Origin of the sequence: Labilibaculum filiforme, from assembly GCF_002843315.1 — a bacterium.
Classification (GTDB): domain Bacteria; phylum Bacteroidota; class Bacteroidia; order Bacteroidales; family Marinifilaceae; genus Labilibaculum; species Labilibaculum filiforme.
The window spans coordinates 115,344-169,492 of record NZ_MVDD01000010.1 but is presented as its reverse complement, the minus strand read 5'-3'; the positions used below and the strand labels follow the sequence as shown (position 1 = coordinate 169,492).

Here is a 54,149-nt window from a genome sequence, read left to right as displayed (position 1 = left end):
TAATGTTTTTCAAGGCTTTTACTGCTAATCGGGTATTTGTCCAAATAATTCTTTTAAAAAAGAAGCGAACCCTTTTGTATATCGAGCTCCCTTTGCTATCAAATCCCAATCTCTACTTACAATCTGACCCGTAGAACAAACCAGCCACTTCCTTTTGCGAACATGCAAGTAAACCATGCGTTCTCGAATGGGATAATCTTGAATTACGACCGCGGACTGAAAGCCTTTTGAAGTCAGCTTTTCCCTTGAATATTCTTCTGGTAATTGATGTAACTCATCCAGATGAACATCCAATCTCTTTTCATCAATAATAACTTGTGTGATCTCAAAATAGGAAAATATCTCTTCTGGTAAAATTGCTTGAAGTAGTAACTTGTAATGATCTTTATTCGAATCCATGTCATAAAATTAAGATGACAAATATTCATTTATTTTTTTTCTCCACCAAATTTTCGAATTGATCCTAATAATTTCATTGAATTTAAGAAAGCTCTTAACTCCTAATTCTATCACAAAACTCTCTTAAAATGCGTTCGGTAGATTCAAAATCAAGACACTCATCGGTTACCGAAACACCATATTTTAATTTCGACAAATCAGTAGGAATACTTTGTTGGCCAAAGTTGATATTACTCTCGATCATAAATCCCATAATAGATTTGTTTCCTTTGGCGATTTGATCGGCCAAACTTGCCAGAACAATTTCTTGTTTTTTTGCTTTTTTAGAAGAATTCGCATGACTACAATCAACCATTATTCTAGGTACAATCTGCAAATCGGACAATTTATTTTCAACTGCTTCAATATAGGATGCCTCGAAATTAGGTTTTTTCCCTCCCCGTAATATAATGTGTGTATTTGGATTCCCTAAAGTGCGAATTACAGCCACTTTTCCTTTCGGATCAATACTCACAAAATTATGAGGAGCTGCAACCGCCTGCATGGCATTCACAGCAATATCAACATTCCCATCGGTACCATTTTTAAAACCCACCACCGACGATAAACCACTCGACATGTTTCGATGACTTTGCGATTCGGTAGTACGAGCACCAATTGCAGTCCACGAAAAAAGATCCTGAATATACTGAGGCGTTACAATATCCAAAGCTTCTCCTGCCGCAGGCAATCCAAGTGCTGCGATATACACCAAAAGCTCACGAGCCTGCTTTAAACCGTCCTCAATTTCACAGGAATTATCCATATATGGATCGTTTACTAAACCTTTCCATCCTACCGTAGTTCTAGGTTTTTCAAAATAAACCCGCATCACAATAAAAATATCATCCTTTAAATCGTCTGCAAGCACTTTCAGTTTTTGTGCGTACTCTTTAGCCGATTTTATATCGTGAATAGAGCAAGGTCCAACAATAGCAAGTATTCTCTTATCGCTCCCATTTACAATGTTTTTAATTGTTTCCTGCCCTTTATAAACCGTATCAATATGTTTTTCGCTTAAGGGATATAATTCTTTTAATTTTACTGGTGTTATAATCGATTGCTCAGCGCTTACATTCAGATTCTCTATTCTGGGGTCCATCATATTTTCGTGCTCTTAATAATTTTGAAACATAGCATGCTTCCTTTCATATAGCCTGCGAAATTAACCTTTATTTTTTTTAAATGGAATTTTAGCCAGCACATTATAGAAGCCATCATTCTTTCGAAAAGAATAAACAAATAAAACTATCACCATTTCCATCATTAAAAACCTTAAAAAATATATTATTCCGCGAAGGTATAAAAGTTTATATCGAATCTAAACAAGAGAAAATTATCCTGCAAAAACGCACCATTCTCAAGCTTCAAGAACACATTAAAAACCTAATAGCGTAAAAATCAGGAGTAAAACAAGAATATTTTAAATAACACATCTAGATATGTAAATATTTTTCGTTACATTAGATCATTAACAAAAAAAAGAGGAATGTACGACATTTCCTTTTCTTTGATAAAGTGAATTTGAATCATATACAAGACTATATATACACTAAATTCAAATATATCATGGCCAAAATCGTTGTCTTAGGCGCAGGTATCTCCGGACACACCGCTGCTGCCTTCATTAAAAAAAAGCTAGGAAAAAAACACGAGGTAGTTGTAGTTTCCCCCAGCAGTTATTACCAATGGATTCCATCAAACATATGGGTTGGCGTGGGACGTATGAGTGTTGATCAGGTACGGTTCAAATTAAAAAAAGTGTACGACAAATGGAAAATCGATTTTAAACAAGCCAAAGCAATCTCTATTCATCCACAAGGAAATCAAGAAATTAGCAAAGGATTTGTAAGTATTGAATACACCGATCCTGAAAAGGCAGGCGCTACAGAACAAGTAGATTACGATTACCTGGTAAATGCAACTGGGCCTAAATTAAATTTTGAAGGCACTCCTGGATTGGGACCTGGCAAAAATACAGAGTCTGTTTGCTCCTGCGATCATGCCATACACGCATGGGAAAAATTACAAGTATGCTTTCAAAAAATGGAAGCAGGAGAAAAGCAAACATTTTTGATTGGAACAGGCCATTCGATGGCAACCTGCCAAGGAGCCGCTTTCGAGTATATTTTAAATGTTTCCTACGAAATAAGGAAAAGAAAATTAGAGCATCTGGCTGAATTAATCTGGATCACGAATGAATACGAACTAGGAGATTTTGGAATGGGTGGTGCTTTTATTAAACGCGGTGGTTATATCACCTCAACAAAAGTATTTGCTGAATCCTTCTTGATCGAAAATGGCATAAGATGGATTAAGCGCGCAGGCGTATTTGAAATAGAACCTGGAAAAGCAAACTACGAGACTTTGGATGGCGAAAAAAAATCGGTCGCCTTTGATTTTTCGATGCTGATACCTGGTTTTTCGGGGGTTGGATTAAAAGCCTTCGGCAAGAATAATGAGGACATCAGCTCTACTATTTTTGCTCCCAATGGATTCATGAAAGTAGATGCCGATTATACACCAAAAGATTTTGAGGAATGGAAAGCCGCAGATTGGCCAGAAACCTATCGCAACCCAACCTACCCAAATATTTTTGCTCCGGGTATTGCATTTGCTCCGCCCCACTCCATTTCGAAACCCATGAAAAGCAAAAACGGAACGGCTATTTTTCCTGCTCCACCCCGAACAGGGATGCCATCGGGGGTTGCTGGTAAAGTGGTTGCCTTAAACATTGTAAATTTGGTTAAAAAAGGAGAACACGAACTAAAACACCGAGCATCGATGTCGAAAATGGGAGCCGCCTGTATTGTATCGGCAGGATACGGCATGACCAAAGGATCGGCGGCAAGCATGACCGTTTATCCAATAGTTCAGGATTGGGATAAATATCCAGAATGGGGTCGCAGTATTAAATATACCATGGGCGAACCAGGCTTAGCTGGCCACTGGCTAAAATGGACAATGCATTACATGTTTCTGCACAAAGCCAAAGGATACCCATTTTGGTGGTTATTACCCGAATAAAATAGATTGTCGAATTTGTTAAAACAGATATACCATGAGTACTACAAAAAGAAAAGCTTATTACGAAGAGGCTTATCCGCCAATGCCAACCAAAACAACTATGTTTTGGCGCAAAAATATCTTCTTTCAAGCCTATCGTTTCTTTGTTCTTAATATTAAAATCATCCGGATTGTTGTGCATGGGCACTCTTAGCAGGAAAAAATTGAGACACAAAAAGCAAAAATGAGTCATTATTGCATTCCCCTTTTGTATTATAACTTGGTATAAAAGGGGAATAAATATATCATATTTCTCACCTTTTTTTTATTTCCCCTCCCAAAAACCACCTAAACAATTTATTTACTTTTCCCATTTCCACCTGTAAATACAGGGTAAACACATAACATTTACGCATTCCAGTTATGATTGAAAAAGAATACATAAAAATATAGCTTCTCGAATTTAAATTTTCAAGATTATTCTCACCTTTGCAAAAACTAACAAAATGGTAATAGATAAAATTGAAAACTCGCAGCTATATGCTGGATTAAGCGATCGTATTGCAAAAGCACTTGCGTACATCAACACAACCGATTTGCAAAACACCGAATTGGGAAAATATGAAATTGAAGGAAAGAATGTTGTCGCAATTGTTCAGGAGTACACCACTAAAAATCAGGAAGATTGTAAATTAGAAAGTCATTTCGAACACATCGATATTCAATATATGATATCGGGGACAGAATTAATGGGAGTTAGTGTTTTAAAGGATCAAGTTCCTCACACAAAAAATGAGGAAAAAGATGTTGCCTTTTACCCAAACGAATCGACTAACATAACACTAACACAAGGAATGTTTGCGATTTTTTTCCCTAACGACCTTCATTGTCCATGTATTAAAAACAACGAAAATTTACTGGTGAAAAAACTGGTGGTTAAAATTCGAATTTAATTCTGCATGCAACAGCAAAGACATAAGCTGGGTAAAATGCCCGGCTTATCTCTAAAAAAAACAAAATCCCCTCCCATTCCCTATTCAACAACCAGCAACAATACAAGCTTACTATTTTTCTTTAAAATTATAGTTCGATTGCTAAAACTGCAACCAATTACACCCAATAGTAAATTCAATGCATCCTTTTATTTCACTAGTAAGAACAGATTCCTCTCCTTGGATTTAATAGCATTCAAAAACCAATATCTCCCTCTTACCTTTAGTATAATTATCTGACATCCAAGTTATTTAGCAGTGCTAAATACAAATAATATTCTTAAATTTAATGTGGAACAGAAACATCGCGCCCAAAAATGCGAAACCAAGCAAGGTTTTGTCGACACCAAACTTGCGGTATTCCCTTGTTCCTGACAAATTTTATTTTCTAACTAAAACCTAAAATGCAATGAAAAAATTAAGCTTACTTATTGTACTATTCTCGTTTTTATTTGTAGCATGCGCCGATAAAAAACCAAAGGATAAAGTGGACACAAGCACCGAAATGGAAATTGAAGAAGTAGACACCCTTATTATGGATTCTCTAACTACAGAAATGGAACAAACAAAAGAGGATCTCGAAGAAGCCTCGGAAGAAGTAGATGACCTATTAAAAGATTTGTAATCGTAAAAAAACAGACAGCATGAAAAAATTTATTATAGGTGCATTCTCCTTGTGCATAATTATGTGCTCGGGAGAGGCACTAATGGCTCAAAAAGAAAAAGACAAATTTGAAAAAGCACAAAAAATTCAGAAAGACTCCCTTCAAAAAGAAATAAAAGGTAAAAAGGACAAATTGAAAGAAAAAAAGAATGCTCATATGGATAGTATGAATGTTCGTAAAGAAAAACATCAGGAAAAGTACCAGGATGCCAAAGAAGGGATGAAAGAGAAAAGAGAATCGATGGAAACAAGAAGAGATTCTATGAAGTCGGAAATGATTGATAAAGGGCATGCTTTTGGTAAAGAAAAAGAACTGGAAGGCAAAGGATTTGGACAAAAACGAGCCGAAGAAGCAAAAATGTACCGCGAAAAACGCAGAAAAGAACTGGGCGAAACGCTGAACAAATCGGACGAAAAAATAAAAATGGCCAAAGAAAAAATTAAAAATGCCAAAGAAAATCTAGAAAAAGAAAAAAAGGAAGGCAAAATTACCGACGAGCTGTATCAAGGAAAATTAGAGAAAATTGAGAAAGCCGAAAATGGTGTGAAAAGGCTGGAAGAAAAAGTTGAAAAAGCAAAATTGAACGAAGAATAAACCATCTGAATTGGTAAAACCTCTGCTTGCAGCACAATGGCGACAAGCAGAGGTTTTTTTTATAAAAATCTTCGAATATCGATCTCTTTTGCCAGCGGATAATCGTTCATAGAAAGAAAACGAACCATTTCGCGAGAAAAATAAGGAGCCAACATTACTCCTTTAGTACCCAAACCATTAAAAATGGCAACGTGTTTATGAAATGGATGCGTACCTAGCACCGGACGACGATCGATAATAGTAGGACGAATGCCAGCCCAATGATTTACAACCGTATAAGGCAAAGAAATCAATTTATCCAAGCGTCCCAACAGATCTATTCGAGCCTCGATGCTTAGCTCTTCGTTCTGATTTTTCCAATCGTAAGTCGCTCCAATTTTAAAACGTTTATTTCCAATTGGCATTACAAATAAATTCTTGTTATAAATATAATCCCCGGGCAATCCTTCGCACTCAATCTCTAATAACTCCCCTTTGGTGAGGTTAAAGCCAACATCTTTAAAATAAGGATTTTTAGTTGCGTGGTGACCTTCACAAAAAACAATAGTTTCGGCCGAAATTCCATGCCAGGTAATTTCCCCATCAATAAAACCAAGATCTTTATATTCAAAATTAGCCTCTATCAAAAGTCCTTTCGATTTAAAAAATTTACGCAGTTTTCTCAATAATTTACCCAAAAGTAAATAACCCGAATTGGTTACCCTTCCATAGGCATCAAAATCTTTAATTCCCTGTCCGATCGAATTATTCCCTATACCAACAATATAATCGGAAAAATTACTGTCTTCGATTCGCTCCTGCCACATTTTAATTTCATTTTCGGCCAAAGGTTTAATAATATCCATCGGGAACAAGAACTGATGTCCCAAATCACTCTCCAAATCCTGATACATTTTCACCATCACCGGCAACACATCATCCACCATCCAACTTTTGGTAAGTCGCTTAAAAACAATGGGATTATACATTCCTGCTGCAACATCGGAAGTCGTACTTTTATCGGGACTAGCAACAATAGTAAAGTTAAGTCCGGCCCTGTACATATCGTATGCAAGTAAGGATCCCGCAATTCCCTGTCCTACAATCAGAAATTTCTTTTCCATAAATTTTTGTTAAAATGATTTTGCAAACATAGCAATTTAAGACTAAAATGTCTTATTTATGAACTGTGATACCTCTTCGCACTTGTTTGAATATAAAAAACCATTACTTTTGCAATGTTTATTAATTCTAAATTAGAATAACAAAATGCTGCTTCACAATAAACTTAGCAAAGAAGAACTAAAGAAACAACTTGAAAACGAAAACTTTACCAGAAAAACGTTTTCTTTTTACCGATATGTGATTATCGCAAACCCGCAGGAGTTTCGCGACCAATTGTATCTTAAATGGTTTGAATTGAACTGCAGAGGAAGAATATACATTGCCCGCGAAGGCATTAATGCGCAAATGAGCGTACCCGAACAGCACCTGGAAGCATTCTTTTCACACTTAAATAGTCTGGCGGAATTGCAGAACATGCCTATTAAATGGGCTGTTGAGGATAATAGCAAATCGTTTTACAAGCTAATTGTAAAACTGCGACCTAAAATTGTTGCCGACGGCTTAAACGACAATGCCTTTGATGTTACCAATGTGGGAAATCATCTCTCTCCCCTCGAATTTCACGAGCAGGTAAGTCATCCAGATACGATTGTGGTGGATATGCGCAACCATTACGAAAGCGAAGTGGGTCATTTCGAAAATGCCATTTGTCCCGATGCCGATACCTTTCGCGAAGAAATTGACCTGGTGGTAAATGATTTAAAGGATAAAAAAGATCAGAAAGTTTTACTTTACTGCACCGGCGGAATTCGTTGCGAAAAAGCCAGTGCCTATCTAAAGCATCACGGTTTCGAAGATGTAAACCAATTGCATGGTGGTATTATTGCCTATGCGCAGGAAATTAAACAGCTCGGGCTGGATTCAAAATTTAGAGGTAAAAATTTTGTGTTCGATGAACGATTAGGCGAAAGCATTAACGAAGAAGTTATTGCCAAGTGTCATCAGTGCGGAAAGGCCTGCGATACGCATACCAATTGTGCCAATAACGATTGTCATTTGCTATTTATTCAGTGCGAGGAATGTCGCGATCATTATCAGGGATGTTGCACCGATGAGTGTGCCGAAATTATTCAATTGCCCATAGAGGAACGCATGCTTTTGCGCTCGAAATTCCACGATAAATACAGCAAAAGTCAGATTTACCGACAACGAATAAGACCGAAGCTAAATCAATTATGAATTAAGTTTCTAGGGACAAGAAAGACAAGTTTCAAGTTTCAAGCTACGAGGGGCAAGAAACAATCATTTCACCGCATGCTTTACCTGCGATAATAAAAACCCCTAAATCCCTTAAAGAGGACTTGATGCAATACTCTTGCAAATGGCTTCTAAGAAAAGCCCCTTTAGGGGTTTGGGGTGAAAAACAAAGAAAAAAGAAACAAAAAACAATAATCAGGGAGCAGACCTGACAGCGTTTTTTCAACCTGTAAGAGTCTAGCTTCAAGGATAAAGAAAGTAGCGAATTATGAGTTACTCTAAATCCTTTTCACTAATAATTAAATATGAATTTTTGGCACAACATACAAACCCCTAACTTTTCGCTAGCACCAATGGAAGACGTAACCGATACTTCGTTTCGGGAAATTGTTTTACAGACAATGCAGGAAGGAAAACTACAACTTTTATTTTCCGAATTTACATCGGTAGAAGGCATGTGTCATCCTGTTGGACATGAAAAAGTAAAGCACCGCCTACGAATTAACGAGTCGGAGAAAGTGCTACTGCACCAAAAGAATGTGAAGTTGATTGCGCAGATATGGGGAAAAGATCCAGAGAAATATTACAAAACCGCTCAATACATTGCCAACGAAACCGATTTTGACGGCATCGATATTAATATGGGCTGTCCGGTGAAAAATGTGGTGAAAAACGGTTGCTGTTCGGCGCTTATTGCCCAGCCCGATTTGGCCAAAGAAATAATCCTCGCCACCAAAGAGGCTACCAATTTGCCTTTAAGCGTTAAAACCCGAATTGGTTTTAAACAGGTAGTTACTGAGCCGTGGATTTCTCACCTATTGGAAATGCCCATTGATGCACTTACCATTCATGGGCGCATACAGAAACAAATGTCGGATGGACTGGCAGATTGGAACGAAATCGCGAAAGCGGTACAATTACGAAACAAACTGGCTCCAAACATCAAAATAATTGGCAATGGCGATGTAGAATCGTACCAAGACGGATTGCAAAAAGTAGCGCAATATGGCGTTGATGGAGTGATGATAGGTCGCGGCATCTTCAAAAATCCATGGTTCTTTCATCCCGATAAGGTGGAAATTAGCAAAGAAGAAAAACTTGCACTACTAAAGGAACACACCCGAGTATTCGACAACACCTGGAGCAATGAGAAAAATTTCGCCATTCTGCGTCGCTTTTTCAAGATTTACACCAACGGATTTCCCGAAGCAGCTGCCCTGCGAAATGCCCTTATGACTACCAGTAATGCCGAAGAAGTGTACCATGCCTTGGAACAGTTTTCAAGAAGTAGCGTTCGATAAGGAACAAGTATTGAGAAGCAAGTACAAAGTATTAAGTACAAAGTAAGAAGACTTGAAGGAGTCAGGATTTAAGGATAAAAAAGCTTTTACGCCTTGCTTTAAACCAATTATTTACAATGAATAACACACCCCTTCGCCTATCGGCACTTCCCCTGAAAAGGGGAAGATTACTAGATTACGAATTGTGACCTTATTTATAAATAAGCAAAGGAATAAATAAAGCCTTCTCCCCTTTTCAGGGAATCCCGAAAGATTTCGTGGAAATAACAGTGAGAGGAGTGTTAAAACAGGAGGAGTCCGCTTCCCTTATCGGGTAGAAAAGTTTTTAAATAAATAGTATTTAGCGAGTGCCGTCAATCGAGCGTGCTACTGATGCAATAGAATACATAAGAGCTTTGGGTAAAACTGTCTGTAAGTCGAATAAGCTCTCGACAATATGTAAAAACATTTTTGTCACCAAAATAAGCTCTAGACAGAATGCAAAGGCATTTTTCAGCCTATAATAAGCTTCCCTCAATAAAAAATGGTCATATCGACTCTCGAATAATCGCCCGATGATTTGTAAAGGCCTATTTGACCGTAAAAATGATCTCTCGACGAAATGTAAAGCCATTTTTGACGCTCAAATAAGCTCTCGACAATATGTAAAGGCATTTTTGGTGCTAGAATGACCTCTCGCGGTTTGAAAATTAACTTTTTGTTGCTCGAATAAGCTCTCGACGAAATGTAATGGCATTTTTGGCACCCAAATAAGCTCTCGACAATATGTAATGCCGTTTTTGGCACTCCAATAAGCTCTCGACGAAATGTAATGGCATTTTCGGCACTCCAATAAGCTCTCGACGATATGTAAAGCCATTTTTGACGCTCAAATTAACTCTCGACAATATGTAATGGCATTTTTGGCACTCCAATAAGCTCTCGACGAAATGTAAAAGCATTTTTGACGCTCAAATTAACTCTCGACAATATGTAATGGCATTTTTGGCACTCCAATAAGCTCTCGACGAAATGTAAAGCCGTTTTTGGCACTCCAATAAGCTCTCGACGAAATGTAAAGCCATTTTTGACGCTCAAATTAACTCTCGACAATATGTAAAAGCATTTTCGACACTCAAATAAGCTCTCGACAATATGTAATCCTCAATATTTATAGTAATACTACCTATGTGAAATAATCATCCTGATTCTTTTGATTAGATATTATTGTTTTGTAGATTCGTCCATTGAATATAATAAGTGTTCATTACTGCCCTATATGGGTCGGTAAACACACTTTTTAGAAAAATATAAACGAAATAAAGCCCATAGCACTTACTAACTAGTTGTGCGCAAAGCTAGAGCGACAGTACCAACATTGAAAATTAAGATATGATTTTAAACTACATTCACTGGAATCCCGACCCTGAGATAGTAAATATCTTTGGGATTTCGATTAGATATTATGGACTACTGTTTGTAAGCGGATTGATTTTAGCTATCTACATGTTGGGTTGGATTTTTAAGAGAGAAAATATTCCATCGGAAAATTTGGAGAAATTAACAATCTACGGCATGATTGGAATAATTGCAGGGGCACGACTTGGACATTGTTTGTTTTATGAGCCTTCATATTATTTATCGCACCCATTGGAAATGATTCTTCCTGTAACTTTTCCTCCCGATGGTGGAATAAAGTTTACTGGTTACCAAGGACTGGCAAGTCACGGCGGAGTACTGGGATTATTAATTGGTTTATATTTCTATTCACGAAAGACTAAACATTCCATGATTGACATCCTTGATTTGATTGCTGTAGTTGTTGGAATAAGTTTGGGTTTCATCAGACTTGCAAATTTTATGAACTCTGAGATTATCGGGATGCCAACATCACAACCATGGGGCGTGATTTTTGAACGAGTTGACAATATACCAAGACATCCAGCACAATTATATGAGGCGTTTTCTTATTTTATAATTCTCGGTATTATGTTGATACTCTACTTGAAAATGAGAGATAGACTTAGAAACGGAATTTTATTTGGACTTGCAACTGTTTTATTTTTTATAGCAAGATTTGTAATAGAGTTTTTAAAGGAAGACCAAGTAGGATTTGAAGATGGAATGACTTTCAATATGGGACAACTTCTAAGTCTTCCATACATTTTAGTGGGAATTGGATTTATGATATACGGATTATGGAAAACAAAAAAGCTCAGCGCACAACATCGTATATAAAACATTTGGCAGTCAGTGGGTTATCGAGCATTTCAGCTCGTATTATAAGTAATGGTAACTTGACAGGAAAGTGCTTCGAAATGCCAAACGTTTCATATACGTAGCCGTTGTAGGGCATTTGCAGAAAGTCCGTCAAAATAAATATCATGATAAAATGAAAGTAGTAAAGATAATTATTGCAGTTTTGATTTTCTTTGGATTAAGTTATGTTTTCCTAACTCAACTTGACAAATTATTGCCGAGTTCTGAGAATATTATAATTCAACCAATGGCGGATTTCAAGCTGATATTTTCTTTAATTTATGGACTAATAGGATTAATTGCATTTTTATTATATCATAAAATTTCAATAAACGGTTTGATTAGTTTGGTTTTCATAACTACTGGGCTTTTTGTTCTTGAAGGATTTTATATAAAATGGTTGTCCAATTATCAAATATCACCTAATGTAGTATCAGAGATAGACCTGAATTTTAAGACAATATATTATTTCCCAATCATACCATTTGGACTAATCATACTATCATTTGGATTGAAATTAATCAACTTCAAAGCAATATTGAATAAATTACCGCGGATTAATATGAGTTTAAACCAAAAATTAAAAAGACTATTGGCGTTTGTAATTGACTGGTTGATTGTGATTTTTATTGGTTGGATACTCTCTACACAAATGATTATTTTGTGGTTGCCAATTGAGATTTTTCTTGTAATGTTTTTCTATCGGGTTTGCTTAGAATTTTCGACAAATATGACCATAGGGAAAGTGTTTCTTGATTTAAAAGTGAAACAATTGGACGGTTTAGAACTTAAATTCTCAAATATCTTGATTAGGAATATAACAAGACTTACTTTGATATATTGGATTCCTATTTTAAATGGAAAGAATGGAATAAACGATAAGATTGCAAAAACAACAATTGATTAAAACGCCCTACAATCGAATAGCCCGCCCCGCTAGTAATCACTAGCAGGGAGAGGCTTTCACACCACTGTACGTACGGGTCTCGTATACAGCGGTTCGTTAAGTTGTGGGGAATAAAGAATCACGTCTAACAGGCGTGATTTGTTTGTAAATGTCGAGCATCGATTCATAACCTCGCTTCTTCAACCTTTCAAGTGTAATGGTCGTTCTCAAAATTGGACTCTGAGCTATTGCCCAACCACACCCCCGCTAGCGCGAGCTTGTAGCTCGTGTTCTGCAAAGCAGAAGTAAGAATATAATACACATTACCAATAGTAATATGAGTGTTTTTTAAGTGTATCGGGCATAACAATCAATAAGCGCTCTTTATTGGCAGAGCTGAACAGATCCTTTATTAGTACAGAGATTGTTTACTTTAGAAAGAGAAATAAAAGCAAAAGATTTTGAGTCGAAAATAGCTGTTTCATAATAAATAACAGTTCTTTTTTAACTTCTTCCACAGAACACGAGCTACAAGCTCGCTCTAGCAGGGAGTGCATTTGTTCAGTGTCGCAAAAAAATAAATCCTTTTGTATTTAAGGAACTCTCGCAAGTATTACCCCATGAATTTTATACCGATAATTATGAATCCGTAAAACTATGGAAAGGCTTTCTTTTTTAGCTTAAAAATCCCTTAAAGAGGAATTGTGCAATACTCTTGCAAATGGCTTCTAAAAAAAGCCCCTTTTGAGATTAAAAACGAAAAAAATCAGGTTTAAAACTCCAAGCACATAAAAACAAGGAAAAATCATTCATTCCACAACCTTTTACCAAATACATAGCATAATTATTGTTTTAAATACGCAACCTTAAAGTGATTATAACATCATTAATACGGATTCTGTAAATTGCAATGAAATTATGAAAATGTTCAGCACTATAATGATTATCGTTCTTTTAACCCTTTGCCATATTGTTGACAATAAAAACCTCGAAATTTATAACCAATCAAACCCAAAAATCAGAAATAACTCCCCTAAAAAAATCGGAATTAAAATGTTCAATAATTCCGAGTACAAAAAAGATGTCATCCACTATTTTCATGCCGATTCAATCTACTATTCTAACAAGACCAGAGAATATTATCGCAGTTTGAACTAAACAAACACTGTATTGTATCCACATCTTATAAATATAAAAAATGAAAATTTACTGTTACAATCAAAACTTAATCTATTACAGACTGTATTCAAAATGAAGTAGTTCTTTTTGCGAAAAATTCAAACTTATTAACGGTTACAAGCTAACTAAGTATCGAACACATATTATGTATTTGGTATACAATAATGCAATTATCATATAAACCTACATTAAACACCGTCCACAATAGCGTTACAATTCTTAAACAGTTATAGTAGTAAAATAGGAACTACAAGAAATATAAATTACTTCCACTTAATCTTTGAATAATCAACTATGAAAAAAAAGATCTTTAATTTAACTATGGTAATTTTGGTAACCCTATTGAGTTGCTCAGAAGAATACGAAACGATTCCAGAACAAAATGTTTCCAATACCAACCAGGTAAAAACAGCACTTAATCAGCTAGATTATGGTCTTTATTGGTATGGTACCAATGAGGATAAACAAAAATATGAAATAGGAAAAGAAAATAAGTTTTATAACCCCAGTAAACCTATTATAATATTCTTTCACGGACAAAGCCCCGACATAGCAAAAAATGGAAAAAGATGGGATTACTATTTTGAGGATGCTGATGCACATGTTGATAAAAGCTGGCTTGATAAGGGGTGGAATGTAGGTATACTGCATTGGGAAGTATGGGCAGATGAAAATACAACAACTGATGCGGAAGCAAAAATATATACCAGAAATGGTCCAAAAGGATTTAGATACATGCTTCCTGGAGGATATGATAGTGATGAAAACTATCCTTTAAATCCTACTGGAAATGAAGCTGTAGGAGAAATTGCTTATAAATACATAAGCGATGCTTTAAAAATCCATAACAATACTGAGGTGAGATTTGTAGGCCACTCTCTAGGATCTCAATTATCTACAAGAGTTGCTTATCTTATTTACAACAACATAATAAACAACAAATTAAATGAGTCTTGTAGGGTAAAAAGACTTGCTTTATTAGATCCAGCGTGGACAAAAAATGGAAAAAATTGGTGGAATGATGATAAAGATTTAAATAATGATGGCAACAATGATTGGGTTGGGGAAAGAAGCAAGTGGGCTATTTTTGATATGATGAATAAATGGGATGATTTTGCAGTTGAAATATATAATTCTACAGCATTAGATACTCCTTTAGGAATAGCAATGGATGCAAATCTTTCTTTAAGAGAAAAAGTTTGCTGTACTAGTATACGTCCTTGGTATTATGATGCAATTAACTTAGCAAAAAAACACAATGCAGCTTTTTATCATTATATGTGGACCATGTCCTATGCTCCTCCAATTGAGTGCACTATTAATTGGTTATACCAAAGAAAAAAAACAGGTGATGTTGCTCCTTCAGCAAATACATCAAATGAAAAAATTTCATCCATGATGAAAAGCAGTTATTATTGGGATCAAGTAGAAGGTAGAAATACTTTCACCCCAAATGATGATTGGTTCGAACGTAAAGATCGATAAACTAAAAAACCACCTCAAACTAAGCTTCGAGGTGGTTTTTTGTTTTTAGTAAGAAAAGTGTTATCCCAAATAAACATCAAAACACATCTTATAAAGTGTTTCTTTTCCACTGTATCATCGTTAAAAAAGATGCACTCTAACTTGGCTATATTTTACTTTTTTGCCTCGATACAGCTAAAAATTATTCCATTTTATTTAAAAATACTATTCAAATAAAATTGTTATTCTGTTTGAATTCCAATTCACTTAATATCAATACAAAAACACTATCGAAGTAAAGTAATTTTACTTAATACCTATCTAATAAAAACTTCACTAAAAATTTACATTAAGCATATTTTCAAAAAAATGAGTAATATGTATTGCATTGAATACGTTAAACAAGCGTGCCATTTATTTTGTACAATTTTGTCCCTTTTAGCTAGAATTAAGCACTATCAAAACACCTCATATTAATAACTTTATAAATAAGTTTTTTTAACATAGATAGCTTATCAATTTAAAAAAATAAGAATTCTGGTATATTAATTTTAAATAAAACAGTATGAATAAAAAATGTGTATTTTTCTCAATGTTTTTTGCCTTTACCATGTGTTTACAAGGCTATTCTCAATTAAGAACGGGTGATCCGGGAGTAACAATTGATCGGACTAAATTTGATTCGAATTATCCTCAAATGAACCGTTGGGCTAACGCAGGAGTACGAGGTGGTATTCCATTTATCAGTAGCTTCGACAAAACAGCAACAATTAGTCCTGGAAACAGTACGACAATAAATTCTGCTATTAAAAGTCTTTCCAACTCACTTAAAAACGGAGAAAAAGGATTATTAACACTCCAAAACGGAATCTACACAATCAACTCCAGAATAGAAATGAAATCAAATGTTTCATTAAGAGGCCAGAGCCGTTCGGGTGTAAAATGTAGTATAACAATGACAAATAGTGATGCCTTTTCTTTTGACAATGTTAAAAATTGCGGACTTTACAACTTAACTATTCAAGGTAGTTGGGGTACTCCCAAATATCCCTGGAATTACAGTCTTGATGAAAATCGAGAATTTAATAATTCTAACATTTCTGTAAAACTTAAAAATGGCACTACCGACTGTTGGCTTGATAAGCTTACTATTTTGAATAGTGCAAACGATCCAATGCGTTGTCCAGCAGACCATAATACGTTCCGTGATTTAATTGTTGATGGATGCAAAAGAAAAGCTGGTGGAGCCGAAGGATACTTTTTTATTCAAGGAAGAGATAATCTGGTTACAGGATGTGAGATAACTCACCTTCGACACATTTCTTTACAGGGATCAAACGTAGAGTATAATGTTGTTTATGATAATGACTTTAGACAAGAGATTAGTTTTCATTCTGGAGATAATGGAAACAACTTAATTACCGAAAACCGAATTACTTTACCTTCCGATATGCCTCCAATTAATAAAGCCGAAGGAGAATCGGGTCCTTATCCTGAAACTGAAAATAATAAACCTAATTATTTTGCTATTATGGGACCTTGGTCTATTCAGCACCAAGTGTCTGCTCATCCTAATTTTTTATATAAAAATAAATGCGTACAAAATAATCATAACTACGGAACTCGTACTCCATGGTCTGATAATGAAAAAGTATATTCAGGCCCTATTAAAATAGGCAAAACACCAACCGACCATATTAATAATTTCCCTGTTTATAGCAAAGGTGTACCTAATAAAGGTACTTTATATGCAATTAATTTAAACAACAACACAAATATAGCTGTTACGAATGTAAGCCTTACTCCTGCCTCATTATCTCTTACCGCAGGTGCAACCAAAACACTTACCCCAAACATAGTACCATCTAATGCCAATAATAAATCAGTAAGCTGGTTGTCCAATAATGCCTCCATCGCAAGTGTAAACAATAATGGAGTTGTTACTGCGGTTTCGGCTGGTTCTGCAACAATTACAGTTAAAACTGCAGATAAAAATAAAACAGCTACTTGTACAGTCCTAGTAAGTACACCCAATAATAATAATGCACCTATAGTATCATTTAATAAGCCTACTAATAATAAAAATTTTAGCCTTGGCAGCACAGTAAGCGTTGAGGTTAATGCTACGGATAATGAACGAATTGATAACGTAAAACTTTTTTTAAATGACATAATAGTCCGTCAGGAAAACGTAACTCCCTATCGGTGGGCAGATCAATCAAATAACGACCCAGTTTTAAGAAACATGCATACTGGAACCTACACATTAAAAGCTGTCGCTACCGATAATTCAGGTTTAACAACTACAAAATATATTAACATTACTGTAGGCAGCACAAGTTCAAGATCCGAAAATAATACTTCAACCATGAAGGATCTCAACCAAACAACACTTGCTAATGCAATAAAAATTGATGCCAATAATGTTGAAATTGTAAAAATTTTTCCCAATCCCTTTTCAACAGAAATAAACATCACAACCAATGGAGAATATTATAATAGTCAATTAATTGACCATACAGGAAGAGTAGTTTATCAGCAAGCGCTAATAGGTCCTACAACAATTCTAAATCCACCATATTCGGAAGTTCCAAAAGGACTTTACATTTTGAAACTTATGGGTAAAAACTCTAATAAAACTCAAAAATTGATACGCCAATAAGAATTAATTAAAACTTCTCAGGTGTGTTAATATGATGAAAACGAAGAGGGTGTCCAAAAAGGAATATTCTGTTTCGAATTGACCTATTGAGCGATCCCGATAGCCATCGGGATCAGAATAACAATGGAACGATATTTTTCGGACACCCTCTTCAAAATAAATACACAACCGTTTTCTCAGAGACAAACAACGGGCGAATCAGAACCAAAGCTATTAGAAACGACAGCAAGCCATAGTCGAACATCCCTACGGAACCATAAAAAGACAATGGGGCTTCGATCACATTCTGACAAAAAAAGGTATGGCAAAGGCAAATGCTGATGTTGGTTTACTAATGACAGCATATAACCTGCACCGTTTAGTCCATATTGTTGGCATAAAAACCCCGATAAAACGGGCAATACAGCTATCATCTTACTTTCTTGAATTAATGAAGTTATTAGGATTGAAATTGGCCCAAATAAGAACTTGGTTTCTGTTAAAAAATAAAAGCAATATCAATTTTTATGTATCCTTAAAACAGCTATATTTAACACTTACTTGAGCAGTTTGTTGAGGTATTAGACAGACTGCCGTTGGCAAAAATTAAAAATCGTGAAAAGAATAATTGCAGTTTTATTATTGAATTTTCTAATTATAAGTACTTATTCCCAAGAATATGGAAAATATAAGATTGAAAAAAATTTCAACTCAGTTTTTAAGAATCTTGAGAAAGGGAAATTCGCAGGAACTATCAATGGAGTTTTATTTATAAAAGATACTAAAGACAAAGAGGTAATTCTAGACTTTCAAGCAGGTAAAGCTATATTGAATATCGTCCATGACTCAACAGAAATGTACGATGTAAGTACTAAGGAATATATAGGTTGGACTACAAGTGGTAAAACTAAAATATACTATTCAACTTATTCATCAGCGAATAAATTGTCAATTGAATTATCTTCTGGAATTTTTAAAATTGGCTCGCATGATGGAGCTAGTGATATGGTAGTAAATGGAATTAATTACCATTATAAGTCTGAATTACACACTGAATATTTAGTACTTACGATTGAAAAGGATTTGGTACTAGATAATTTTTGGTGGCTTAGACATCAAGGCATTTTACCTAAAAAGGCATACGAATTGAAAAAAGAAATTGTAATCCAGGCAAATTCTGTTATTATTTTTGCAATGAATTAAGAACTAAATTTTTGTTAGAAAACATTTTAAACTCTAGAAAGATGAATTTTGGAAATAAAAACATAAATGGAAAATAATATTGAAATAGTTAATGTGTTTGTTTCTCTAATTGTCTTGTCTTTCCCTATTTTTAGGGTATTTCAATTGATTATTAGTAGTGATAAATTAAATCAATTTATAATCAATCATTACCAAAAGCACGGATATAGTATTTCAATTATATCTAATCTAGACTTGAAAGAAAGGATTAGGTATAGTGTGCCAATTTCTATCTTTAGGTGCTACTCTTATTTCTTTGGCGTCTTGACGGGCAAAATCTCATACGTTAGAAAAATTGAAATTGTAAATACTAGCGAATCAATAAACATTAAATACGTTGAATTACAGATTAGAAGAAAGAAGATAATTTCTATTAAAGAATTTGATTCCTATGAACTTTAAATCGAAAAACCTTTGCTAACCCCGCTAGTGCGCGATTGTATCGCGTTCTAAGTCATAAAGGTTTTCTTGTGAAATAAAGGAATATTGGAAGGATTGCTTGTAGTGATGTAGTAACTACACGATGCAATCGTGCAGGAATGGTGAGCCGAACGAAGAAAGATCTAATTCGATTGATAAAGAAGATGAAAAGGATTTACCCTTTTGAAATTATAAAAGCATAAATAAGAATAGACAATAAAATGACAGAGAAATTTTTAAAAGCAAAACACTGGCAAATTTTTATGGTAACATTTGGCTTACCATTCTTGATTCAAATCATTATGATGCTCATGACAATAATCGGAAATGACCCAACGATAATAATCAACGGATTTTCAGTTATTATGATCCTATTTGTGGGCGGATTTTTGGCTTGGTTTTGGTCAATTGGAGTGGGATTACAAATTAAAGTTCCAAACGATGTAAAAATGAAAGTCAAGAAGTTTAAGGTATTCTTGGTTATACCTTTAGTTTATATGCTTTTCATTTCAATATCAATGGGTTCAATATTTAATGAAGCTTTTGAAAACGGTCTAGCACCTAAGCCTGGAATAATTGGGAGTATAGTTGGAATAATTGTTCCATTGCATTTTTTCTCAATGTTTTGTATTTTTTATTGTTTGTATTTTGTCGCTAAGACTTTTAAAACTGTTGAATTACAACGAGAAGTATCATTTTCTGATTTTGCAGGAGAATTTTTTATGATATGGTTCTTTCCGATTGGAATTTGGATTGTTCAGCCGAAGGTTAATAAAATGATTGAAGAACAGAAATAACAAAGCACGACGGCACAACAAAAATCAAATTATCACGGGCGTTGACGAGTAAATTGATAGGTCAGTACCATAAACGAAAACCAGCAAGTCAATAAAATCTGGCTTTGCTCCTATTTTTAAATTATAGTAAATTTAACCGGCTTGCTTCGGTGCGCATTGGTAAGAAAATTACTTTTATCGCCCACGAAATTTAGCAAAACCGTTACCATACATTAAGATGAAGAAAACATACTACATAATATTAAGCTTGATTATTTTGATTTCGTGTCATTCTAAAACAGAATCAACTGAACTTCAAAATGGAGACATTATATTCCAGACTTCAACATCAGGACAGAGTAAAGCGATTCAGATTGCGACTGGTTCAAAATACAGTCACTTAGGGATTATTTATAAGCAAGGGAATGACTTCTTTGTTTACGAAGCAGTTCAACCTGTAAAACTAACACCATTAAACGACTGGATTAAACGAGGAGAAAACGGACATTATGTAGTTAAACGAATTAAAAACTCTCAAAACGTATTGACTCCTGAGACTTTGGTCAAAATGAAACAGATTGGTGAAAAATACGCAGGAAAAGACTATGATTTGTATTTTGAGTGGTCTGATTCAAAAATATACTGTTCTGAATTGGTTTGGAAAATATACAAAGAAGCAGTTGGACTTGAAATTGGAAATCTAGAAAAATTAAGAGACTTTGATTTATCAAACAAGTTGGTGAAAAATAAATTAAAAGAAAGATATGGAGACAAGATTCCAATGAATGAGCTAGTAATCTCTCCGGAATCAATGTTTTCATCGAACAAACTTTGGACAGTATACGAGGAATAAAACCAGGCCACAACAACTAAGCATTCGTGTGGCAGGAACTGCAGTTTGAGAGTTAGTACAATTACAAATACCTGCAAGCCAACTAGGCTTATCTTTCTTATTTATAATGGCAATGGAACAAAAACATATTCGAATTGGATACTTTGATAACCTCAAAGGAGAAGGCAGCATTTTAATTTCAGCTGACATTGATGGACTTTTAGAGCTTGAGGATACCTTTTTAAAATTATCACAAGGACTTACGGCATTTAATTTTTCAAAACTTAAATTACTTGATAAAAGTCATAAAATTAAGCTAGTTGCGATTATTGATATGGAAAATATCGGATTAATACCTACAATAAAAGGCACTTTCGAATGGAAAGTTAGACCTGAAAAATGGGGTGAGTATAGAGAAAAGCTCACTGCATTATATCGGAATAGTAATAGTGGCCACCAATATCTGGACAGCAATTCCATTGATAACAAGGACCTTCAAGTTATTTTTTCGTTTAATGAATATCCCCTTAGTTTTTAGGAGTACAATGAAACTTAGCAAACACATAAATCTACTACGAATGAAAAAATGGTTAAAGTATAGCAAACTTGTGCTAATAATTAATTTGTTATTGATTAGCAGACCTAGTTACGCACAAAGTCCTGACGAGATTGTAGGGAAATTGATGAATGAACAAAAAATGTTTGAGTTAAGAGAACAGTACACACAATTAAAAGAGCAATTATCTCCTGTGGTGCACTATTTTGCACAAGCTATGCTTTCTGAATCGTTTAATACCCCTAAGGAAGGAATTATTGCCATTGATACATTATTAAACAACGAAATTTACCAGCAACAATTGGGATTAAATAATATTACATATTTAATTTATCTCAAATCAGGATTTCTTGAAACACTTTTTCAATATAAAGAATCCTCAAAAATGTTGGAATCATTTCTTAATGACACTAAAGATTTTGCCATTAATAACGACTTAAAAAGTAATTTACAAGAATCATTAAGGATTAATAAAATTATTGGGAATTTTCCTTCTACATCAATCCATCGCAACAATAATGATGTGGAAATAGATTATTTGGTTAATAAATCGGGAAAAGGACTATCAATAAATATTCCCTGTGTAATAAATAATAATAAAACTACCATGTGTTTTGATACTGGAAATCCTAAATACAGCCTGGTTACTGAAGATTTTGCGACTAAGTTTGCTATTAAAACTTTAGTTGATTCGATACCGATGAAAGGCATTGGTTCAGGTTTTGCAAAAATAGGAATTGCAGACAGTTTATCAGTTGGAGGAATTTCTTGTTATCATCCCTTATTCTATATCGTTGATAAAATTACTCCTATTGATACCATTGCAATTGAAGCTGTTTTAGGTTCCTCTATAACTAATCTATTCGGAGAAGTTCAAATCTTTCCTAAAAAAAAGAAAATGATTTTCCCGCTAATAAATACATTACCAGAATTATCGCAAAAAAATTTAATCATGAACAATGACCATTTGTTTATTAAATTGAATCAAGATAAAAAGAGCCTGTTAATGCATTTTGATACTGGTTCTTCATTTTCAAACATGAATAATTTATTCTTCTCAGAAAATAAAGATTCTATAGAACAAACAGCCACTAAAGATACCATACGACTAGCAGGTTATGGCGGGGTTTCGCACCAAATTAGTTATAAGTTGCCAAAGCTTAGTTTTAGCCTTAACAATAACAATTTCGTAATGAAAAATATTGCTGTATACACCGAAAATGTAATGAATAGAGGAAACGAAAGCGGTTGTTTTGGAGTCGACTTTGTGCAAAAATTTAATAAAGTTCTTGTAAGCTATAGGCATATGTTTATTGAACTAGAATAATAAATTCCCCCTATCACTCGCACGTTTCTGCCAATAAAAAAAAACAAACATGATTAAAGCCAAATATTTAAACTATTCTACCCGAATTTTAAAGGGACTGTTACCAATTGCTTTCGTTACCAGCTCATGCCTTGCAATTCTATTTTTTTTCGATCTGGAAAAAATAGAAATCTATTTATTAATTGGAGTTTGGATAATTATAATGCCTTTATACTGCCTGTCTGCATTTAAAATAAACAAAAGATATCTGGGCGAAATTAAGATAGATAAAGACGAATGCGAGTTTCAGCTTTACGAGTACAACAAAGCTTTGGAAACCATTCACTCCAAAACATCCGAAACAAGAATTAAAATAATTGAATTATTTTTCCCTATTGCCAAATCGGGTCGTAATTACAAACTAGTAATAGAAACCAAGCAAGGCCTCACCTACAAAAAAATTATCGAACAATATGAAATCGGCGATTGGGACCTCAAAAAATTTAAAGAATGCATGAAAATTTATCGCGAAGTAAAATTCGATAATCAATAAATTAGCACACTAAGGTGAACTTTTAGCTTAACTAAGGCACACAACTAATTAGTATGGGAAAAAATATTTTAATACTTCTAATTGCATTGTTATTGTGCAACTGCGCAGGTAAAAATGAGAAAGTATCTACCCCCGATTATACTTCAGCAACTACCTTTAAACAAGATAGTTTAGCTTTTCAATTAGCAATGATTTACGGATTAGATCAAGGCATAAGAACTGCACCTGAATTTAAAAATCAAGTGAAACTAATTCAAAGTATCGACACGTTTAATTTCAATAGAATTAAACTGTTTATAGAACAAAATGGGATGCTAAGTGAAGAGTTACTAGGAAAGGAAAATTTTAAGATGGAAGCGGTACAAAGTGCTTTTACTGCGGTACTTCTTCATAATCCTCACAGGCTAGTTAACGAAGAAGAAAATATGCAGTTTTTTCTGAAACTGGTAAAAGATGGCAAACTAAAAGAAAAAACATTTTTATCTATTTTAGATAAGTATTATTGGACAAAAAACAAAGATAGGCATGTTCTTTATGGCAGCGCATTCGGAATGCCTTGCATTAACGATAAGGAAAAAACAAATAAGGCACGGAAAAAATTAGGTTTTGAACCTTTAGCAGATTCTCTATTCATTACATGTGAAAAATAGCAAGCTCGGCCTTTATAGCCCACTACGCTAAAAGAATAAAAAATGGAAAAAATTATCACAATCAACAGCTCAAATATCGACACAGAGCATATTTGTTGTGCAATATCCGACAAAAAATGTAAGAACAGCTAGCAGGAGCTGTTTTACTACGCTCCAAAAAGTAAATACCTGCTAAGTATTGAGAAAATAGTTTTTGAAAAGCAAGTAGTAAGCGAACGCCGACCATCGAGCGTGCCACTTGCTACTACTAACACTTTGGAAAGCAGAAGAGCTTTTCGATTGACTTGATTTTTTTGTTTCCTTTTTTGATCTAAGTAAAAAAGGAAAAGCCCGTCTGGCTTGAAGACAAAATAACGATAAGATTTTAAATTAGCAGATCCCGCTCCCGATTCTCGGGATCGGGATGACAGTTCTATAAACATGTCATCCTTAACGAAGTGAAAGATCTATTATTGATAGAAATGACCAAACAAATGAATTCTCCCGTTTTAGCCTATAATGCCAAGGGCAGAGAGGTGAACTAGCTCTAAAAGTGAAGCAATCTAAAATTCCAAAACATCCACGGCATGCTCTCCTCTCATCACATCCAATAATTCCGTTTCCTTTTCGAAATTCTTCCATTGTTTCGAAAGATCCTCGCTTAGCATGTAGGTTTCACATTCCTTAAATTGAGAAATTACAGATTTGGGAATTCCTTTTTTCATTGCCCAGAGGTAGAATTTCTGATATTCCGATACTACTTTCAGCTTATAATCGGTAGGCAGTACTTTAGTGTTGTAATGCAAGGGGCGGTCGAGTAGGTTAATGTAGAGGCCATCGGCTTCGATAATCTGCTCGAGCAGACAAGTTTGGTACAAAGCAGGCAAATTTAAAATGGAGAAAACCGAAATCGTTGGGGCAATTAAAAAGCGAATGTGCTTGTGCTCGCGAATCAATTCTCTATTCGCCTGAAATTGTTCCCAATCAAATCCTTTCCGGATGTATTCTCCCAATTTGCCATGCGCATCGATGCTGGCTAAAATCTCCACTTCCGAAAAATGTTTCCAGTAATCTAAAACCTTGTGCTCTCCCATTTGCAAAAGAGAAAAATTGGTATTGTATCGCAAATGAATTTGCGTGGCCTTATTCTTCACCAGCCAATCGAGCAACAAGTAATGCTCTTTCGTTACCAAAGGCTCGCCACCTGCAAAGTAAATCTCTTTGGCCTGCAGTAAAGCTTCACCGGTTTCTGCAATAAAAGCATCAAAATCGCTAATGTTTTGCAGTAAAGCCTTCTCCCCCAAATTTCTTTTCATTTGCTTTGCCTCTGGAAACCAAGCAGAACTAGCTCCATGCCAGCAAGTACGACAAGCAAAATTACAGGCGTTTGAAAAACGGATATCAAAAGTAAAAGGCAGGTTCGTTTCCCGATTCTGAAAATCAGCACCAAACTTTTCGTATGTTTCCTGTCTAATGCTCTTCCCTCCTGCTTCCTCAATGCGAGAACAAACCCCACAGCGAGCATCTTTTTCTCCATTGGCAAACTTAGTCCGTAATTCGTTAATAGCATCGCCATTCCATATTTCGGCAAACGACTGAGTAGTGCAATCACCAAAAGGAATATTGGCAACACAACAAGCTTTTACACGTCCGGCATTTCCTACATGGTAATGTATCCACGGCATCAGGCAATATGGTTTTGTGTTTGTCATTTGGCAAAGATAGGAATTGAGTTATGAATTATGAGTTAATAATTATGAATTAAGCCTGAACTTAATCGTATTTTCCGTATTAGACGCAGATCCCTATGATTGGTTAAGATTTTAGGAGTTATGAATTAGGAGTTAAGAGTTTAATAAAAAACCTTTTTTCTCTGTGTTCCTCCGTGAATCCCTTCGTGAACCTTTGTGGTTAAACTTTTTTACGCAAAAAAAGAGGCACGACAAATTCGCACCTCTTCAATTATAAATTAATAATTATCAATTATTTTAGTCTGCCATTAAAACCGACAATGCAATGCAATAAAATTTCGATTTTTCGCTTTCACTACGCGACATTACCACCACTGGCTTTGTGGTTCCCTGAATTAAACCAGCCAGTTCACCACCGGCAAACAGCATCAATCCTTTATAAAAAGAGTTGCATGATTCCAAGGATGGAAATACCAAACAATCGGCCTCCCCATTAATTGGTGTTGCAATTCCTTTAATCTCCACAGAAGCAGGATCACAAGCCAAAAACACATCCAACGGACCATCCACAATACAATCTTTTATCTGACCACGATCGGCCATTTTGCAAATAATAGTATCATCGATGTTCGACGGGAATGCCTGATTTGGTTTCTCTGTTGCCGATATCAAAGCCACTTTAGGTTTTTCGATACCAAACTTCCGAGCCATTTTCACCGAATAGTTCACCATTGCAATTTTCTGATTCAAATCAGGAAAAGGCAATACTGCCGTATCCGAAACAAATAGTAACTTATCGTATTTTGGCAAATCCAATGCACAAACATAGCTCATTACTGCTTTAGGAGGTAACAAACCTTGCTCCTTGTTCAGAACTGCTTTTAAAAATTTATCAGTACCTACCAAACCTTTCATCACCACATCTACCTCGTCGAATCGTGCCATACGCACTGCTTCGGCAGTTGCAGCTACATCGTTAGGAATATGAACAATGGTAAAAATATCTGGATTAATTCCTTCCTCGTTGGCTTTATTTCTGATTTCGACTTCGTCGCCAATCATTACAGCCTCAACAAAACCCTCTGCTATGGCTTTTGCTATAGCACCAATGGTATTGGGATCCTGTGCATAAGCAACAGCAATTTTCTTTTTCTTTCCGCTTTCGCGAAGATGTTCAACCATTTGGTCTAATGAACGTATTGGCGACATATTTTTAAGATTTGAGAAGTGAGATGTTAGAAAAAGTAACAGAACCATAATAAAATATCCTTTGTACTTTGTACTTATTCCTTTATCCTTTTTTCCTTGATACTTGATACTTGATACTTGATACTTTGTACTTTGTACTTGATACTTGATACTTGATACTTTGTACTTGATACTTGTTACATGAAACTAGACTCTGACAGGTTAAAAAACGCTGTCAGGTCTTGCTCTTTTTTCCTTGATACTTGATACTTGATACCTGTTACTTTGTACTTGAAGCTTGATCCTTTATTTAGAAGCCACTAATGCTGCTAGTGCAATAGAAAACAATTTAGTTTTTACACTATCGCCACGAGAAGATAGAATTGCCGGACATTTTGCGCCAACAACCATAGCTCCTAACTCCGCATTCGCCAATTTGGTATTCACCTTATAAAATACATTTCCAGCTTCAATATTTGGGAATACCATGCAATCGGCATCACCAGCCACCATCGAATCTAATTTCTTAATCTCTGCCGATTCTTTATCAATTGCAACATCAATAGCCAAAGGACCATCAACATATGCATTTTTAATTTGACCACGATCTGCCATTTTCGAAATAATTGCAGCATCCACACAAGCTTGCATTTTTGGTAAAACCTGTTCCGATGCGGCAATCAAAGCCACCTTAGGTTTATCAATACCCAAAGCATGCGCAACCTTTATAACATAGTTGGTAATGGCAATTTTCTGATCTAAATCGGGCTGTGGAATAACAGCCACATCACTCACCACCAATAATTTATGGTAATTTGGGTTCTCCATCACAGTAACATGACTTAAAACTGCTCTTGGTGGCATTAATCCAGTTTCTTTATTAAGAATTGCTTTCATGTACTTATCGGTACTAACCAAGCCTTTCATAATCATATCCCCTTCCCCCTTATTGATTAATTCCACTGCTTTTAGAGCCGCTTTTAGTTCATCTGGTTCGTGAACAATTGTAAATTTACGGATATCAAAATTATTTTCTGCACAAGTTTTCTCAATTGTCTCTCTATCGCCAACCAATGTAGCATCAATAATACCATGTTGCACTGCATCGTTTACAGCACCAATAGTATGTGAATCGTTTGCATAAGCTGCTACCAAACGCTTCTTTTTGTTGCTTTTAAGAACATCAATGATTTGATCCAAACGTGTAATCATCTTCCAATTTTTTTTAGTGAATGTGTTTCGGGAAATTAAATCCTCTTGTTTAAGTTGTAAGGCAAAAATAGAAAATAATTACGAATTGTATTTAAACAAGAGATCAAAACCTGCAAATAATATCTTTTTACAAGATTATCATTACAATTTGAAATTTAAAGAAAGACCGCAATCGACTTTAAAAAACCGTTTTATTTTATTTTGGGAATAGAGAAAAAGAAACTTGTGCCTTTATCTTTTTCACTCTCTGCCCAAATTTCACCTCCATTTAATTCTACAAACTCTTTACTAAGCATGAGTCCAAATCCTGTACCAGTTTCATTTGCAGTACCTTCGCTGGTAAATACCTTATCAAATTTAAAAAGTTGTTTCAATTGCTTATCGGTCATCCCAACTCCCTGATCCTTAATTTCAACTACCACTTTATCCTTCAAAATAGTCGCGCTTAATGTAATTGTTTGCCCAGGAAATGAAAATTTAATTGCATTCGACATTATATTTCGAATTACCGTATCAATCATTGCCTTGTCGGCTAATACCACTGCACTTTCAAAATTTCCAAATACTTCGAGTTCTTTTAATGAACCCAAACTTTTATGAACTCCTAAATTCTTTTCCAGTAATAATTTCAAATCAAACTCTTCCGCATTCAATTTAAAATTTCCTTTCTGAACATTCGCCCATTCCAATAAGCTTTCCAAAAGCTTATAAGTATCATCCGAACTTCGATAGATGGTTTCGATTAATTCATTTTTTTCTTCTTCCGATAAGATATCCGAATCATTCAGCAAAATACTTGAAAACCCACGAATAGCATTGAACGGATTTCTTAAATCATGAGCAATTATCGATAGAAATTTATCCTTAGCAATATTCGCAGTTGATAAACTCTGATTAACATTTTGAAGCTGAAAAGTTCGATCAGAAACAAGCTTCTCGAGTGCTAAAAGATTCTTTTTTGTTCTTTTTTTACTGTACTCATTGGTAAGATAAATCAGAAACAAAACCAATAACAATTCACCAAGAATAGTGTACCACCTTAAATACCATACCTGTTTAACCGACAATTTAATAATACGATGTTCGCTCCAGGAATAGTTTCCTTCATGCTTTCCACGAATACAAATTTTATACTTACCTGCCTTTAATCCTGATAGTAAAATTTGATTTTTTGCAGTTAATTCTTTCCATTCCGCTTTTTCTTCGGTTCCTTGAACCGTGCAAAATTGGAATTTATTTTGCTTTTGTGGATAAATACTGGCTGTAACATCTAACAATAGCATCGACTTAGCTTCCATCGGCACAGTGCTATTCTGATACACTAGTTCCCGATCCTTATCTGCCATATAAACCAAAGGTATAGGAGTTGGTAGTATAGAATCCGAAATAGGGGCAAAAGCAATACCATTAGAAGTACCCACCCATAAATAGTTATTCGAATCAACCAGTAGGCTTCGGTTAATAAATGTTTTTGATGGCAATCCTTGATCCAAGGTAAATAAAGAAATATCTTCTTTTCGTTTACGAACCACACCATTGCTGGTAGTCAACCAAATAGAGTTTTGATTATCGATAGCAACCGAATTAAATTCATTCGTTGTTAGCTCCCCTAAATCAACTCTTTCAACAAGATTCTCGGTATATTTTAGTAAACCTTCAGAAGTTCCCATGTACAACACATCCTTAACCATTTCAAAATCGATCACCCAAAAATCTTCGCTAATGGGAAACGAAAGCGGTTTACTGATATTTATAATCTCATCTTTTACACTATCATATTTAAACAAATAAGAATGAGTAAATTCTCCACCGATATAAAGATTCTGTTTGGAATCCAAACAAATATCCTGCACAATATGTAATCCTTGAAATGAATCCAAATAACTCTTTACTTCGCCAGTTACTAAATTGACCTTAAATAAATCTTTATTGCCTACAATCCACGCTACTTCCTCCGAAAAAATAAGAATACTGGTAATAGCCGCCTCACAAAGAGAGATATTAAAAAGTAAATTTTCTCCTTTAAAAATACTTAGTATTCCTTGTTCTGTACCTAACAAAGTTAAATCGTACTTATTCTTAAAAACAGTTAAGGTTCCTTCAAAAGGGAAATCCAAACTCTCAATATCACCTTGTTTTGTTGGTCTATACACATTATTCTGTCCCGAAAAATTTACTTCTCCACTCGCGGCTAAGCTAATAGAAGTAATATATTCTGCATTTGAACTGTTAAACTCATAGGAAAAAAACTTTTCCTCGAGCACTACCGCCCCCGAATTGGTCGACACCCAATATTTTCCATAATCGCCTAAAAAGATATCATTAATCGTTAAATAAGGAAAACCACCAACATTAGAAACCGAATTTTTATCTGCCATATCCAATTCTAATAAACCCTGAAACCAAGTTCCAATCATTATTTTAGAAGCTGAAATTCGCTGAAAACACGATGCGACAATATTTGGGATGATTACATCTTTTTGAATTACCTTTCCCTGAGTATCGAAAGTAATTTTTACAACCCCCTGAGAAGTGCCCACTAAAAATTCATTCGCTCCAATTTTAAAGAAAGAATGAACAATAAGGTCCAAATTAAATTTGAGCTCTTTAAAAACATTTTTTTGAGCATCGAACTTATAAAACCACCCTTTTTGAGAAATAACAATTAAATTTCCATTATCACATTCCAAAAACTGAAAAGATCTAGCATAAGAAGAGCTCTGGTTTTTTACATCCATACTGTATTTTTCAACCGCTCCCCCTTGATATCTATAAAGATGAATATAATCCGAAATCCATAAATCATTTTTCTGATCTTCAAATAAATGTTTTGGATATTTTGGAGTAAGTGTATCGGTATTACATTCGATAAAGACTTTCATTTCTGCCTTTTTAAGCGAACTATTTATTTCATAAATCGCATCGTCTGAAACTGCCAATAAATCCCCATTCCTTCTTTTGAATAATTCTTTAAAATAGGTTGATTTTCCTTCTGGTAAAGCAAGTGGTGTAAAATTATCATTTTGCAAAGCTAGCACGCCATCATCAGTAGCAAAATAGAAAGTCCCCAAAGAATCCTGTTGGGTAGACTTCACCAATTCTTCATTTAGCTTATTCTCTTTATTGTACTGATAGATCCGAAAATTCGTTCTCTGTGCCTCAGAAGAAAATGAATTAGAAATCATCAATAAAATAAGAAAAACATAAGCTGATAAGGGATATATTTTAATCATTGAATGGACTTCTATTTAAAATTCAAAAATATTTCTCTTTACTTGACTATGGGTGTGTTAACGATATCTACTGGCTTTTGTTTCAAAAAACAGCTTTTAAAACATCCATTTTCATCATTATCTTCTTTACTCCAAGTCTCTAATATAGTTGAAAAATTAGCACATTAACAAAAAAAAAGCTTTGTCAATCGACAAAGCTTTCCTATATATTTATATATCTACGGTTTAATGCACCGCTTTTAAAATACGTTGTGTATCCGAAGCAATAACCAATTCTTCGTTTGTAGTAATAACCATCGCTTTCACTTTCGATCCTTCTTTACTAATTAAAGCATCTTTTCCTCTTAATCCATTGTTCTTTTCTAAATCGAAATCAAGACCAAGAAATCCAAAATCCTTAGCAATTTTCTCGCGAGAAACTGGATCATTTTCACCAATACCACCAGTAAAAATTACCAAATCAACGCCACCCATTGATGCAGTATAAGAACCAACAAATTTTTTCACTCTATAAGTGAACATATCCAATGCCAATTGAGCTCTTTTGTTACCATCCTTCGCTGCATTCTCCAAATCTCTCATATCAGAAGAAAGACCCGATACTCCAGCCAAACCACTTTGTTTGTTGATTAGCTTATTGGTTTCCTCAATAGATAAATTCTTTTTCTCAGCAATATATAATAAAGCTCCTAAATCAAGGTTACCAGTACGTGTTCCCATCAACAAACCTTCGTTTGGTGTAAATCCCATTGATGTTTCGATAGATTTTCCACCATCAATAGCACAAACCGAAGCTCCGTTTCCTAAGTGACAGCTAACAATTTTCTTATCCTCAATTTTCCATCCCAAAATATCGCAAGCTTTGTGGGCAACAAATCGGTGACTAGTTCCGTGAAATCCATATTTACGAACACGAAGCTCTTCGTAACAATCGTATGGCAAACCATACATAAATGCCTCTGGAGGAAGTGTTTGATGAAAAGATGTATCGAAAACAGCAACCTGAGGAAGTCCTGGAAGTAATTTTTCCATGGCAAGAATTCCTTCTAAATTAGCTGGATTATGAAGTGGAGCCAATTCGCAACAAGAAGCAATTAATTCTTTTGCCTTCTCATCAATAAACGCGCTATCCTTAAAATATTCTCCACCATGAGCAACACGGTGACCGGCAGCATCAATTTCTTTAATGCTGGAAATTACACCATGCTCAGAATCAACAAGTGCCTTTAAAACAAGATCAATTGCTACTCCATGATTTGGTATGTCTTGAACAAGCTCAAATTTACTTTTCCCCTCTGGTTTGTGAATAAGATTACCTTCTTTAAGGCCAATTCGCTCAACAAGACCTTTTGCTAACAAAGTAGCTTCGCTACCCATAGTCAACAATTGATACTTTAAAGAAGAACTACCACAATTAAAAACTAGAACGTTCATTAGAAATTTTATTTAGTTTGTTATCTATTATTTACTTATAATCCTGCTGCCTGATTCGCAGTTATTGCAACCAAGTTCACGATGTCGCTAACCGAACAACCTCTTGATAAATCGTTAATTGGAGCTGCCATTCCTTGCAAAATAGGACCAACGGCTTCGGCTCCTGCCAAACGTTGCACCAATTTATAAGCAATATTTCCCACTTCAAGAGTTGGGAAAACCAATACGTTAGCTCTTCCAGCAACTGCACTTCCCGGAGCTTTTTGTGCTCCAATTGCTGCTACAATAGCGGCATCGGCTTGCATTTCACCATCAATTTGAAATTCCGGAGCCATTTCTTTAGCAATACGCGTAGCTTCTACTACTTTATCAACCATTTCGTGTTTACCAGAACCCATAGTAGAGAAACTTAGCATGGCAACACGTGGTTCCATTTTAGCAATGGCTTTTGTAGTTTTTGCGGTAGCCACAGCAATTTCGGCTAACTCACTGGCAGTAGGATTAGGATGAACGGCACAATCAGCAAATACCATCATTCCATCATCACCAAACGATTTATCTTTTAAAAGCATAATAAAAGCACCCGAAACAACAGAAATACCAGGCATTGTTTTTACAATTTGGAAAGCCGGACGTAAAACATCACCGGTAGCATTTAAAGCTCCTGCAACTTCGCCATCGGCATCACCCGCTTTTATCATTAAGGTTGCTAAATACAAAGGATCCTGGACCAAAACCATGGCTTGTTCCATTGTCATTCCCTTTTTCTTTCTCAGCTCCACTAAAATTTCAGCATAAGCTTCCATTTTATCATGACTCTTAGGATCAACAATGATAGCCTCCCCAATATTTTTTAAATGTAAACGAGCTGCTTCGGAAGCAATTTTTTCAGGATCTCCGATCAATATTATTTTAGCGATTTTTTCGCTTAAAATGATATCTGTAGCCTGTAAAGTTCTCTCCTCGGTTCCTTCAGGTAAAACAATTGTTTTAGCACTTAAACGCGCATTTTCCTTAATTTTCTGCAATAAATCCATTGATGTTCAGTATATTAATCAGTTTTGTAATCTCGACTTTACAAAAGTAGGAATAAAACGTAAACTTTAGATTCCTAAATCAATTATTTTTCATCGTTTTCATTTTATTTTTTTAATAAATATTCATTCTCAATAAGTCGGCATTTTAAAATAAAAATGTAATTTCATTTTTTAGAGAATCAATCACCACAGTCACACCAACTCTATGGAACCAACAAAACAAAGCTTTCAATTTGAGGAACTTCAGGCAAAATTGGCTGGCGAACTGCATCGCGATATCACCACTCGTTTAATCTATGCTACCGATGCTTCTGCTTATAAGGTTCTTCCCCTAGCAGTTTGTTATCCAAAGACCGAAGCTGACTTACAACAGCTAATTCAATTTGCATCTGATAAAAATTTATCATTAATTCCAAGAGCCGCCGGAACTTCACTAGCCGGACAAGTGGTTGGTGATGGTATTGTGGTTGATATATCGAAATACTTCACTAAAATTATAGAGGTAAACAAAGAGGAAGCATGGGTACGTGTGCAACCAGGTGTAATACTTGATGAATTAAATCTGCATTTAAAAAATTACGGTTTATTTTTTGGTCCCGAAACCTCCACCAGTAGCAGATGTATGCTTGGCGGAATGTTAGGAAATAATTCCTGCGGATCGCATTCCATTATATATGGAAGCACTCGCGATCACACTCTTGAAGTAAGTTGTATTTTGAGTGATGGCAACAAGGCGATTTTTTCATCGGTAAGCAATGAAGAATTTGAACACAAATGCAAAGTCCACAATGGCTTGGAATCGAAACTATATCAACAAATAAAAAGCATTCTCTCCATAGAAAAAAATCAGCAATCTATTGCTAAAGAATATCCCGACCAAAAAATTAAAAGAAGAAATACCGGCTATGCCATTGATATATTAGCATCCTCCTCTCCTTTTCATTCCAACGGAAAAGCATTTAATTTTAGTCAGCTTTTAGCTGGATCGGAAGGAACATTGGCTTTCACAACAGAAATGAAATTAAACTTAATTCCTGTTCCTCCAAAAGAAAAAGCTTTGATTTGTGCCCATTTCGAAAATTTGGAGGATGCAATTCAAGGCAATCTTATTGCTCTAAAATACCAACCGGGTGCTGTCGAATTAATGGATGATCAAATTCTAAAATTAACCGAAGGAAATATTACCCAAGCAAAAAACCGATTCTTTTTAGAGGGAAATCCTGGAGCGTTACTCATCATCGAATTTGCCCGAGAAACAAAAAGCGAGATCGAGAATATTGCTAAAGAAATGGAAGCCGAATTTCGTGAGAAAAAACTCGGATATCATTTTCCTATCGTTTCAGGAGTCGAAAATATGACTCGTGTATGGGATCTACGAAAATCAGCTCTGGGGATATTATCGAATATGAAAGGAGATGCAAAACCCGTTTCTCTTATTGAAGATACTTCGGTAAACCCAGAAGTATTGTACGATTACATTGCCGATTTTAAGGATTTAATGAGGAAGCATGAAATACAATGCATCTTTCATGCCCATATCGGAACCGGAGAAATTCACATGCGTCCGGTGCTAAATTTAAAAGACTCCCGTGATCAGGAAAAATTTCATGCTATTGGTTTAGATTCTGCTAAACTGGTTAAAAAATACAATGGTTCGTTGAGTGGTGAGCACGGAGATGGAAGACTTCGTGGTGAATTTATCTCCATTATGATTGGCGAACAAAACTACCAGCTTTTGCGTGATATCAAGCAATGTTGGGACCCTAAAAACATCTTTAATCCTGGTAAAATTGTTGATACTCCAAAAATGAATACGCATTTGCGTTACGAAGCCAACCAGAAAACACGAGAGATAAAAACCTACTTCGATTTCTCTAATGATATGGGAATTGTTCGGGCTACAGAACGTTGCAACGGATCAGGTGATTGCAGAAACACTCACATTACAGGGAAGGGAATGTGCCCGAGTTATCAGGCCACGCTTGATGAAAAATTGACAACCAGAGCTCGCGCCAATTTATTTCGTGAATTCCTTACCAATTCCAACAATAGTAATCCATTCAATCACAAAGAATTATACGATATCTTAGATTTATGTCTGTCGTGTAAAGCTTGTAAATCCGAATGTCCGTCGAGCGTTGATATGGCAAAATTAAAAGCCGAATTTCTACAACAATATTACGATTCAAATCCAATTCCACTAAGAAGTAAACTAATTGCCAATATCTCAAAAATAAATAAGCTTGGAAGTTATGCTCCCAGCTTGTTTAATTCTATAAATCAGCACTCTACATTAGGTAAAATAGTGAAAAAAAAGCTTGGCTTTGCCGAAGAAAGAAGCATTCCCAAGTTACATAAAACAACACTTCGAAAATGGTATGCTAACTCATACAAAGAATCGAATAAGAAGAAAGTATATCTTTTTGCTGATGAATTTACAAACTACAACGATACGCCAATTGGAATTAAAGCAATTCAGTTACTTGAGAAGCTTGGCTACCACGCTATTATTCCAAAACACATGGAAAGTGGTAGAACTTATTTATCGAAAGGATTGGTGAAAAAAGCTAAATTTCTAGCAATAAAAAACGTAAACCTGCTTAAAAATGTTATTTCTGCAGAAAACCCACTAATTGGAATTGAACCATCTGCAATTCTTACTTTTCGTGATGAGTACCCCGAATTGGTTACTCCAGATATGGTAGAAGATGCTAAAAACCTTTCTAAAAACACCTTTACCATTGAGGAATTTTTATATCAGGAAATGAAAAATGGCAACATAAAAAAAGAACAATTTACAAACGCAAAAAAAGAAGTAAAATTTCATACGCATTGTTACCAAAAAGCACTTGCATCCTCCTTACCAATAAAAGAGATATTAAGCTTTCCCGAAAACTATACTGCTATCGAAATACAATCTGGTTGTTGTGGCATGGCCGGATCGTTCGGTTATGAAAAAGAACATTACGAGTTAAGTATAAAGGTTGGCGAATTGGTGCTACTACCAGAGGTTCGAAAAACACCTAAAACAACATTAATAGTAGCTTCGGGCACCTCCTGTCGCCATCAAATAAAAGATGCAACGGAACGGATAGCTCTGCATCCGATTGAAGTATTATTTAATGCCTTGGTGCAATAAAAGAAACCCTTTATTTTAAAAGATTTAAAAACACATCTGTAGTCAAAATGCTTGCAAACTCTTCGTGTAAACTCGCCAATGCAGTATCATGAATTAACTGAGCAGAAAATTTTTCACCATTCACACCGATCTTATCAAAAGTAGCGGTAGCATCAGCAATTAAACAAGTTTCGTAGCCAAAATTACCTGCCATGCGAACGGTGGTTGATATGCAATGATCGGTAGTCAATCCAACAATTACAAGTTTTTTAATTCCTAAATCATCAAGTCTTTGCTTTAAATCAGTTCCAATAAAAGCCGCGTTCACATTTTTTTTAATAACTGGTTCATTCTGCAATGGCTTGGTCGATTCCAGAAATTCATTTCCTATATTTCCTTCAGCTAAAGGCGATTGTGGAGAGGCAGAACAATGTTTAACATGAAATAAAGGTAATTTTTTATCTCGCCAGACCTTTAATATCTTGGCTGCATTTTTTTCAGCATTAAGATTATTTCTACCTCCACCCCAATACCCAATATCTTCAAATCCTTTCTGAAGATCAATCAGTAAAAGAGCTGTTTTATCTGTTATTTTCATGATTTAAAGTTCTAACTATTCTTCGAAACTTACAAAAATTGAATGCAAATCGACTAATTTATCTAATTCCGTTCTCACCACTTGCGCCTTCGTTTACTTCCTATTAAAAAAATCGCAAACTTTCGTGAAAACAAGATCTATACTTTCTTCAATATCTCCAGACGTTGACTTATTCATTGGAAATGGATTTTCGTGCGTATAGGAATAGCCAAAATCAAGTTCTTCAACTACAATATTAATATCTCTGGAAGCCCCTTTTAAGGTATTTTCAATCTCGTAGGTTGGGAATACAGAATCTCCTTTTAAAGCAATCGCATAAATCTGATTTTCTACCTTCCTAAACAAATCTTCTCTAAAATTTCTCATCGACTTATATTCCAGCATGGTATGAAATACCTTTCCTTCCAAATGATCTTCCTCTAGGTAATGATGCAAAAGATTATCTTTCTTTAAAAAACTACTAAAATGCTCCACCAAATAGGAGTACAAAGCAACATTAACCTCACTATCTAAAATAAATTTAGAAACAGGAGACAATCGATTAAATACAGCACCACTGCAAAACAAACACAATTTAGTATCGCTAAAATAATTTTTATAGTTGGTCAACTTAAGAATTTCAGCCAAAAAACCGCCAATAGAGTAAGCAAAAATATCAAAGCTAAAATTCTTATCAATTAACTCATGCTTACCACTTTTACACTCCTCGATAAACTGAATGATGTCGTAATAAGTTTGCAAACCCGACCAAATAAACCTTTGTGGCTTAGAATGGAGACGCATACTAATAGCAACATTCGATAAGGAAGAACCAATAATATTTGGGAATTGAGCTTTTCGCTTTTTACTTAATTCAAACATTGCCTTTTTATCGCTCCAATGCTTTGGTGCGCGTTGCATATGAAATGCAATAGGAAAAAAAATAACTGCGCTTTGTGTTTTCTCACAAATAGCTTGCCCCCAAGGCAAATATTTATCCCAAGTCTTTTCATTAAATCCATGAAAAATAAAGCTTAGCTTTTTTAGCTTTTCTTTTCCTTTTGGTTTTAAAATATTATAGCTAAAATTCCGATTTTCTTCAATAACAACATCATGCATATGAACATCATCCTGTATTTCGCCAATATCGTTCTGTGTAAATAAATTTTCGGTAAGCTCTAATTCATGACTTTCGCACTGATAATTGATTTTACCCGGCAAAATATCGTGTGCTGAAGAATGAAATTGATACTCCTTAAACTCCATATTATCAAACTCCGACTCTCCTCTCTCAAATGCCAATTTCAACTCCCTACACCGATCCACATACGACATAATAATAAACTTTTATAAATTAATTAGAACTTCCAAATACGAAGCTATTGATTCTATTTGCAAAAATCGAATTTACAAAAACACCACTGATTAACAAAAAACATTCAACAAATAGATATACTTCTTCATCTTTTCTGATTATTTTTACCACTGAAAAAAAACGCTCCAAATCAAAATTATGTATCAGAAAGATTTTATAATGCGAATGATTGAAATGATTGCAGATTTAATCGCTCTCCTTTTAGGTATGATTAAAAAAGGAGATATATCGCAAGCTCATAAACTACTGGAAAATGCTTATCGCGATTTTTTAAAAGAAGACGCTTCGTTTTTTAGAAACTTACCCAAAGAAAAAATGAGCGAAAATTTGCTCACCGAACACAATTACACCAACGAGCATTTAAAAATATTATCGGAACTATTTTTTGTTGAAGCAGAATTGAATATTGCTACAGGCGATATAAAGAATGGCTTAAATTATTACGAAAAATCTTTATTACTTTTGGAGTTTTCGGAAAAAAACTCCAAAACTTTTTCGATAAGTAATGAATCGAAAACTAATTTACTAAAAGAAAAAATTGAAAAATTAAAATAACAATTATGAAATTTAATTTACAGGAACCAGACCTTACAAACATTAGTACAGAACAACTTCAACAAGAAGCTAAAATAATTAAAAGAGTATTAATAGCTTTTGCAATAATGCTTATTCTACTTTTGTTCCTTGGAATATATGTTAGTTTAAATAATTTGGGACTATTTTCATTAGTAATTGTACCATTCATTTTATCTCCGATCATTTATGTAATTGCCAAAAAATCTTTTTTAATTAAACTAGAAATTCAGAATAGAGAAATGTAATATTTCGTACTTAAAGAGAGCAATTAAATAATCAAGAAAGGCAATACAATATCCTAAAAACCAATAGCTACTAGTGAGGACAATTGTAATTTTATCGACGTTGAATAATTGCAATAGAATAACAAGGCAATTGTAATCTTTCGATTAAAAATAAATTAGGTGAAAATCAGTTACCTACCCGCTAAGGTTTCGTCTAAATCATATAAAAACTTTACTTATATGCTAGAAGACAACAGTATTGAGCAAAAACACGGCAATAAAATTGCAATTCTTATTAGTTTAGTAGTAATCACTATTTTAGTACTAATTAAGATTTTTATGTAAAAGATAAAGACGTGATACATTTCACGTCTTTACTTTATATTCTAGTTGATTATCAATTTTAAAAAGAGTAAGTATACAAAATAAAAGATTAGGAGATAATATATTTAATTGTTTATCAATCAATAAGGTAGATTCAAAAATAAAATAAACACAACACTCTAAAACTTCAATATTCTACCAAATAAAAAAGGTTGCCAATAGACAACCTTTATCATTTCCAACTCGATTTTTCAATTAAAATTTGTAGGCACTAATCAAATGATTTTTTTCATTTACAAGAACTACATCTTCAACTTCATCAATCACATAATCTGGTGTTTTATCCATCAATTCAATTTGAACATCAACTTCACCAGTTGTTTTATTTACCTTATAAATAAAATGTTTAGTTCCTGCAGTCTCATCGTTAACTTTAGTAACAATAAACTTGTGAGATTTTATTGATTTTGAATTCGAAAATCTTGTTTTAGTAATTTCGATTACTGGAGCCATATTTCCATCTGTTGTTTCTAAATATAAGCCTCCAACTACATTTGTTTCAGAAGTTCCATCTGTTTGATCAGAAGAAGTTCTGTAAGCACCATTAGATAATGAAGACAGCATCTTGATATTATCTAAACTTCCTTGAATATCGAAATCGACACCCGCAAGCATTAATCCAAGTTGCGCCGCTTGTTTTAAACCACCCAAATCTGATGCTGGTTCAAAATATTTAGTATAAATAATTTTTCCTGAAGGTGACAATAATGATAAGTGCTGACCTGTGCTTAACAAATAGCCCGCGCCCTCGATATATTCAGCTAAAAGGGGTGTTTTCTTTTTCACATTTTCTAGTTCTACATCTTCTGCAAAAAGTTCAATTTTACCAGTATTTAAATCAAATTTGTAAGCATTTTCATTCTCAAAAAGAATCACTTTATCTTCTTTCTCATCGTAAGCAACAGCTGGTATTGCTTTAAATTTCACATCTCTATCCCAAACATCTTTTCCTTTTTCAAAATCTAAAATATTAGATCTTTCCGTAGAAATATATAATACACCCTTAGCAGTTGGAGTCACATAATAGGAGTATCCTTTAATTTTAGTTTCCCATAATTTATCCCCTTCCATGTCGACTAAAGCAACAGAACCTTCCTTTTCATTTTTACCAACAGCAATGTATCCTTTGTCGGTAGGGATAACTTCCTCTAAAAAGTCGATTTTAAAACTTTTCTTCCATTTAAAGTTATTTGTTTTCAGATCAATAATATTGAATCCTTCTGTTTCTACAAGAATCAAATTTCCATCTATATCAGCTCTTACATCAACGAGCGTTCCCTTCAACTTTAATTTACCTGGAGTAATGTCTTCGCCACTATTTGGATTTAAAACTTTCAGCTTATTTGATTTTTTAACCCCAACATACAAGCTATTGTTGGCCTCAGAAAAAACCAAAGCATTAATTTTTTTATCAGCTTTAAAATTCCAAGTAATTTCTCCATTAGTTGAATTAATTGCATAAATTTCATCTTTTATTCCAATCACTAAATTATTTTCATTGGTAAAAAATGGTCCATGATCAATATAGCTTACTTTTGAATATTTATTAAGCAATCCTTTTGATTCTCCAACAACAGCAATCCATTCCTTTTTCCAAGTTTTAAGACTAAAACTCATTAGGTTTCGCTCATCATCCTTTAGTAATTCAAATAATACGATCCCCTGATCTGGAATAAGGGTAAAATCTTTTATTCTATATCCATCCTCCTTGGTGTCAAACAAAACATCACCATTACTTGAGTTCATTAAGATCCCTCTTACTTTACCTACAACTGGAGCATATTCAAAATAAATAATAGGTAAGCCATCAATGGCCATAAAACTGTTTTTGTCAACTGCTTTAAACTCTTTGTTGTGCCAAACAATCTCACCATTTTCATTGTTCATTGCAAGTAGTCCTTTTGCACCTGATGCAATAATAAAACCTTCATTTGATTGCTTAATCCATCCTACTTCGTATAATGCCTCCTTCAAATCAACACTCCATAGTTTATTTTGCGAAAAAGCTGTTACGACAAACAGCATTGCAAAAAACAATGCACTAATTCTTTTCATAAATAGATTCATAATAATTAAATTAATAGTATTTACTGGGTTAATTCTAAAATATTAAATACATAAAAGGCAGATCAAATAGATTACCCTATTTTACTCCTATATCTCTTTAGCCCCCGAATTTATGCAAATCATAAAGAACTAGAGATATAAAAGATAATAGATCGATTATAAATTACCATACAAAACAAAAACGTATCTAACACATGTTGAAGAAGCATTTTAATCTTTGGTGATTGTATTTGGAAAATCCTACATTTGTCTGTTACCAAAGGAATATCTCAACCAATGAGCTTTACAGATAAAAAAACAAAGGCCGATATAGCCTTAAAATATTTCCACAAACCGCCAGTTTATTACAATTGTGCTCAAGCTATCTTTAAAGCTTTTCAAGAGGAAAATAAGATAAGTAACGATGATATAAATGAGTTCTCAAAATATGGGAATGGCAAAGCCAAAGATGGCAATTGTGGAGCATACCAAGTTGGCTTGGAGTTGCTAAAAGACAAGCCTGAATTAGCTCAAGAATTCATAACGCGTTTTAAAGAAAACTCGGAATACATCAGCTGTTTCGATATTAAATTTAACTACACAATGTCCTGTGTAAATTTGGTTCGTATGGCTTCCAACTTACTGGAAGAATTAACAACCTCCTCCTCCAAAACATGAAAGCAATTAAAGTTACAGCTGCAGTAATCCTTAAAAACGGAAAGGTATTTATTGCCCAGCGAAGCAAAAATGATGATTTATCAGGTAAATGGGAATTTCCGGGTGGAAAAATAGAAGCATCCGAAACGGCTCAAGCATGCTTAAAAAGAGAATTATTGGAAGAATTTGGTATCGAAACCAAGATTCTTGACTATTTAGGAGATAGCCAATTTGATTATGGCAATAAACAAATACATTTATTAGCTTACTTTGTTGAGCATCTATCAGGTGAATTTATTCTTCAGGTTCACCAAAACTACAAATGGATTCATCCTGAAGAACTTGATTTTATCGACTGGGCTCCGGCTGATATTGTACTTGCAAAAAAGTTGAAACAAAAATTAACCAAAGAGTAACTCATCTACCGATTTTTTTAGAAAATCTCTACGATGATAATCCTCGTCAACAATTTCATTGTTCCAAACCACAATATCCAAATCGATTACTCGTGGTCCAAATTTAGGAAGACTTCTATCCCTTCCCATTTTATCTTCCAATTGTTTCAAATACAAATTAAATTCCTCTCTACAATGTTGCGTTTTTAAACGAACAGCTCCATTAATAAAATCATCCTGATCGGTAATACCAATAGGTGCTGTCCTTATCCATTTGGAGTGTTTTTTTAGCAAATGATCTTTTGACAAAAGACATAACATCTTCTGAATATTTTCTGTTGGATTAATATTCGACCCTATACCTACAATACAATCGTTCATTATATATTGCTTTAGTGAAATTTTGCACTCAAGAAACATCCTTCCTATAAGCCTCTAATTCAATCGATACCGACTCTGCAAAACGCAAAGCATGAGGCTTATCCACTTCCACCCTTGCCCACTCTACCTGAGGATTTTCCATTATTACATCTAATATTTGTTGGGTTAAATTTTCCAACATTTTAAATTGACCTTCCTGCACAAGAACAATTACTTTTTTTGTAATGGTTTTGTAATTGTATGAATTTTCCACCTCATCGTTAGCAATCGCCATATCAACATCGGCTCTTATAGTCATATTAATTACAACATCTTGCTTATTACGCAACTCTTCCTCATTAAATCCGATAAACGTTCTAATCAATAAATTTTTCACACGAATAATTGCCATAAAGTCTAAATTATAAGAGTTGTTCCCCTCCGTCGCAATATAATATTTGCCCGGTTAGGTGTTTATTTGCCAAAATATAATCCAATGATTGCAAAATTGGTTCTATTCCTCCAGAAACTTTCATCGGAGTTTTTTCCGCCAGGCGAAGCAGGTATTCCTCACCCTGATCCACCGGAGGAAGAGTTGCGCCAGGTGCTATTCCATTCACCCGAATATCCGGTCCAAATTCAAGTGCGGTCATTTTCGTTAAATGAGCCAATCCAACCTTCGATAACGAGTAAGCTGCATGCGAATTTGAATTACTTGATATTCTGGTATCTAAAAAATTAACAATAATTCCTTTTTTTGTATTCATTGCATAATCTCGCGATAAAATAAAAGGAGCAAACAAATTCACATTCATTTGATTTTGATACAAATTAATGGATGTTTCGCGAACCACTCCAGCATCAAAAACCGATGCATTATTCACCAAAACATCTATCTTTTCAAAATGCAATAAAACTTTATCTACCAAAATTTCTACCTCCTCGACACAATTCAAATCACATTTAAATATTTTAAATTTCCGATTCGGATACCTAGTCATTAAATCTGCTTGCAAAGCAATAGCATCACTTTTCGATTTATTAAAATGAATGGCAATATTGAACCCTTTTTCGGCCAAGTGTAAAGCAATAAACTTCCCTATTCGCTTTGATGCTCCGGTTATTAACACTGTTTTATTAGTCATATCCTCAGTCGTTATTATCTAAAGTTAACGAATATCTTTTCTGATAAAAAGTGAATGATAGTATTTTTCGTAATCCCACAACAAAATTTATTCTAATTAATTTTTGCGATAAAAAAGACTAGAATCTGTATTTTGCATCTGAATTAAAAATCCCTTACTACGCTGAATCGCAAATGAGAATAAATATGACTAAAATTGAAATAGAAGAAGAACTAAAACAAATTTGTCCATCACTTCGTCTAGGAGTTATTCAATGTCAAGTAGATACGAAAGAAGAATGTCCAGATTTGTGGAAAATAATTAATGAAAACACAATACACCTCCAACAGAATTTAGCCATCTCAGGCATTGCAACTATTCCTAGTATCAATAGTTCGAAAAAAGGGTATCGAGCCGTAGGAAAAGACCCTAGCAGGTATCGCTTATCCGCAGAATCTCTGTTACGTAGAATTGTGAATGGAAAAGGATTATACAAAATAAATAATGTTGTAGATCTGCTAAATTTAGTATCTATTAAAAGTGGCTTTTCGATAGGCGGATACAATGCTGATAAAATAGAAGGAACAGTCCGTTTTGGAATTGGGAAGGCAAACGAAGCATACGAAGGAATTGGACGTGGAAGCTTAAATATTGAGAAACTACCCATTTTCAGGGATGATTTAGGAGCATTTGGCAGTCCTACAAGTGATTCGTTACGAACCCAAATCGACCAAACCTGTAAAAACTTCCTCATGATTATTATTAGTTTTCAAGACGAAACAGGATTATATGAGGCTATAAATTTAGCTGTCGATCTATTAAACAAACACGCCAATGCTAAAAAAATACAATCAATAATTCTATAAAAATAGTAAAGCCTGCTAAACTACTTAGCAGGCCTTACTTATATACATTGCTACTATAATTCAACTACTGAAGAACAAAATTAATCACCGAAGAGTAGGAAACTTTTACTGGTTTTCCCCTTTGTTTGCCAGGCTCGAATTTAGGTAAATTTCGAATTACCCTTAAAGCTTCCTGATCTAGTGATGGGTCGATACCTCTAAGCAATTTTACATTGGAAACACTACCATCTTTCCCAACAATAAAACTAACAAAAACCCTTCCTGTTATTCCATTTTCCTGAGCTATTACAGGATATCGAATGCTTGAATTTATATATCTGTACAATTCCAAATTACCTTCAATATTGTTTTTGCAGATATCAGGCCTAAAAATTGGCATTTCTTCAACAATCACAAAAATTTTTGCTTCATCATCCGCCTCTTCTTCTACAAAAACCTCCTGCTTAACAATCTCTACTTCCGTTTCCTGACTAAAACTTTCCTCTACAATTTCGAGTTCATTTTCTAACTCTACATCATCTTCCACAATGGTTATCACATCGATTATTTGCATTTTGGGAGGTAATTTTGGCTTCTCCATAAGCTCTTCCTGCCTGGTAATTGGAATTAGTTCTTCGTCTAAATTTAAATTCACCAATTGTTTAATTTCCACTACCTCACGCACCTTTGTTGGCCATTCAAAAGATATTAAAGTTAATGCTAAGGCCAAAACCAAACCTATTTCAAAAAACAATGACTTTCGATTTTCCAGATCAGCATTTTCATTCTTTTTGGGAATCATAGCAAACTATTTTAAAAATTAAAGCATAGTATCAGTAGTGACAAAAAACTGAACATCACCAAAACATTTAAAATATTCAGCTTAAGTCCTAATTAAGAGGATGAATACAAAGAACGTTTACACTTAAATATACGAAATTAAGCTGTAATTGTTGCAAGTTTTAAGCCCTTAGGCACAACCAAACTTATTGCAAAACAAAATTTACGTAACCCGAAAACCAAACAGGCACTTTTTTGTTAAACTGCTTACCGGGTTTGAATTTTGGTAAGTTTTGTACCACACGAATAACTTCCTCATCAAGCAATGGATCTACCTTACGAATCACCTGAATATTTGAAATAGTTCCATCGGAAGTAACTACGAATTTCACATACACCTTACCTTGAATATTTGACTCCTGAGCTTGTATTGGATACCTAACCATTCTTTGCATGGTAACGAACAAATCTTTACATCCTTCCTCGTAAGTACTATTTTTTTTAGGATTGAAAATTGGCATTTCCTCTACACTTACGAAAGGACTTAGTTCATCTGATATTTCTTCAACATAAACCGGCTGTTCCAATATTTCCTCATTAGGATCTCCAAACGAATCCTCAGGAATATATTCCACCTCGGGCTCCTCTTCAATAATCAAGAGCTCGAGCAACTCTATTCTCTTTACTTTAGGTGGCTCTATTTTGTTCTCAGGCTCGCTAAATGTCGTCAATACAATCTCTTCTATATCATCAATCGTATCAAATACAATATCATCGGGTTCATTCATCGGTACTTTATATTCAAAAGCCATTAACACAAATAGAAAGCTAATTAAGAAACCAAATTGTAGAAATAAACCTCTTTTCTTCTCTAAATTATATCGGGGATTCTTTTTCTCTAGCATAATCGTGATTTTTTAATGAAACGTATCGTGACTTTCAATCCTCTACAACTAACTATTTAGTTATAGAGTTTAAAAAAATAGACCTATTGTAATACAAACGAAATATATCCACTAAACCAAACACTTACTGGTTTGTTTCTTTGCATTCCAGGTTTAAACTTTGGCAAATTCTGTACTACTCGAATGGCTTCTTTATCTAAAGAAGGATCAACCGGTCTCATTACCTGAATCTGTTCGATATTTCCTGTTTTTGTAACTACAAATCGAACGTACACTTTCCCTTCAATCCCATTTTCCTGCGCCAGCATCGGATATTTTGTCATTTTTTGCATGGTAATAAACAAATCCTTTAATCCTTCGTCATAAGTCGAATTTCTAGAGGGATTAAAAATTGGCATTTGCTCTACTCTCACAAAAGGAACATCTTCCACTTCTTCTATCTCTTCTCTAATATCAGCAATAGCGTAAGTGTCATCTTCAGATACATTAGAATCAATTATTTCCAAATCATCCACATCTACATCATCCTCAACTAAAGTTAATTCGGTTAATATTAATTCTTTAATCTTTGGCACCTCTTTGGGCGCTTGTTTTTCCTGCACGGTTATAGGAATAATCTCATCCATTTCCTCCAGCACATCGAAATCCAAAACTGCAATTTCTTCTACTTTTGTCTCGTACTCGAATGCCATTAAAACAAGCACAAGGCTAAATAGTAATCCGATTTGTAAAAATAAACCTCGTTTCTTTTCCAAATCATAGCGGGGGTTTTTCTTAACTTCCATAATAAAGGTTTTTTGGTTAGACAATATAAATTGGTTTTATTTTATTCCTAAGAAATTAGTTCTATAACTAATTTCTTAGTTAATATACGTAAAAAAATTTATTAGTTCAAAGAAAAACGAATAGGAATTGTATATTTAACCTCAACTTTTTTTCCATGTTGCTCTCCGGGCACCCAATTAGGCATGTTATTAATTACTCGCATAGCTTCCTTATTTAATTCAACATTTGCACCTTTTATAACTTTTACTTTTGTAACATTCCCTAAAGTATTCACAACAAACTGAACAAAAACTTGCCCTTCGTAGCCCTGCTCGGCAGCCAAAATAGGATATTGAATATTTTTTGCAATATACTTTCTTAAATTTCCATTATCTCCGGTAAATTGTGGCATTTTCTCAACAAGAACATATTCACTATTAGCTTTAATATCAAGAATATTGTTTAGATGATAATCCGACGAATTCTTAATTCTTGTAGCTAATGGATCTGGCAAATTAATTGGTTTATCAAACAAGTTGCTCAACTGAAAATTAATAGGAATTGTGTAGGCTATATTTACCAATTCTCCGTCTTTTTTTCCAGGATTCCATTTTGGAAGCGTTGACACAACCCTTAAGGCTTCCTTATTTAAAATTGGATGAACTCCTCTCGCTATAGTGGAGTTAACAACTTTACCTTCCTTATTAATCACAAAGGAAACAAACACACGTCCTTCAATCTTTCTTTCTTGAGCAATTTTAGGATACTTAATATGATTTGCAAGATATTTTTGCAAAGCCATAGTACCACCCTGAAATACAGGCATTTCATCCGTAATTACTTTTACCTCTTCGGCGTTAATTGTCTCCTTATACTCTAGCTTATTAATTTTTTTTGTGAAAATTGGCCTAGCAAACTGAGTTTCCGACTCATCGAAAAAATAGGAAGGTTCTCTTCGTAAAGAGGAAAATACATTTAAATCAACAGGCAATAACTCCTTGAATGAGAATTCAGTATCTAACTTTTCCTCCTCTTTAATTGTAAACGCAAAAGCGGATAATAACACAACAAAAATTGGTACAATCAGTAACAGTTTTATTAATGCAATTCTTGGTGTTTTTATTCTACCAAGCATCGAGATCCTTTTTTTCAGTGTTGATTGACCAAAATTATTAGCCAAGCGAAACAGATCTCCTCCTGCGAATTGATTCACAATATGCATCTTGTACTCGTTGGCATTCACAGCTTCGTTCACCACTTTATCATCGGCTAAATATTCATGCACCTCCTGAATGGATGACTTATAAAACCAAATAAACGGATTCATCCAGAAAATTACGGTAAGAATTTCAATCAACAATAAATCGAAAGTATGAAGTTGATCCACATGGACTCTTTCGTGGGCTATAATGGAGGTAAAGTTTTCTTTGTGATAATCATCCTTACTAATAAAGACCGAATTTAGAAACGAAAAAGGAGGATAATTATCATTCATGATTACCAATCGCAAGCCTTTTTCATAAACAATTCGACTACTTCTGGTCCAAGAAAACAACTGAAATAGATTTATAAAAAACCGAATTGAGAAAAGGAATACGCCCACAATATAAGCTACACCAAGGTATTGGTACCATGTAAAGGTTTTTTTTACACTTACCGTAACAACAACCTCTTCGAGCATATTACTATTTAAATACTGCTGCGATGCTATTACAACAGCATCTAATACATGCAATGGATTTTCGACACTACTTTTAGGTTCGGGCTGAAATGGGATTTCTAATGTTGGAATTAATAAAGCGGCAAACAATGTAAGCAAAAGGAATAGTCGGTTCACTCTAAAAAAGGTATCCCTTTTTAAGAACAACCAATACAAGGCATAAAAAAAAGCCATGCATATTGCCGATTGCAAAAAATATAAGATTATGCCTGTCACCATTTAGTAGGAACTTATCTGCTTTGCTTTTTAATTTGTTCTTCAACCATTCTTTTCACCTCTTCCAATTCCGATAAACTTACTTGCTCTTCTTTCGCAAAAAATGAAACCATATCACGATACGAATTCGAAAAATAATTGCGAACAAAGCCTTTCATAAATTTTCGTGTATATTCTTTTTTTCCCATCAATGGAAAATACTGATGACTTTTGCCATAAGCGATATGACTAACAAAACCTTTCTTCTCAAGTATTCGGGTAATTGTAGATATAGTATTGTAAGCAGGTTTGGGTTCCGGTATTTTCTCAATGATTTCCTTCACAAATGCATTTTCAAGATCCCATAGGATTTGCATCACCTGTTCTTCTGCCCGAGTTAATTCTTTCATCAATTTTATTTTAGGATAGTTTCTTAGACATAAATATATAACTATAAGCTTAGTTTTACAAGCGCATTAGAAGTATATTGTTACAATAAAGTAACAATCCGCTATTAATCAGATGAATATATGTTATGATTTAGCTTATTTGAAATGAATCTGCATCCAAATGAACGGGGAATTTTCTTCGGAACTCATTTAGTTCCTCTAAATTTAAAGAAAGAGTAGTAATTGCTTCGCTATGATCGGCACATTTCCCAACAAGCTTGCCTTTTGCATTAAAAAGAGCAGAATCTCCAGCATAGGAAAGTCCTAACCCATCGGTTCCAACCCGATTTACGCCAGCCACAAATGACTGATTCTCTATGGCTCTAGCTTTTAAAAGAGTATTCCAAACCTCTCTGCGTGCTTCCGGCCAATTAGCAACATACAGCAAAATATCGTAATCATTCCGATTACGGCTCCATACCGGGAAACGCAAATCATAACATACTAAAGGACGAATTCTCCATTTACCAAGCTTAAAAATAACCTGATTGTTACCGCCTGAAAAATGATGATGCTCCTCTCCCATTCTAAACAAATGGCGTTTATCGTAAGAACAAATAATTTTAGTTCCATCGACACAATACAAGCGATTAAAATACGCTCCGTTCTCTTCAACAATTATACTTCCAAGAAGAGTTGCATTTAATTCTCTAGCTTGACTCTGCATCCAATTTAGAGTGACCTTAGCTTTTGGAGCAATTAGATTTTTGTTCTCCATCATAAAACCTGATGAGAACATCTCGGGCAAAACAATTAAATCCGTCTGATTTTTTAGAGGCAACAGTAATTTCGAGATTTTGGAAAGATTCTCGTCCACATTTCCCCAAATTAATTCCACTTGAACCAAACTAATTCTAAGAGTATTGCTCATACTTTTTTCTACAATTACAATCCAGTTGTAAAATTTGCTGGATATTTCGGTTTACAATTAATGTATTTACTTTTAATCTTTAGCATATCCTTCTCTATATCGCCTGTTGGATAAAAAGCTTCGCCACAAGTTAAGGTTTTTTCCTCGTAATTTATTTCGGCCAAATAAATAGGAACATTCGCCTTAAGTGCGATATAGTAAAAACCCTTTTTCCATTCGGAACGAAGGCTGCGACTCCCCTCGGGTGCAATAGAAAGATACAAAGACTCGCGAGCAGCAAACTCTTTAGCCAACTCATCAGTCATATTTCCTTTTGTGGAGCGATTAACGGGAATTACTCCCCAAGCTTTCAAAATATATTTGAAAGGAAATACAAACATCTCCTTTTTCATTAATACAGTTGTAGGAATGTTATTGGATAAAAAAGCAAGTTTTCCCCAAACAAAATCCCAATTTGAAGTATGCGGAACCGCAATCACCACAGCCTTCTTCACCTGTGGCATATCCCCAATATATTTCCACCCACACAATTGCATTAGTAACTTACTAATTTTAGCCCTCATAGTTTATCGTATTTAATCGTGATGCAAAACAATCAATTCTTTGCTAACAAAACAATACCAATTCAATTTATTTTAATAGAAAAATATCTGCGAAAGCTCAATAAATATCAATAAAAACTATTATTTTGTAAAAAACTAGAAAGACTTAAAAATTTATTTCAACCTCATAAATCATAATCGCTTTGACTTTTATACAAAAAGACATTCCTTTTTCAGGCAAATGGTTTTATAATTATACCATTTTAATTTTCGGCGCATTTGTTGTGGCTGCTGGTTTTGTATTTTTTATTATTCCACATGGAATTGTGCCAGGCAGCGTTTACGGTTTAGGTATTGTTATAAACAAACTCACCATAGGATTATTCCCTCATGGTATTTTTGGCACGCTAAACCCTGCCGATTACGATGGTTTTTTCTCCAACTTACTCTATCAATTCATGGATTATTCGAATGATTTGTTTAGAAAGTACGGTGGAGGTATTCCTGTTGGATTAGCAAGTTTAGCCATCAACATTCCTTTGTGTTTGATAGGTATAAAATTGTTAGGTCCCCGTTTTGGCATCAAAACCTTTATATCCTTCATTTTATGCGCATTATTTATAGATGTTGTGAGTACTTGGTGGGGATTTATTCCATTGGTGGATGATGTATTACTATCCTGTATTTTTGGCGGTATTTTTATTGGATTTGGTTTAGGATTAGTAATTAAGGCACGAGCTAGTTCGGTTGGAACAGATATTATTGCAATGATTGGTGCAAAATATACTGGACTTCCTCTTGGGCAACTTGTAATTTATGTAGACTCTTTAATTATTTTAAGTAGTTTATACATTAAAATAGATTGGCAAATTCCGCTGTATTCCTGGATTGTTCTTTTTATTATTGGAAAAGTTACCGATATCACCTTACAAGGTTCTACATACGAAAAAGCATTATTTATTATTTCGGATAAATATGAAGAAATCAGAAAAAAAATTACTGAAGACTTTAACCTTAATGGAACTATTATAAAAGGCAACCGTACACTTGATTTAAAGGAAAAATCGATAATTTTTATTGTTGTAAATAGACGAGAACTATCGATGTTACAAGATTACATTCATTCTATTGACCCCGTAGCTTTTGTTTCAGTAATGGAAACAAATGAAATTTTAGGCAAAGGGTTCAAATCTCTTAATGAACGTTTGGAATAAAGTCACGCAAACTAATTTTTATACTTATGAAGGATTTAATAAAATTACTTAGCCAACACAGAGATCTTGCTTTAGCGACAGTTAATGATCAAGGAAGTCCTAAGGTAAGAATCTTTCAAATTCTGCAATTAACAGAACAAGACTTATATTTTGCTACCGCAAAAAATAAAGAAGTTTACCTGCAATTAAAAGAAAATCCTAAAGTTGAAATGGTAAGCTGGCACGACAAAATTTCAATTCGCGTTGCAGGCACAGCCTTTTTCGATGTTTCGGATAAAATACAAGTAGAAATTTTTGGAGAAGGTCAATCTTTAGAAGAGATTTACCAATCTGTGGATAATCCTAATTTAGTTTTCTTTCGAGTAAAAATGGAATGGGCCGAATTGTACGACTTGAACTCAAATCCCCCTCATCGGGAGTTTTTTGACGGAGCCGATGCTAAGTCTGATTTGTAAATTTAAAGAGCCTGCTTTCCTGCTACTTAAAAAATTTCAGGAAAGCACTTCGCCACCCTCTATTTTGTATTTCCTTTATTTTCAATAGTAAACGATCGGAACAATCGGTTGGCATTGGAGCATTTCCTATTCTTAAGAATAGTTGAAAATGTTCTCTGTCTGCCACAGTTATATCCGATAAATCCATTCGTGAAAAATATAGTCGAAGTTGCTCTTCCTCCTCAATTGTAGATTTTCCGGAATAATACTTTGTCAAAACCTCATTCCTTCTCAAATCATTTAAAATGCCATTAGGATCTATTCTGGCTCGAATTATTTTTCGCACCACGGATAAGATAGATTGAACATTATTTATTCCCAATCCTACAAGAATTGAAATATCATCCATTCGTAATCGTACCATGGAACGCAAACACATTACTTCGGCTTGCAGGGGCGATAAATCTTGCGTTAAGATACAAAAACGTGACAAAATAGGATTCGTAGCATTCTCTAGGTTATCGGTATAACTTAGTTCCATTCTATTTTCAGCCCCCGAAGCCTTAACAGCTGCTAATTTCCTTGCAGTTTTAAACACATAAATCATATCGGTGTGGCTAAACTTCTTTCGCTCCATCCAACACTGTTCAATGGTAAGACTCACCACTTGGTGGGTTTCCTCCTCATTTCTTAATAAGCAATATACGTAATAGTAGATCTTATCCGCATTGGAGAAGATAAACGTATTAAAATGTGATTTATCCATTGTTTTATGTAGT

49 protein-coding genes are annotated in these 54,149 nt (G+C 34.4%); 26 read left to right on the top strand and 23 right to left on the bottom strand.

The window, feature by feature from the left end; all coding sequences use genetic code 11:
• Positions 1–24 precede the first annotated feature (24 nt).
• Positions 25–399 (bottom strand): ISAon1 family transposase N-terminal region protein, encoded by a 375-nt coding sequence (locus tag BZG02_RS14365; protein ID WP_101262134.1) that lies wholly within the window; start codon positions 397–399, stop codon positions 25–27.
• Between the two features lie 94 nt (positions 400–493).
• On the bottom strand, positions 494–1,543 hold the full coding sequence (locus tag BZG02_RS14360) for a 3-deoxy-7-phosphoheptulonate synthase (RefSeq protein ID WP_101262133.1): 1,050 nt from the start codon (positions 1,541–1,543) through the stop codon (positions 494–496).
• A 464-nt stretch (positions 1,544–2,007) separates the two neighbouring features.
• Between BZG02_RS14360 and BZG02_RS14355 the strand changes: the two genes are divergently transcribed.
• The 5 genes from BZG02_RS14355 (at position 2,008) to BZG02_RS14340 (ending at position 5,695) form a co-directional block, all read left to right on the top strand.
• Entirely contained in the window at positions 2,008–3,465 is a 1,458-nt protein-coding gene (locus tag BZG02_RS14355) for an NAD(P)/FAD-dependent oxidoreductase (RefSeq protein WP_101262132.1), read from the top strand.
• A 34-nt stretch (positions 3,466–3,499) separates the two neighbouring features.
• Positions 3,500–3,658: a hypothetical protein gene (locus BZG02_RS20850; protein WP_180335735.1), complete on the top strand. Its 159-nt coding sequence runs from the start codon at positions 3,500–3,502 to the stop codon at positions 3,656–3,658.
• A 292-nt stretch (positions 3,659–3,950) separates the two neighbouring features.
• Positions 3,951–4,397, top strand: coding sequence for a NanQ anomerase/TabA/YiaL family protein (locus BZG02_RS14350; protein WP_101262131.1), 447 nt, complete (start codon positions 3,951–3,953; stop codon positions 4,395–4,397).
• A gap of 448 nt (positions 4,398–4,845) precedes the next feature.
• On the top strand, positions 4,846–5,061 hold the full coding sequence (locus BZG02_RS14345; RefSeq protein WP_101262130.1) for a hypothetical protein: 216 nt from the start codon (positions 4,846–4,848) through the stop codon (positions 5,059–5,061).
• 19 nt (positions 5,062–5,080) lie between these two features.
• On the top strand, positions 5,081–5,695 hold the full coding sequence (locus tag BZG02_RS14340; RefSeq protein ID WP_101262129.1) for a hypothetical protein: 615 nt from the start codon (positions 5,081–5,083) through the stop codon (positions 5,693–5,695).
• 59 nt (positions 5,696–5,754) lie between these two features.
• On the opposite strand, the gene BZG02_RS14335 is transcribed toward BZG02_RS14340, so the two are convergent.
• Positions 5,755–6,798 (bottom strand): NAD(P)/FAD-dependent oxidoreductase, encoded by a 1,044-nt coding sequence (locus BZG02_RS14335; protein WP_101262128.1) that lies wholly within the window; start codon positions 6,796–6,798, stop codon positions 5,755–5,757.
• 145 nt (positions 6,799–6,943) lie between these two features.
• Between BZG02_RS14335 and trhO the strand changes: the two genes are divergently transcribed.
• The 13 genes from trhO to BZG02_RS14255 all read left to right on the top strand — a co-directional run bounded on the left by trhO (position 6,944) and on the right by BZG02_RS14255 (position 24,040).
• Positions 6,944–7,978, top strand: coding sequence for an oxygen-dependent tRNA uridine(34) hydroxylase TrhO (gene trhO, locus BZG02_RS14330; protein ID WP_101262127.1), 1,035 nt, complete (start codon positions 6,944–6,946; stop codon positions 7,976–7,978).
• 323 nt (positions 7,979–8,301) lie between these two features.
• On the top strand, positions 8,302–9,297 hold the full coding sequence (locus tag BZG02_RS14325; RefSeq protein ID WP_101262126.1) for a tRNA dihydrouridine synthase: 996 nt from the start codon (positions 8,302–8,304) through the stop codon (positions 9,295–9,297).
• Positions 9,298–10,668: 1,371 nt separating this feature from the next.
• Positions 10,669–11,514 carry a prolipoprotein diacylglyceryl transferase gene (lgt, locus tag BZG02_RS14320; protein ID WP_101262125.1) on the top strand — a complete coding sequence of 282 codons (846 nt, stop codon included), beginning with the start codon at positions 10,669–10,671 and terminating at the stop codon, positions 11,512–11,514.
• Between the two features lie 154 nt (positions 11,515–11,668).
• Entirely contained in the window at positions 11,669–12,442 is a 774-nt protein-coding gene (locus BZG02_RS14315) for an RDD family protein (protein ID WP_101262124.1), read from the top strand.
• Positions 12,443–13,894: 1,452 nt separating this feature from the next.
• Complete coding sequence (locus tag BZG02_RS14305) at positions 13,895–15,085, top strand: cell adhesion protein (protein ID WP_101262123.1); 1,191 nt, start codon at positions 13,895–13,897, stop codon at positions 15,083–15,085.
• 544 nt (positions 15,086–15,629) lie between these two features.
• Positions 15,630–17,726 carry an Ig-like domain-containing protein gene (locus BZG02_RS14300; protein ID WP_101262122.1) on the top strand — a complete coding sequence of 699 codons (2,097 nt, stop codon included), beginning with the start codon at positions 15,630–15,632 and terminating at the stop codon, positions 17,724–17,726.
• 594 nt (positions 17,727–18,320) lie between these two features.
• Complete coding sequence (locus tag BZG02_RS14290; protein ID WP_101262120.1) at positions 18,321–18,908, top strand: hypothetical protein; 588 nt, start codon at positions 18,321–18,323, stop codon at positions 18,906–18,908.
• Between the two features lie 680 nt (positions 18,909–19,588).
• Positions 19,589–20,164 carry a hypothetical protein gene (locus BZG02_RS14280; protein WP_101262118.1) on the top strand — a complete coding sequence of 192 codons (576 nt, stop codon included), beginning with the start codon at positions 19,589–19,591 and terminating at the stop codon, positions 20,162–20,164.
• A gap of 217 nt (positions 20,165–20,381) precedes the next feature.
• The gene (locus BZG02_RS14275) at positions 20,382–20,996 is read left to right on the top strand and encodes a YiiX family permuted papain-like enzyme (RefSeq protein WP_101262117.1); all 615 of its coding nucleotides are present in this window, start codon (positions 20,382–20,384) and stop codon (positions 20,994–20,996) included.
• A 112-nt stretch (positions 20,997–21,108) separates the two neighbouring features.
• Entirely contained in the window at positions 21,109–21,513 is a 405-nt protein-coding gene (locus BZG02_RS14270) for a hypothetical protein (RefSeq protein WP_143470480.1), read from the top strand.
• Between the two features lie 40 nt (positions 21,514–21,553).
• Entirely contained in the window at positions 21,554–22,858 is a 1,305-nt protein-coding gene (locus BZG02_RS14265; RefSeq protein ID WP_180335734.1) for a retropepsin-like aspartic protease, read from the top strand.
• Between the two features lie 49 nt (positions 22,859–22,907).
• Positions 22,908–23,390 (top strand): hypothetical protein, encoded by a 483-nt coding sequence (locus BZG02_RS14260; protein WP_101262114.1) that lies wholly within the window; start codon positions 22,908–22,910, stop codon positions 23,388–23,390.
• 53 nt (positions 23,391–23,443) lie between these two features.
• Positions 23,444–24,040: a hypothetical protein gene (locus tag BZG02_RS14255; RefSeq protein ID WP_101262113.1), complete on the top strand. Its 597-nt coding sequence runs from the start codon at positions 23,444–23,446 to the stop codon at positions 24,038–24,040.
• Between the two features lie 542 nt (positions 24,041–24,582).
• On the opposite strand, the gene BZG02_RS14245 is transcribed toward BZG02_RS14255, so the two are convergent.
• From BZG02_RS14245 to pta, 6 genes are all read right to left on the bottom strand, one after another.
• Entirely contained in the window at positions 24,583–25,731 is a 1,149-nt protein-coding gene (locus tag BZG02_RS14245) for a twitch domain-containing radical SAM protein (RefSeq protein ID WP_101262112.1), read from the bottom strand.
• Between the two features lie 276 nt (positions 25,732–26,007).
• Positions 26,008–26,919, bottom strand: a complete 912-nt coding sequence (locus BZG02_RS14240) for a phosphate acyltransferase (RefSeq protein ID WP_101262111.1) — start codon at positions 26,917–26,919, stop codon at positions 26,008–26,010.
• 285 nt (positions 26,920–27,204) lie between these two features.
• Positions 27,205–28,110 (bottom strand): bifunctional enoyl-CoA hydratase/phosphate acetyltransferase, encoded by a 906-nt coding sequence (locus BZG02_RS14235; RefSeq protein ID WP_101262110.1) that lies wholly within the window; start codon positions 28,108–28,110, stop codon positions 27,205–27,207.
• A gap of 191 nt (positions 28,111–28,301) precedes the next feature.
• Positions 28,302–31,343 (bottom strand): sensor histidine kinase, encoded by a 3,042-nt coding sequence (locus BZG02_RS14225; protein ID WP_101262108.1) that lies wholly within the window; start codon positions 31,341–31,343, stop codon positions 28,302–28,304.
• 225 nt (positions 31,344–31,568) lie between these two features.
• Positions 31,569–32,777, bottom strand: coding sequence for an acetate/propionate family kinase (locus tag BZG02_RS14220; protein ID WP_101262107.1), 1,209 nt, complete (start codon positions 32,775–32,777; stop codon positions 31,569–31,571).
• Between the two features lie 35 nt (positions 32,778–32,812).
• Complete coding sequence (pta, locus tag BZG02_RS14215; protein ID WP_101262106.1) at positions 32,813–33,814, bottom strand: phosphate acetyltransferase; 1,002 nt, start codon at positions 33,812–33,814, stop codon at positions 32,813–32,815.
• Between the two features lie 205 nt (positions 33,815–34,019).
• On the opposite strand from pta, the gene BZG02_RS14210 reads away from it, so the two are divergent.
• The gene (locus BZG02_RS14210; protein ID WP_101262105.1) at positions 34,020–36,953 is read left to right on the top strand and encodes an FAD-binding and (Fe-S)-binding domain-containing protein; all 2,934 of its coding nucleotides are present in this window, start codon (positions 34,020–34,022) and stop codon (positions 36,951–36,953) included.
• A gap of 10 nt (positions 36,954–36,963) precedes the next feature.
• Here the strand turns inward: BZG02_RS14210 and BZG02_RS14205 are convergent, their stop codons facing one another.
• Together BZG02_RS14205 and BZG02_RS14200 are read right to left on the bottom strand one after the other, a co-directional pair.
• Complete coding sequence (locus BZG02_RS14205) at positions 36,964–37,530, bottom strand: cysteine hydrolase family protein (RefSeq protein ID WP_101262104.1); 567 nt, start codon at positions 37,528–37,530, stop codon at positions 36,964–36,966.
• Between the two features lie 93 nt (positions 37,531–37,623).
• Positions 37,624–38,844, bottom strand: a complete 1,221-nt coding sequence (locus BZG02_RS14200) for a DUF6051 family protein (RefSeq protein ID WP_101262103.1) — start codon at positions 38,842–38,844, stop codon at positions 37,624–37,626.
• A 178-nt stretch (positions 38,845–39,022) separates the two neighbouring features.
• Between BZG02_RS14200 and BZG02_RS14195 the strand changes: the two genes are divergently transcribed.
• Together BZG02_RS14195 and BZG02_RS14190 are read left to right on the top strand one after the other, a co-directional pair.
• On the top strand, positions 39,023–39,439 hold the full coding sequence (locus BZG02_RS14195; protein WP_101262102.1) for a hypothetical protein: 417 nt from the start codon (positions 39,023–39,025) through the stop codon (positions 39,437–39,439).
• Between the two features lie 5 nt (positions 39,440–39,444).
• Positions 39,445–39,705 (top strand): hypothetical protein, encoded by a 261-nt coding sequence (locus BZG02_RS14190; protein ID WP_101262101.1) that lies wholly within the window; start codon positions 39,445–39,447, stop codon positions 39,703–39,705.
• Positions 39,706–40,263: 558 nt separating this feature from the next.
• Here the strand turns inward: BZG02_RS14190 and BZG02_RS14185 are convergent.
• On the bottom strand, positions 40,264–42,123 hold the full coding sequence (locus BZG02_RS14185; protein ID WP_101262100.1) for a hypothetical protein: 1,860 nt from the start codon (positions 42,121–42,123) through the stop codon (positions 40,264–40,266).
• 288 nt (positions 42,124–42,411) lie between these two features.
• On the opposite strand from BZG02_RS14185, the gene BZG02_RS14180 reads away from it, so the two are divergent.
• Together BZG02_RS14180 and BZG02_RS14175 are read left to right on the top strand one after the other, a co-directional pair.
• A complete protein-coding gene (locus tag BZG02_RS14180) occupies positions 42,412–42,792 on the top strand; it encodes a C-GCAxxG-C-C family (seleno)protein (RefSeq protein ID WP_101262099.1) in 381 nt (126 codons plus the stop codon).
• A complete protein-coding gene (locus tag BZG02_RS14175) occupies positions 42,789–43,187 on the top strand; it encodes a (deoxy)nucleoside triphosphate pyrophosphohydrolase (protein ID WP_101262098.1) in 399 nt (132 codons plus the stop codon). Before BZG02_RS14180 ends, BZG02_RS14175 begins: the two co-directional genes overlap by 4 nt.
• On the opposite strand, the gene folK is transcribed toward BZG02_RS14175, so the two are convergent.
• The 3 genes from folK to BZG02_RS14160 are packed head-to-tail and all read right to left on the bottom strand — an operon-like array spanning position 43,173 to position 44,671.
• Complete coding sequence (gene folK, locus BZG02_RS14170; protein ID WP_245868098.1) at positions 43,173–43,547, bottom strand: 2-amino-4-hydroxy-6-hydroxymethyldihydropteridine diphosphokinase; 375 nt, start codon at positions 43,545–43,547, stop codon at positions 43,173–43,175. The two genes, BZG02_RS14175 and folK, sit on opposite strands and share 15 nt — an antisense overlap.
• A gap of 28 nt (positions 43,548–43,575) precedes the next feature.
• Entirely contained in the window at positions 43,576–43,938 is a 363-nt protein-coding gene (gene folX / locus BZG02_RS14165) for a dihydroneopterin triphosphate 2'-epimerase (protein ID WP_101262097.1), read from the bottom strand.
• Between the two features lie 10 nt (positions 43,939–43,948).
• On the bottom strand, positions 43,949–44,671 hold the full coding sequence (locus BZG02_RS14160) for an SDR family NAD(P)-dependent oxidoreductase (RefSeq protein ID WP_101262096.1): 723 nt from the start codon (positions 44,669–44,671) through the stop codon (positions 43,949–43,951).
• 185 nt (positions 44,672–44,856) lie between these two features.
• Between BZG02_RS14160 and BZG02_RS14155 the strand changes: the two genes are divergently transcribed.
• Positions 44,857–45,516 (top strand): B3/B4 domain-containing protein, encoded by a 660-nt coding sequence (locus BZG02_RS14155; RefSeq protein WP_245868097.1) that lies wholly within the window; start codon positions 44,857–44,859, stop codon positions 45,514–45,516.
• A 64-nt stretch (positions 45,517–45,580) separates the two neighbouring features.
• Here BZG02_RS14155 and BZG02_RS14150 read toward each other — a convergent pair whose 3' ends face one another.
• The 7 genes from BZG02_RS14150 to BZG02_RS14120 form a co-directional block, all read right to left on the bottom strand.
• Complete coding sequence (locus BZG02_RS14150) at positions 45,581–46,297, bottom strand: energy transducer TonB (RefSeq protein WP_101262095.1); 717 nt, start codon at positions 46,295–46,297, stop codon at positions 45,581–45,583.
• A gap of 184 nt (positions 46,298–46,481) precedes the next feature.
• Positions 46,482–47,180, bottom strand: a complete 699-nt coding sequence (locus tag BZG02_RS14145; RefSeq protein WP_101262094.1) for an energy transducer TonB — start codon at positions 47,178–47,180, stop codon at positions 46,482–46,484.
• 83 nt (positions 47,181–47,263) lie between these two features.
• Positions 47,264–47,965, bottom strand: a complete 702-nt coding sequence (locus BZG02_RS14140; RefSeq protein WP_101262093.1) for an energy transducer TonB — start codon at positions 47,963–47,965, stop codon at positions 47,264–47,266.
• Positions 47,966–48,066: 101 nt separating this feature from the next.
• Entirely contained in the window at positions 48,067–49,839 is a 1,773-nt protein-coding gene (locus BZG02_RS14135) for a M56 family metallopeptidase (RefSeq protein ID WP_180335732.1), read from the bottom strand.
• Positions 49,840–49,895: 56 nt separating this feature from the next.
• Entirely contained in the window at positions 49,896–50,270 is a 375-nt protein-coding gene (locus tag BZG02_RS14130; protein WP_101262091.1) for a BlaI/MecI/CopY family transcriptional regulator, read from the bottom strand.
• Positions 50,271–50,400: 130 nt separating this feature from the next.
• Positions 50,401–51,180, bottom strand: a complete 780-nt coding sequence (locus tag BZG02_RS14125) for an amidohydrolase (RefSeq protein ID WP_101262090.1) — start codon at positions 51,178–51,180, stop codon at positions 50,401–50,403.
• Between the two features lie 14 nt (positions 51,181–51,194).
• A complete protein-coding gene (locus tag BZG02_RS14120) occupies positions 51,195–51,743 on the bottom strand; it encodes a 1-acyl-sn-glycerol-3-phosphate acyltransferase (protein WP_101262089.1) in 549 nt (182 codons plus the stop codon).
• A gap of 182 nt (positions 51,744–51,925) precedes the next feature.
• Between BZG02_RS14120 and BZG02_RS14115 the strand changes: the two genes are divergently transcribed.
• Together BZG02_RS14115 and BZG02_RS14110 are read left to right on the top strand one after the other, a co-directional pair.
• Positions 51,926–52,936, top strand: coding sequence for a YitT family protein (locus BZG02_RS14115; RefSeq protein ID WP_101262088.1), 1,011 nt, complete (start codon positions 51,926–51,928; stop codon positions 52,934–52,936).
• 26 nt (positions 52,937–52,962) lie between these two features.
• Positions 52,963–53,391 carry a pyridoxamine 5'-phosphate oxidase family protein gene (locus BZG02_RS14110; protein WP_101262087.1) on the top strand — a complete coding sequence of 143 codons (429 nt, stop codon included), beginning with the start codon at positions 52,963–52,965 and terminating at the stop codon, positions 53,389–53,391.
• Between the two features lie 22 nt (positions 53,392–53,413).
• On the opposite strand, the gene BZG02_RS14105 is transcribed toward BZG02_RS14110, so the two are convergent.
• Positions 53,414–54,136: a sigma-70 RNA polymerase sigma factor region 4 domain-containing protein gene (locus BZG02_RS14105; protein WP_101262086.1), complete on the bottom strand. Its 723-nt coding sequence runs from the start codon at positions 54,134–54,136 to the stop codon at positions 53,414–53,416.
• Positions 54,137–54,149 lie beyond the last annotated feature (13 nt).

Excerpts from the sequence above, each read along its gene's own strand:
- BZG02_RS14365 (WP_101262134.1), bottom strand. The coding sequence starts at position 399 with ATGGATTCGAATAAAGATCATTACAAGTTACTACTTCAAGCAATTTTA.
- BZG02_RS14360 (WP_101262133.1), bottom strand. The coding sequence starts at position 1,543 with ATGATGGACCCCAGAATAGAGAATCTGAATGTAAGCGCTGAGCAATCG.
- BZG02_RS14355 (WP_101262132.1), top strand. The coding sequence starts at position 2,008 with ATGGCCAAAATCGTTGTCTTAGGCGCAGGTATCTCCGGACACACCGCT.
- BZG02_RS20850 (WP_180335735.1), top strand. The coding sequence starts at position 3,500 with ATGAGTACTACAAAAAGAAAAGCTTATTACGAAGAGGCTTATCCGCCA.
- BZG02_RS14350 (WP_101262131.1), top strand. The coding sequence starts at position 3,951 with ATGGTAATAGATAAAATTGAAAACTCGCAGCTATATGCTGGATTAAGC.
- BZG02_RS14345 (WP_101262130.1), top strand. The coding sequence starts at position 4,846 with ATGAAAAAATTAAGCTTACTTATTGTACTATTCTCGTTTTTATTTGTA.
- BZG02_RS14340 (WP_101262129.1), top strand. The coding sequence starts at position 5,081 with ATGAAAAAATTTATTATAGGTGCATTCTCCTTGTGCATAATTATGTGC.
- BZG02_RS14335 (WP_101262128.1), bottom strand. The coding sequence starts at position 6,798 with ATGGAAAAGAAATTTCTGATTGTAGGACAGGGAATTGCGGGATCCTTA.
- trhO (WP_101262127.1), top strand. The coding sequence starts at position 6,944 with ATGCTGCTTCACAATAAACTTAGCAAAGAAGAACTAAAGAAACAACTT.
- BZG02_RS14325 (WP_101262126.1), top strand. The coding sequence starts at position 8,302 with ATGAATTTTTGGCACAACATACAAACCCCTAACTTTTCGCTAGCACCA.
- lgt (WP_101262125.1), top strand. The coding sequence starts at position 10,669 with ATGATTTTAAACTACATTCACTGGAATCCCGACCCTGAGATAGTAAAT.
- BZG02_RS14315 (WP_101262124.1), top strand. The coding sequence starts at position 11,669 with ATGAAAGTAGTAAAGATAATTATTGCAGTTTTGATTTTCTTTGGATTA.
- BZG02_RS14305 (WP_101262123.1), top strand. The coding sequence starts at position 13,895 with ATGAAAAAAAAGATCTTTAATTTAACTATGGTAATTTTGGTAACCCTA.
- BZG02_RS14300 (WP_101262122.1), top strand. The coding sequence starts at position 15,630 with ATGAATAAAAAATGTGTATTTTTCTCAATGTTTTTTGCCTTTACCATG.
- BZG02_RS14280 (WP_101262118.1), top strand. The coding sequence starts at position 19,589 with ATGACAGAGAAATTTTTAAAAGCAAAACACTGGCAAATTTTTATGGTA.
- BZG02_RS14275 (WP_101262117.1), top strand. The coding sequence starts at position 20,382 with ATGAAGAAAACATACTACATAATATTAAGCTTGATTATTTTGATTTCG.
- BZG02_RS14270 (WP_143470480.1), top strand. The coding sequence starts at position 21,109 with ATGGAACAAAAACATATTCGAATTGGATACTTTGATAACCTCAAAGGA.
- BZG02_RS14265 (WP_180335734.1), top strand. The coding sequence starts at position 21,554 with ATGAAAAAATGGTTAAAGTATAGCAAACTTGTGCTAATAATTAATTTG.
- BZG02_RS14260 (WP_101262114.1), top strand. The coding sequence starts at position 22,908 with ATGATTAAAGCCAAATATTTAAACTATTCTACCCGAATTTTAAAGGGA.
- BZG02_RS14255 (WP_101262113.1), top strand. The coding sequence starts at position 23,444 with ATGGGAAAAAATATTTTAATACTTCTAATTGCATTGTTATTGTGCAAC.
- BZG02_RS14245 (WP_101262112.1), bottom strand. The coding sequence starts at position 25,731 with ATGACAAACACAAAACCATATTGCCTGATGCCGTGGATACATTACCAT.
- BZG02_RS14240 (WP_101262111.1), bottom strand. The coding sequence starts at position 26,919 with ATGTCGCCAATACGTTCATTAGACCAAATGGTTGAACATCTTCGCGAA.
- BZG02_RS14235 (WP_101262110.1), bottom strand. The coding sequence starts at position 28,110 with ATGATTACACGTTTGGATCAAATCATTGATGTTCTTAAAAGCAACAAA.
- BZG02_RS14225 (WP_101262108.1), bottom strand. The coding sequence starts at position 31,343 with ATGATTAAAATATATCCCTTATCAGCTTATGTTTTTCTTATTTTATTG.
- BZG02_RS14220 (WP_101262107.1), bottom strand. The coding sequence starts at position 32,777 with ATGAACGTTCTAGTTTTTAATTGTGGTAGTTCTTCTTTAAAGTATCAA.
- pta (WP_101262106.1), bottom strand. The coding sequence starts at position 33,814 with ATGGATTTATTGCAGAAAATTAAGGAAAATGCGCGTTTAAGTGCTAAA.
- BZG02_RS14210 (WP_101262105.1), top strand. The coding sequence starts at position 34,020 with ATGGAACCAACAAAACAAAGCTTTCAATTTGAGGAACTTCAGGCAAAA.
- BZG02_RS14205 (WP_101262104.1), bottom strand. The coding sequence starts at position 37,530 with ATGAAAATAACAGATAAAACAGCTCTTTTACTGATTGATCTTCAGAAA.
- BZG02_RS14200 (WP_101262103.1), bottom strand. The coding sequence starts at position 38,844 with ATGTCGTATGTGGATCGGTGTAGGGAGTTGAAATTGGCATTTGAGAGA.
- BZG02_RS14195 (WP_101262102.1), top strand. The coding sequence starts at position 39,023 with ATGTATCAGAAAGATTTTATAATGCGAATGATTGAAATGATTGCAGAT.
- BZG02_RS14190 (WP_101262101.1), top strand. The coding sequence starts at position 39,445 with ATGAAATTTAATTTACAGGAACCAGACCTTACAAACATTAGTACAGAA.
- BZG02_RS14185 (WP_101262100.1), bottom strand. The coding sequence starts at position 42,123 with ATGAAAAGAATTAGTGCATTGTTTTTTGCAATGCTGTTTGTCGTAACA.
- BZG02_RS14180 (WP_101262099.1), top strand. The coding sequence starts at position 42,412 with ATGAGCTTTACAGATAAAAAAACAAAGGCCGATATAGCCTTAAAATAT.
- BZG02_RS14175 (WP_101262098.1), top strand. The coding sequence starts at position 42,789 with ATGAAAGCAATTAAAGTTACAGCTGCAGTAATCCTTAAAAACGGAAAG.
- folK (WP_245868098.1), bottom strand. The coding sequence starts at position 43,547 with ATGAACGATTGTATTGTAGGTATAGGGTCGAATATTAATCCAACAGAA.
- folX (WP_101262097.1), bottom strand. The coding sequence starts at position 43,938 with ATGGCAATTATTCGTGTGAAAAATTTATTGATTAGAACGTTTATCGGA.
- BZG02_RS14160 (WP_101262096.1), bottom strand. The coding sequence starts at position 44,671 with ATGACTAATAAAACAGTGTTAATAACCGGAGCATCAAAGCGAATAGGG.
- BZG02_RS14155 (WP_245868097.1), top strand. The coding sequence starts at position 44,857 with ATGACTAAAATTGAAATAGAAGAAGAACTAAAACAAATTTGTCCATCA.
- BZG02_RS14150 (WP_101262095.1), bottom strand. The coding sequence starts at position 46,297 with ATGATTCCCAAAAAGAATGAAAATGCTGATCTGGAAAATCGAAAGTCA.
- BZG02_RS14145 (WP_101262094.1), bottom strand. The coding sequence starts at position 47,180 with ATGCTAGAGAAAAAGAATCCCCGATATAATTTAGAGAAGAAAAGAGGT.
- BZG02_RS14140 (WP_101262093.1), bottom strand. The coding sequence starts at position 47,965 with ATGGAAGTTAAGAAAAACCCCCGCTATGATTTGGAAAAGAAACGAGGT.
- BZG02_RS14135 (WP_180335732.1), bottom strand. The coding sequence starts at position 49,839 with ATGGCTTTTTTTTATGCCTTGTATTGGTTGTTCTTAAAAAGGGATACC.
- BZG02_RS14130 (WP_101262091.1), bottom strand. The coding sequence starts at position 50,270 with ATGAAAGAATTAACTCGGGCAGAAGAACAGGTGATGCAAATCCTATGG.
- BZG02_RS14125 (WP_101262090.1), bottom strand. The coding sequence starts at position 51,180 with ATGAGCAATACTCTTAGAATTAGTTTGGTTCAAGTGGAATTAATTTGG.
- BZG02_RS14120 (WP_101262089.1), bottom strand. The coding sequence starts at position 51,743 with ATGAGGGCTAAAATTAGTAAGTTACTAATGCAATTGTGTGGGTGGAAA.
- BZG02_RS14110 (WP_101262087.1), top strand. The coding sequence starts at position 52,963 with ATGAAGGATTTAATAAAATTACTTAGCCAACACAGAGATCTTGCTTTA.
- BZG02_RS14105 (WP_101262086.1), bottom strand. The coding sequence starts at position 54,136 with ATGGATAAATCACATTTTAATACGTTTATCTTCTCCAATGCGGATAAG.